The sequence below is a fragment of the Atribacterota bacterium genome, assembly GCA_039638595.1.
GTDB lineage: Bacteria > Atribacterota > Atribacteria > Atribacterales > Caldatribacteriaceae > Profundicultor > Profundicultor thermophilus.
The window spans coordinates 55897-103557 of the sequence record JBDIWM010000002.1; the positions used below are offsets into that span (position 1 = coordinate 55897).

Sequence of the window (47661 nt, forward strand, 5' to 3'; positions counted from 1 at the left end):
GCTGAAGACCGTTACTCGCTGGTAGTCGCCTTTTTCTAATCGAACGACTTTTCCCTCAAGGATATCGATGGCTGGAATGGGAAGAATCATGAGGAGAGACTTTTCACCCAATTTTCTAAAAATTTCATTCCCCACCGGGCGCTTTTTTCCGGATGAAATTGGACTCCGAAAAGGTGGTCGACATTGACCATAGCGGGGATGACCACATTGTAGTTACAGATTCCCACTACACAGGATTCATCTTCAGGTGCCGCATAAAAGGAATTGGCAAAATAGAAAAACCGTCCCTGAGGGATGCCCTCAATGACCGTATTCGGCTTTTTAAAGTATACCCTGTTCCAGCCAATATGGGGGATTTTAGATGTAGGTGGAAGTTTGCGGATCTCTCCAGGAATGAAGGCCAACCCCTTTTTGCGAGGCGATTCCTGACTTCGTTCAAAGAAGAGCTGTAAGCCAAGACAAATCCCCAGAATCGGCTTTTCTTCCACATGGGCCTCCCGAATCGCTTCCACGAGACCGTTCTTCTCCATGTTTTCCATGGCTTCTCCGAAGGAACCGACACCAGGTAAAACAATTGCCTCAGCCTTCTGGAGCACTTCCCTGCTCTGGGTTATTTCGATTTCTTTTCCCAGTCGTTGCAGTGCTTTCGAAACACTGTGCAGGTTCCCAATGCCGTAATCGACAATCGCAATCATCGTCACCCTCTCCTAAAGAAGTCCTTTGGTTGAAGGGATGGTTTCCCCGAATATGGTGGTCGCCTCACATAAGGCCCGACCGGCTGCCTTGAATAACGATTCCAGGCAGTGGTGGTTGTTCTTACCCCACCATATTTTAGCATGAAGGGTGATTTTTGCGCTATAGGTAAAGGCTCTGAAGAACTCTTCCACCAATGCCACTTCAAACTGGCCTACGTGTTCTCCCATTTCTGGAACATCATAAAAGAAGTACGCTCGACCACTGCAATCGACGGAAACCATGCTTAGAGCATCATCCATGGGGATGAAAGCGGTGGCAAAACGTCGGATTCCTCTTTTGTCCTTCAGGCATTCTGCAAAGGCTTCGCCTAAGACAATCCCCACATCTTCAACGGTGTGGTGTGCATCGACGAGTTTGGCATCGCCTGAGGCTCTGATGCCGAGGTCCCATCCAGCGTGGAAGGCCATGCTGGTGAGGAGATGAGGGAAAAAGGGAATGTCCATCTCTACGTCTGCTTTCCCCTCTCCATCGAGGTTGAGGAGAACCTCAATCTCAGTTTCTTTGGTTTTCCTCTGTCGGGATGCGGTTCTTTGGCCCAAAGCGAAACACCTCTTTAATGAATTTTTACTCGGTAGGATACGGAATATCCTCAGAAAGTTCTTCTAAAGCAGTGTTTGAGAGGATGATTCCCTTCCATTCCCAACCGTATACTCCTTCATCAAGAACAAGGTACAAAATATTGTAGTTTGGGTCACCCCAGTTCTCAAGACGGAGCACCAGTTCACTATTTTTTTTCTGCGGGGTTTTTTCTGCTTTGAGTTCTGGTGAAGACTTCAGGTACTGGGCGAGGTATGCTTTGGCTTTCTGGAATTCGTCGATTTCGAATTCGCTAAAGTTTACCCCTGCCCAGAAATCTCCTTTTTTTGCCAATTTTTCCAGGGTTTTTAGGTCTTTCTGCATGAAGGCACGAACGAGTTTCTGAGATAGCGTTTCGGGGCTTTTCTCTGTGGTCAGCGGTTTTTCGTTGAGGTACTGGATGCGCAGTTTTGCCCAACGGCGGTAAAATTGGTCTTGGGATTGCTGGACCACCTTCTGGTACTCATTTACCGCTTCGGTTAATTGGTTCATTTTTTCATGACAGAAGGCAATTTCCATCATGATGCGAGGTTTTTCCTCTTCTTCGATGAAGTTCAGGAGTTTTCGGTAGGCTTCGATGGCCCCAGGATAGTCTTTGAGATAGTTCTTCAGTGCGTATGCAACGTCCTCTTGAGCCTGAGCCCGGAGGTCATAAGGATCTTCGAAGTGACAATCCAGAGGATAGGTGTCAATGAGGCGATGAAGGAGAGACAGAAAACGGTCGATGTGACCCTGTTCTTCTTCAAGTTTAGCCATCCAGTACAGATAGAGGTAACTGGTGGGATTTCCTGGAAATTGCTGGATGTAGGTTTCCAAAACCCGAAGGGCCTTTGTTTTTTCTCCCTTTTCGTCGTAAATGCGATAAAGGAGTTCAGTAACGCGAGCCAATTCTTCTTCGTCGTTACTCTGAAGCAATGGTTCCAGGATGGCTATGGCATTTTCAGTGTTTCCCTCTTCCAGGAGCAGTTCTGCCTGGTCGATGGCTTCCAAAGCAGTAGAAAATGGGGAAAGAAAAAAGTTCCAGAACATGCATATCAAACACATGCTCGTTATCCGGGTTAGGGTCAACCGTATTTCCTCCTTTATTGACCGCGTCTCTTCATTGCCCACATTTAGCATACTTCTTCTGGTTGAATCTATCAAGGTGTGGCAATTCAAAATGAGGGGATTTTTGGAGATGAAGATACTGAAGAAGGGTTGTAATCTGAAAAGAGAGCTTTGAAAGGTGGAATGGACGGTCAATGTTCATCTCCACGATGTCCATACCAATGAGGTGGCGTCTTGGTTTCCGGAAGTGACTGCCGATAAGCCGGAAGATTTCCCTCAGCTCTCTGAAAGTAAGGGAAAGCGGCGAGGGAAAGGAAGCGCATCGCGGTAATCCGAAGTCGAGGTCCCAGGAAAGATAGTAAAGCCCTTCCCCCAAATGGCTTAAGCCCTCACGGAGAGAAGCGACAGGACTGTGGAGTGAAGGTACCAGAAGAGCATGGTCTTCGAGTATGCCATTTTTGAGGAGATAGCGGAGGAAATTTCCCCGATGGATGGTTTCGGTGTTTTCTTCCTGGGAAAAAATGTCCAGATGGGTGTCAAGAACAAGAAGATATCGTTTCTGGTGGGTGAAGCGGGAAACAAGATGCTGATAGATAAAGGCTGTGGATGCATGGTTTTCGGCCAGAAAAAGGAGGGGAATCTCCTCTTCAATAGTGAGGTCAGGATGGTGGACGATTTGTCGCACTTCCTGGATGTGGAGAGACCGTTGCAGGGTTTTTGCTAGAAGAATCAGGGCATGGTGGGGTGACAACCAAGAGTCAGTGTATACGAAAAGCGTTTTCCAGTACGGGTACGCTCGCACGGTGCGCTCATCCCCTTGCTTCTTTTGCTTTGGACCATTAATATTAGCGGTAGTTGAAAAAAGAGGCAAGGGGATGATGGTGATGGTGTACTTCGATTTCTGGCGTGAGTTAAAAGAAAGTGCCTGGTTTTTTTCTCGTAATCCTGAAATTATTCTACCTGCTTTGCCCTCCGCCTTTCTCATGGCTCTGGCAAACAGTCTGGTATGGAGACGCAGTCTTTCCTGGATTACGGCATTTTTTCAATGGGGTTTGAGCGTTATTTTTGTGATGCTGGGGATTCTGTGTGGGTTTCTTGCTCTGGGTTTTATTGTGATGATGACCTGGGATGCCGAGCATCGAGAACGGGTTAATTTCGGTCGAGCCTGGAGAATTATTGCTCCTCGCTTTCTGGAGGTTTTTGTTGCTTCCCTCTTGGTGGGATTTCTGGTGAGCTTTTTTTCGGCATTTTTTGTGTTTCCAGGACTCCTCCTTGGGTTTTTGCTCATGTTCGTTTTGCCGGTGGTGGTCATAGGACGGGAAGACCCGTTCTCAGCTATTCGTCACAGTTTCCAGATGTCCTTTGAAAACCTGGGTGAGTGTTTCACCTTTCTGGTCATTGTCCTCTTTTTCGTGGTGGTGGGGTATCTCGTTTTCTGGCTTTTTGGGTTCGTTCCTTTTGCAGGGATTGTGGTGAACACGGTTATCGGTGGCGCGATCCTCGCCTATGTTTCAGTTTTCCTCACCCGTTTTTACCTTGTTCTCTCCCGGTTTTAGGGTCAAGGGGAAGATTCATCCCGTCGCTGGCGGCCAGGACCTTGATGCCGGTTTTCTGAGTTAGCTCTTCGGCGACTTTCCATGGTTTGGCCTGGAGCATAGTCATCCCGAAATGGGTAAGGATGGCTAATTCCGGACGGATGGTTTCGATGAGGACCTGGGTATCTTCGGCGCTCAGGTGGAAGAGTTGAGGGCTCTTTTCTTTTTTGAGCCGTACGGTGTGGATGATGAGGATCTGGCTTCCCTGGTAGGCATCAAAAAGTTTCTCTTCGAAAAGCGTGTCCACGATGAGGGAAACGCGGCCTTCTTCAAAGAGGAAACGGAAACCATAGGTTTCTACAGGATGAACGTGACGGAGGGGCGTTTCGAAGGTGATACTCCCGACATCGTATCGGCAGCCTTCCTGAAGGAGATGAACCCCATCCAGTGAATCGCGGAGATAGCTAAAAAGGACTGGTTCTCCTTCCAGGGCATCAGCAGGAAGAAAAACGATCCCCCTTTTCCTGGTTCCTCCCTGAGTCATGGCTTCAACCATGATGTTAAGGTCGTTGGCGTGATCGATGTGGCGGTGAGAAAGGAGAATGGCCTGAAGGGTTGTTGGATCACAAGGCGGACGGCTCGTCAAGGCCCTCACCAGAGCACCCGGTCCGGGGTCAAGATGAAGTGAAGTGCCCCGGTAATGAATCCAGAGTCCTCCTGAAGCTCGGAGTTGTTTTGAGACCACAAATCGTGCCCCTGCCGTCCCTAAAAACTTGATGAAATTATCCATTTACAGGTACTATATCGTTGAAGGGGTGAATTTGTAAAGGGTGCATCGAATAGTGATTTTGGGAAGACCAGGGACAGGGAAAACCACGCTGGCGAAAAAAGTGGTGGAGCATTTTCCGGGGTGGTTTCGGGGTTTTTATACCGAGGAAATTCGAGAAGGGAAGGAACGAGTTGGTTTTGGCATTCGGACCCTTTCGGGGAAAGAGGGCATTCTGGCGAAGAAAGGTAATCCTTCGCCCCTTCGAGTGGGCCGATACGGGATTATGCTGTACGACCTTGAAACCATAGGGATTGAGGAGATTGAAAACGCCCTTCTTGGGGGTTTTCCTCTTCTCATTGACGAAGTGGGGAAAATGGAGCTTTTTTCATCCCGCTTTCGGGAGGTTTTTTATAAGGCCTGGTATGCTACCCCATTTCTGCTTGTGACGTCCTGTTTTCCACCTCTTTCCGAACTGGACCACCTCTTCCAGGGTCAGGGGGTCAGGAAGGTGATCCTCGATCGGAGGAATCGTGACCGGCTTGGAAAAGTGGTTATCGAGTTTGTAGAACGTTTTTATAAAAGCTTTAATCCAGCCTGATCTGACTCTGGAGAGCAATCTCTCTCACAATGGTGAGCACTAAGGACTGGGAAAGGTCGATTTCTTCGGAGAGCGTCACTTTCCCCTCCGGGGATACCGTGCGAATGCGCACAAATGGCCGAAAAGGGAGAACAGGATTAATGCGGCTGACTACTGCTTCTTCACCGCTTGAGAGTTGAACCCTGTCTCCCACCTGGTAGGGAGAAATATGGCTCACAAACGTGGAGACTACATTCTCATCCAGCGTATATCCAGCATTGCCCATCAGGTACTCCACTACTTCAGATATGGGAAGTGCTTTGCGGTAGGGACGGTCAGAGGTGAGGGCTTCGTAGATATCAGCGACAGCGGCGATCTGTGCCAGAGAAGAAATATCTCGTCTGGAAAGGTTTCGAGGATAACCACTACCATCGATTTTTTCGTGGTGCTGTGAGGCGACATTTTTGGCAATTCCGTTCAAACGAGTCTGTTCGTCGAGAATTTTTCTGGCCATGACCGGGTGCTGCTGGATGACCTTGCGCTCTTCTGGAATAAGAGGTTGGGGTTTGTTCAGGATTTCAGGGGGAATACGAAGCTTTCCCAGGTCGTGTAAGAGAGCTCCCAAGCCCAAAATCTGGATTACTTCTTCCCGGAGACCCAGGAATTTTCCGATAAACGTAGCAATGATTGAAACGTTGAGGGAGTGAGTGAAAGTGAGGTCGTCATGCTTTTTGAGTTGGGTAATGGGAATCACCAGTTCTTGGTGAGCTTTCACTTCCTGAAGGATTTTTCGTACATCCCGTTCCAATGGCTCCATTGGGACCCTTTTGCCCTGGCTTAAAAGGGTGAGCGTTTCCTGGAGGTCATTGAGGGTTTGTTCCTTGGTTTCAAAGGAAATATCCTCCATAGGAGTCTCGGCAGTGACTTCTTCTAGGGCCTCGGCGAAAACGTAATCCTTTCCCCAGGCTATGAGTCTGTCCAGGAAGGCTTGGGTAATACGTTTCCCTTTTCCCAAAAGAATCTGCCCGTTTTCGTCAAGGAGGGTGCTCGCCAGGACCTGTCCCACTTCGAGTTGCTGAATGGCGATTTTTTCGGTACGGATTCCCCGGAGTTTCTCCACAACGTTCACGCCCCCTCTATCCGCAGGACTTTCGCACCCCGAATTTTTCCCTCTTTGAGTTCAAGAAGAGCACAGTTGGCTTCTTGAAGTCCGAAGACCTCGATTTCTGGACGAATGGGAATCCGACCGGCCAGTTCCAGAAATTCGACCACATCTTGCCGGGTGACATTGGCTACGGTCTTTACTTCCTTTTCCATCCACAAATGTTCAGGATAGTCGAGCTGCCACAGGTATTCTTTGTCACCTTCTTCTTTGCGGATGGCGTTGATTATTAGTCTTCCTCCGGGGGTCAGTTTCCCCAGCACGCTGACCACCGGTTTCCAGACAGGAGTGGTGTCAATCACACAGTGGAGCTTCTCTGGTGGTTGGTGGTCAAAATGGCCGACCCAGAAGGCCCCCATTTCCCAGGCTAAAGACTGTTCTTTTTGGCTTCGGCTGAAAACGAAGATTTTGGAATCCGGATAGAGATACCGGGCCACTTTCATCACCAGATGCCCTGAAGCTCCGAATCCTAAAAAACCAATGTTTTCTCCGTTTTCGATTTTACCGAGCTTCAGAGCCCTATATCCCACGGCACCAGCACAAAGAAGAGGTGCAGCTTCTTCATCGGAAAACACCGCAGGGAGAGGATAAGCAAAGTCCTCTCCCACCACGGTGTACTCGGCATACCCGCCATGGGCGTCTCTTCCCGTTCCTTTAAATTCAGGACAAAGATTTTCCCGACCATTTTGGCAGTAGTGGCATTTCCCGCAGGAAGAGTGAATCCAGGCGATACCCACCCGATCTCCTTCCTGGAATCGGTGAGCGTTTTTGCCTTTTCCCACCACTGTGCCCACGATTTGGTGCCCTACAATGATGGGGAAAAACGCGGGTAGGGTTCTTCCTTCAATTTCGTCAAGGTCTGTCCGGCACACTCCACAGGTCAAGACCCGGACCAGGATGTCCCGTTCTCCACAGGAGGGAAGCGGCCTCTCCACCAGTTTTAAGGGAGAGCGGTTTACACTAAGGTCCTCGATTTGAGAAAGAATCATCGCCTTCATCGTTTTATCACCCTTTCCATATTATACCGTCCTTTTGCAAGGAGGAAGGATAAACCTGGAGTAAAAATCATCAAGGTCAAGAAGACAATCTCTACTAAAAAGATAAATTTTCTTGACAAAGGAGAGGTGGTACATTATAATCACAGCAGATTGAAAATGTGACGGTGATGAAAGGGATGAGTAACCGTCGATGGGGGTAGAGAGAGTCCAGATATGGTGGGAGCTGGATCCCCCAGAACGGTGAACATGGCCCTGGAGCTCTGGCGGTGAACCTGAAGTAGCCGTCAGCGGATGTTCGCCCGTTATGGAGAATTCCCTTACAAATGAGGCTGGTTTTGGCCAGTGAAAAAGGGTGGTACCACGAGTACAATCCCTCGTCCCTTTGGCGAGGGATTTTTTTATCATTGGAGAGGACGTGGGAGGTGAAACCATGGAGAGGGTTCTGCGGACCTATGAGGAAATTAACGAAAAGATCCGTACCGGCAAAGTGGTGGTGGTAACAGCCGAAGAAGTGATTGACCTTGTGGCTGAAAAAGGAGTGGAAAAAGTTGCCCAGGAAGTGGATGTGGTGACGACCGGAACGTTCGGTACCATGTGTTCTTCAGGGGCGTTCTTGAATATTGGTCACACCAAACCACGGATGAAGATTCACGAAGCCTATTTGAATGGAGTGATGGCCTATGCAGGGCTGGCGGCTGTGGACCTCTATATCGGGGTGACGCAACCAGCCAAGGACGATCCCCTAAATAAAGTGCATCCTGGAGAATTCAAGTACGGAGGAGGGCATGTCATCCAAGACCTGGTGGCGGGAAAGGATGTCCTCCTGGAAGCGTATGCCTATGGGACGGATTGCTATCCCCGTAAACACCTGGCGACCTGGATTAATCTTCGGGATTTGAACGAAGCGTACCTCTTTAATCCTCGCAACGCCTATCAGAATTATAATGTAGCGGTGAACCTCTCTAGTAAGACCATCTACACCTACCTGGGAGTACTGCTTCCAAACCTAGGCAACGCCGGGTATTCTTCGGCAGGACAGCTCAGTCCTCTTCTCAATGACCCTTATTACCGGACCATTGGCATTGGAACTCGGATTTTTCTCGGTGGGGGTATAGGGTATGTGGCCTGGCAAGGGACCCAGCACAACCCCGGCGTGGAACGAACTGAAAGGGGTGTACCCAAGGGTGGAGCAGGAACCATCGCGGTGATCGGGGATCTCAAGGACATGAGTGCTCAATGGCTCTGGGGAATGAGTATCCGGGGTTACGGATGTTCACTGGCGGTCGGTCTTGGGATCCCCATTCCTATCCTCACCGAGGAGGTCCTCTACTATTGTTCGGTGCGGGATGAGGAAATTCTGGCTCCGGTTGTGGACTATAGCCATGCGTATCCTTATGGGACTGGAGAAATCCTGGGTTACGTAAGCTATTCTGAATTGCGAAGTGGGAAAATCCGCTTAGGGGATAAAGAGATTCCCACTTCATCGCAATCAAGCTATGCCCGGGCTCGAGAGGTGGCTTTGATCCTCAAGAGCTGGATTCAGGAAGGGAAATTTACCCTCACTCAGCCTGTTTCTCCCCTTCCGGGAGTTGAATCCGGGGTGCGTTTTCGGAATCTCGTTGAGCGGCCGGTGTCGGTGAATGCTGAATTGGTAGGGAGGTGAAGAAGATGGACGTGACCAAGAAGGTGGTGCTGCGTTTTCCGTCAGATATTGCGGATAGACCGCTGGTGTGTGAACTGGCGCTTCAATTTGGACTGCGATTCAACATCCTGCGAGCTTCCATTTCCCCACATCGGGAAGGAATTATGGTGATGGAGGTCATCGGGAAAAAGAGGGAAGAGGTGGAAGAAGGAATCCAGTACTTGCGTCAGGCGGGTATTGGAGTGGAGTCCCTAAGCCAGGATATCAGAATGGTGGAAACGCGCTGTGTCCAGTGTGGGGCATGTGTGGGAGTGTGTCCCACGGAAGCCCTTTTTATGGAGAAGCCGTCGTACCTTGTGCGCTACGATGAAAGTAAGTGCATTGCCTGCGAATTGTGTGTGCTAGCTTGTCCAACTCATGCGATGGAGGCGGTCATTTAGTGCCCCGGTATGAACACCGTTTTTATCGAGAACGAATGAAGTCTCCGGATCTTGTGTCCTTTACTGTGAAAATCGAAGAGAGTGACCTTTATATCCTGGCGGAGCAGGACTTGCGGGAACGGGCCTGGCAGAGGCTTCAGAGAGAACGGGAAGACCTCAAGGCTTACATTCGCTATGACCCCAATTTTCGGAAAACCCTGACTCCGCTTGCGGTTCCCCCCTTTGCCCCCCGAATTTGCCAGATAATGGCGCAATGTGCCCAAAACGCCGGGGTGGGGCCCATGGCTGCGGTTGCAGGAGCCATCAATGAGATGCTCGCCGAAGAACTGTTCATGGAAACTGGTGAACTCGTCATCGAAAATGGAGGAGATATTCTGGTCTTTTCTCAAAAAGAGAGGATTGTCGCCATTTATGCCGGTGAAGAGTCCCCCTTTAGTTTCAGAGTGGGCCTTGTGCTTCCGGGAGGGACCACCTGGGGGGTGGCGACGTCTTCGGGGAAAGTCGGGCCTTCGTTGAGTTTTGGAAACGCAGATGCAGTGGTGGTGGTTTCTCATTCTGCAGCGCTTTCCGATGCCTGGGCGACAAGCCTGGCGAATCGGGTGAAAGGAAAGGGGGACCTGGAGAAAGTCGTGCGTCTGGCTCGGGATATTCCTGGTATCGAAGGAGTAGTGGTGATTGTGGATGATGTCCTGGGTGTAGAGGGAAATATTCGCCTTACGAATCTTTAGGGAAGCTATGGAAACTTTAGCTAAAAAAACCTGTGCCATCTGTGGGCGAACTTCGATTACGATTTCTTCTCTGCTTTCGGTTTGTCGGGACTGCATCGACGGGAATTTTGCCCAGGCCTGGCCATTCATTCAGGCTGCCCATCGTACCGTTTTGAAATCGTTCCATCAATCGGTTATTCCTTCGGGGGGTAAAACGGCCTGCACCCTCTGTGTACGCCGTTGCGGAAAAAAGGGGAGAAGTTTCTGTGGTCTGGTACAAGATGGAAAACGATGGGCAGGAACGGCACGGAAGGGACTGTGCACGTTTTACCATGACCCTCTTCCCACCAATTGTGTTGCTTCTTTCGTATGTTCTGAACGAGGGCATCGAGGATACGAGAATCTGGCCATTTTTTACGGGGGATGTAATTTGAATTGCCTCTTCTGTCAAAATTGGCATCACCGTAATCTCCGGGAAGAGCCGTATTTTTATAGCGTGGAGGAATTGGTGAAAACTGTTCATAACCGGGTAGCCTGTATTTGCTTTTTTGGTGGTGACCCCATTCCCCAGATTGGGCACGCCCTGGCCTTAGCGCGGAAAGTTCAGGGAAAAGTCCGGATATGTTGGGAAACAAACGGTGCCGCACATCCAGAAATCCTCAGAGAGATGTTTGTGGTATCCCGTGAGAGCGGAGGGATCCTCAAATTTGATCTCAAAGCAATGAGCGATACAGTTCACCGTGCTCTCACCGGGATATCGAATTCGCTTACCCTATCAAACTTCGCCTGGGCAGCCCAAGAAGCACTCCAATTTTCCCAGGTTACCGTGGTAGCGAGTACCCTCCTCGTTCCCGAGTACGTCAACGAGGAAGAGGTGGAACGCGTCGCCACTTTTATCGCTTCCTTGAACCCCGAAATTCCTTATATCCTCCTCGGATTTGCCCCCAATTTTTTTCTGGAAGACCTTCCTCCCACTTCGGTCCGACATGCCGAAGGCGCATTGCGACGTGCAAAAGAGTGTGGCCTGCGGCGCGTCTTTCTTGCCAACCGGTTTTTACTCTCCCGGGCGTATTGATTCCCTTTTTTTGATGGTTCCTCCCACACCGAAGACCGTACAGGTAAGGGGGATTAGTTTTCCTGTAGCCTGTAGGGCACCTTCCACCAGTGCGCGCAGTCCTGAGCAACAGGGTACTTCCATGAGCATCACTTCTACAGAATCGAAGGATTGGTTTTGGAGGATGGTCTGTAAGACCCGTGCGGTGTGTTCCCGGTCGTCAAATTTGGGACAGCCAATGAGCACTCTCCGGTGATTGAGGATTTCATGGAAGGAGGGTGCGGTAAAGGCCGTACAGTCGGAAGCAATGACCAAATCTTTCTGAGAAAAGCGGTGTAGAGGAGAGATGAGCCGAAGTTGTACTGGCCACTTCAGGTCTTTCGGGGGCTCGGGGTGCTGGTATAGGGTGACCTCTTTCTCTTTGATTCGAATTGCTCCCTTCGGGCAGGCCGGAATACAGCTTCCCAAACCGTCACAGAGGGCTTCCTTCAACACTTTGGCTTTCCCTTCATGGAGAGAAAGCACCCCTTCATGGCAAGCGAGCACACACTGACCACAACCGTTACATTTTGCCTCTTCAATTTCGATGATTTTGATTCGTGGCATTTTTGACTCCTTTTCTATTTAGGTATTATAATACCCAAATTCCTTTTGCTGGTCAAGAATAAGCCAAGTATAATTAAAAGGGGGTGGAATGGTTTTGATTGGTAAATGGGTTGTACACGGTATTCTGGCGATGGTGTTTGGTTGCGGGATTATTGTGGTGGGAAATCAAGTGGATGCCCGAAAAGTTTGGCGGGAGATGACTACGCCCCATTTCCGAGTGATTTTCCCAGAAACCTTGTAAGAGAGCGCCAAAAAGGTGGCACGGAGTGCTGAGGAACTTCTGCCACAGATTGAAGCATTTTTTCAGGTTCACCTTGATTTTCAACCAGCAATCGTGCTGACCGAATATTCCGACGTTCCAGAAGGGTATACCGATCCCCTGATGGGAGTGATTCACCTTTCAGTTGCCAAGCCTTATGAAATCCTGTCGAACGGGACCGGTTTTCAGGAATGGTTACATATGGTTCTTGCCCATGAAATCACGCACCTTGTTCACTTAGAGGCGGTTGGTAGAAATTTGGAATGGTTGTGGTCTCTTCTGGGGTATGTGGTTCTTCCCAATGTTATCCAGCCCTTGTGGGTGTGGGAAGGATATGCCTTGTACGGAGAGGGGATGCTCACGGTAAGAGGGGTACAGAATCCCTTCTATGCTATGGTTCTGCGCACCCAGGCACTCTCAGGAACGGTGTTGCCCCCTCATCTTCTACGGGGACACAGTTTTCCCAAAAACTGGCCTGGTCGGCTGAATGTCTCTATTTATGGGGTAAGTATGATTGAGTATATTGCGCAGACATTTGGGGAAGAGAAACTCGTGGAATTAAGTCGGCGACGGAGCGAAAGCGCAAGTCCTTTTGGGTTTGACCGCAAGATACATTGGGGATTTCGGTCAATGAATTATGGCGTCGATGGGAAATCATGGTACAAAATCAAGTGCACGAAGATTTGCAACGGTTTACGGTGCTTGGTCTTTCTCCAGTTACAGAATGTACCTCTGAAGGCTACGCTACAGGTGGAGTGGCCATTTATTTTGATGGGTTACATCTTGTTTATACCCTTTCCTATCCGGATTTCCGACCGGGCTTGTGGTTAAAGAATTTCGCAACAGGTCAAAAAAAACCGCTCGTGCGGGGGTCGATTATTGGAAGACCGGTTTTTCCTCCCGATGGAGAGAAGCTGGTTTACGTCAAAATCACCCTGGATCCCGGAGGAGATATGTACCCTCGATACAGAAAGTGGAATAATCTAGCCTGTTTTTGAATTTGGCCGGGATTTTCACCCTATAATGCTGGTTGTTTCAGAGGAGTCCGTCTTTGTCTCGGGTTAGAGGAATGGTGTCATTGTAGTCAATCGTTTCGATGGAAAAAACAAGGAGTTCACTCCGTTTTTTCGGGTCCCCACCTTACTCCCACTTTTTCGGTGTACGGACAGCATCTGTTCTTTTCCGCTGCTCAGGAGGGAATTTTTGATGCCTTTGTCCTGGATATCGAGACGAAGGAAGTTTTTCGCTTGACCAGGATGGTGAGCGGGTTTCTGGAACCGATTTTCACCGAAAAAGGTCTTTACGGTATTTTCCACACCATTGAGGGTTTTAAGGTGGGGTTTGTCTCAGAAAGGGCACTCTGGTGGGAAAGCGTTATATTCCTGGAAAGTCCTGAAGTTTGAGAGGTGTCTTTTGAATGTCCATACGAATCCTCTTCTGAATCTTTTTATCGACCCTTGCTGACTTGTTCCCCGTTTTTGGGTCCCTCTTTTGGGTGGATTCCTGATGACTGCGCGGGATCCCCTGGTTTCCACGAGTATTCTCTGAGCTATGAGAGAAGACCTGATGGGACGTGGAATGGTGACTTCTCGTATCGGGGTAACTTTATAGAGCCGAGAATCTCGATTGACCTTCATGGAGATGGGGAAAGGTGGGTGTACGGGGTAACACTGAGTGACCCTCTGGTGGTTGAAGAATTCCGGAACAGCACTCTGAGCTTGGGATATGAACGATTTTGGCGGGAAGATTCCCTGTATCCGGGATACTGTAAAGGGTGGTTGGTAAAGGGGGAAGTGAACCATTCGGGAGGAAGTGACCACGTTTTGATGGATTGTGGGGGAGCGTTCTACTATCGGCATGGGTTTCTGGAAAATCGTGAAACTGAAAGTATGGTGGTGACATGGTGGGGGAAATGGCAGAACGCTCAAAGCTCTTTACCTACCATTCAAGTCGAAGCATCGCTGGGGATACATAATCTTTCCCGGTTTTTTGCCCTGGGCGGATGGAAAACGTTCTGGTCGGTTGCCGGATATCCGGAAGCCACCCTTCGGGGTCGAATTGCGGGACGAATGCGTCTTGCTCTTTCCCGGCCGATTATCACTTTCGATATTCCTTTTTTCAATATGGGTGTTTTGCAGAATATGACCGGAACAGTCTTTTTTGAAGGAGGATTTGCTGGGGAAACGTTGTCAGAGTTGGCTTCTCTTTTCTCAGTGGGTGGAGAACTCACCGTGCACGCCTTTTTGGCTGAAGGAATTCCATTTTCTTTCACCGTAGGGTATGCAAAGCCCCTGAAGACTGACTATGCAGAAGAGTGGCGCTTAGAACTTGGAGTGCGCTTTCGATAGGGCGCTTTTATCGCTTTTTTACGATGACCGTTTTTCCCTGCCAGCTGAAGTAGGCAACGTGCCCCTCTTTTTCTAATTCCAGAATTTCCTTCCAGACTTCTACGATATCAGTCTTGACTCGTTCAGCCAGGTCCGAAAGATAAATCGCTTCTTGAAATGCTCGGAGGATTTTCTCTTTTAGGTCTTTTTCCCCTTCGCTACTCTGGGTAAGGAACACCAGTCTTTTCTCCAGGAAAAGGCTATTTAACGTGAATTATACCATCTTTTTACCATTCCACAGGGGATTTTTGGGTTCATTCTTCCGGATTTTTCCAGGATGGTTCACAAAAATTTGCTTTTGCCCCGAGAAGGGAAAAAGAAGAAATAGGAAATTCACTGTGTGGTTGTATTTGTCAATTATTGTGGGAGGTAGAGAACGTGAAAAAAATACCTACTTTTGGATTCTCATTTTGGTTGTGGTGGCGTCCTTAGGGGTATCCGAGGCGAAGGAACGGGTGAAACTCGCTCCTGATACCCCGGATACCGAAATCATTTTCATGAACCCGGCGGAAGTGGACTCTTCGCTTTTACCCCTTGATTCCATTAAGAATTTGCACACCACCGGTATTCCTCCTGAAAATCTCGATATTGGAAGCTGGCGTCTTGAGATTTCTGGAGTAAAGGCGCAAAGCCCCCTCTCCCTTTCCTACGAAGAACTCCTGGCTCTTCCCATGGTCAAAAAGAAAGTACTCCTCATCTGCCCCGGTTTTTTCGCCGACTATGCTGAGTGGGAAGGGGTGCCGCTGCGAACTCTTCTTGAGAGAGCTCAGGTCGAGGAATACCGACGAATTCGCCTTGTTGGCATTGATGGGTACGAAGTGTTTTTTACCCAACGAGAACTGGAGGAAGAAAAGCTCGACCTCCTTTTTCTTGCTCTGCGGGTGAATGGGGAAGCACTTCCCCTTGAGCACGGTTTTCCCGTACGTCTAGTGGCCGAGGATTTTTACGGTAGTCGCTGGGTGAAATGGTTAAAGGAAATCGTGGTGGAATAGGTATACCCCGCATCTTGCGATGCGGGGTCGGGTTAAAATTTCCTGCGAGCCAAAAGCATCTGGTTTAAAAGCACACTTCCCACCAGCACCACTCCCAGAGAGCCAAGTTGCCAGATTTGGTGAATACCAGCCAGCTGCATGCCATTGTAAAGGAGGGTGATGATGGCCACTCCCATGATGACCCCTCCAATGGTACCTTCGCCGCCCTTGATGTTCACTCCACCTAAGACTGCGATGGTAATGGCCTGCATTTCATAGCCCAGTCCCACATCCGGTCGAGCACTGGCAATCCGAGAAGTGATGATCCATCCAGAAAGAGCCGCCAAAAACCCAGCCAGGGTATACACCGTAAGGCGGGTACGACGCACATTGATACCCGAAAAGAAGGCCGCGGTTTCATTGTTGCCTACCCCATAGAGATATCGTCCAAAGGCATGCTTTTCCAGTAGAAACCAGAGAATGAGAATGACCGGGATAAAAATAAAGAGCACCTGGAAGGGAATTCCACCCAACCTGTACTGGCCCACGAAATAGAAGGTCTCCGGGAAATTGGACACCGGCATGGGGTTCGGTCCAAAGCGGGGGTCTACAGCCACAATCAGAGCTAAGGATTTGTAGATGTAGAGTGAAGCCAAGGTGACGATGAGGGGAAGAATTCGGAGATAACTCACTAAAACCCCATTCACGTATCCCATCCCCACCCCGGTAAGAAGTCCCACCAGAATGGAAAGAGAAGGGTTGAGACCCGCTCGTCCAATGAGTACCCCGATCACCATAGCCACCAGGGTGAGCATGGATCCCACGGAGAGGTCGATACCTCCACCGCCGGAGAGAATCACCAGCATCTCAGCCATGGCTAAAAGTCCTAATTCAACTCCATACTGGGTCATGTTGGTGAGGTTGTAGAAGGTGAAAAACCCTGGAACACCAAAAGAAAAGACGATGAAAAGAATGAGCAGAAGCACCAGGAGAAAGAGCATCCGATTTTCCACGATCTGCCCCACAATGCGTCTCATAGCCGTTCTCCCCTTGCGCGGACGACGTCGATAACTACCGAAACAAGAATAAGGGCTCCAATCACCAGACCCTCGCTTAAAGCCGGAACGTTGAGAAGGACCATTCCGTTTTTGATGATTCCTACGAGGAAAGCTCCCAGGAGGCTTCCAATCACGGTTCCTTTCCCACCTAAGATGCTCGTTCCCCCCAGGACCACGGCAGCGATGACTTCCAGCTCAAATCCGGTTCCGGTGTTGGTCTGGACAATCCCGGTACGAGCCACGTAGATGAGTCCAGCAAAACCCACCAGGATTCCGGTAACGGTGTAGACGAAGAGAGTGGTTTTAGCCAGATTCACCCCTGAGACTCGAGCGGCTTCGGGGTTATTACCCAGCGCGTAAATGGCCCTCCCTAAAGAACGGGAATTCAGAAAATAGCTAAAGAAAACGATGAGAATGACCGTAATCCACATGGAAATGGGTATACCAAGCCACTTTCCTAACCCAATCACCCGAATCGCTGGAGGAATTCCTGAAACCCACCGCCCCCCCAAAAGCTGGAAAAGGAGGCTACGGATGATGTTGAGCATTCCCAGGGTGACGATGATCGGGGGTATTTTCCCATAGGCAATGAGGAAGCCATTGACCAGTCCCATCAAAAGTCCCACTCCCATGGCGGCCAGGACTACAGAAAACACTGGAGCACTTCCCATAAGTAGCTTTCCGGCCACTACCGAGGACATTCCCAGCATTGATCCTATGGAAACGTCAATCCCTCCGGTGATGATGATCATGGTCATACCAATGGCCGCAATAGCAGTGCCAGCAAGCTGAAGGAGAAGATTGGTGAGGTTACTCACCGAGAGGAACCGTTCCGTAGTGAGGGAAAAGACCACCGCCAGAACCACGATCAATCCGAAAACCGTAAATTCCCTTTTTCGAAGAAGAGTTCTTCGCTTCATCGGGTTCGTACTCCCACCATTCGTTCCCCGGTTGCTGCCCGGATAATCGTCTCGGAGCTGGCTTCGTCTCGTTCGAAAATTCCGGTGATCCGTCCTTCGTGCATCACCACCACCCGGTCGGAAAGTTTCAGAATTTCGGGAAGCTCTGAGGAGATGATGACCACTCCCAGCCCTTGGTCAGCTAAGTGAGCAACGAGGTTGTGGATTTCCGATTTTGAGGCCACATCCACCCCCCTGGTGGGTTCATCCAGGAAAAGGACTTTGGGGGTGGTTCCCAGCCATTTGGCAATGACCACTTTTTGCTGGTTTCCCCCGCTTAAGCTGTACACCTTGGTCCACAAGTTGGGGGTTTTGATGTTGAGGTCATGAACGTAGCGTTCTCCTCGTTTTTGCTCTTCTTTTGTATTCACCACACCCAGACCACCCAAAAGCTCTTTCAAGAAAGTGATGGAAATGTTGTACCCCACCGAGAGGATGGGGAAAAGTCCCTGGATTTTGCGGTCTTCGGGCAGGTAGGCAATGCCACTCCGCATGGCCTCTTCCGGAGAGGTAAACTGTACCGTTTTTCCGTCAAAAACCACCTTTCCGTTATCAGGGGATCCAATGCCAAAGATGGTCTGGGCTACGTCGGTTCTTCCCGAACCCACCAGACCAAAGAATCCCAGGATTTCCCCGGGAAAAACCTCAAAAGAAATGTCATAAAACCGCCCTTTTCTGGTAAGGTTTTCGACGAGGAGAACCGGTGTGTCACCTCGCTTTTGTTTCCGTTCAATGGTTTCCACCAGTAACTTCCCGGCCATGAGCTCCACAATCCGATCCCGGTTCACTTCTCCAATGGAGAACGTTCCCCGAATTTCTCCATCACGCATGATCGTTACCCGATCGGCAATGCGGAAAATTTCTTCCAGCCGATGGCTGATGTAAATGATACCCACTCCCCGTTCCCGCAATTTCCTGATGATCTCAAAAAGGCGTTCAGTCTCATGCTCGGTGAGAATGGCGGTGGGTTCATCGAAAATGATTACCCTGGACTCATAAGCCAAAGCCTTGGCGATGAGGACCAGCTGTTGCAAACCCACGCTCAGTTCCCCCATGGGTTCTTTCAGAAAGTGGTAGGGTAAATCTAACGAGGAAAAAAGTGCCCGGGCCTTTTCTTCCTCGGCTTTCCAGTCAATGCTCCCCCAAGGACGACGAATTTCCCTTCCCAGAAAAATGTTTTCCATGGCCGAGAGTTCGTTGTATACCAGGGGTTCCTGGTAGACCGTGGCAATGCCCATCTCCTGAGCTTTGCGGGGAGAGTCGATGACTACCGATTTTTCCAGATAGTGAATTTCTCCCCGGTCTGGCTGCAAGGCTCCAGAGATGATTTTAATCAGGGTGGACTTTCCTGCTCCATTCTCTCCCACCAGGGCATGGACTTCTCCCGGACGAAGCGAAAAATCAACTCCCTTTAGGGCATGCACACCGCCGAATGATTTGACGATACTTCGTACATCTAAAATGGTTTCCATGAGCTTTGCTCCAGTAAAAGTGCGAAGCGCCCCGATCGGGGCGCTTCTTGGGATTCACGTTTTAGAAGAGTTTCTCAAACTCTTCAATGTTGGAGACATCAAACACCTTGGGTGGCCCAAGCACCAGCATCTTGTCTTTGGCAATGTACCTGGGCTTGGTGCTGATACCGGGTACATCGTACTCTTTTCCATCTTCGAACTGGTTCCCATCCAGAAGATACTTCGCCGCCCAGACGGTCAGATACCCCAGGTCCACCGGGTTCCAAAGGACGAAACTCTTGACGGTACCACTCTTCACGTATTTGGCCATCATGGATGGCACAGAAAGTCCAGTAGACACAATTTGCCCGCTCTTTCCGGCCTGCTCAATGGCTTCTGCCACACCCGGAGCAGAGGTGCTGCACTGCCCGATAACGCCCTTTAGGTTGGGGAAGGCATTGATGAGGTCAAGCATCACGTTGATGGCCTGCTGCACGTCCTCTTCGGCGTAGCGGATGGTCACCAGCTTCATCTTGGGGTAGTTGGCTAACCTCTGCAACTCATAGAGAATCCAGGTGTTCAGGTTCCAGGCCGTCGGTCCACAAGACACAATGGCAAATTCGCCTTCTTCGCCCATCGCTTTGGCCAGTTCATCCATAATGGTGTAGCCGATTTCATCCTGCAGTGCCTGGTTGACAAAGAGGTCCCGGAAGTCACCGTCGGTGTCACTGGTCATCGCTAAAATTCCTTTTTCCTTGGCCTTCTTGAGTACTGGAGCAATTGCAGCTGGGTCGTTGGGAGCCACGGCGATGGCATCGACGCCCTGGGTAATGAGGTTATCGACAATTTCAATCTGTTTGGCCACATCTGCAGTAACCGGTCCCGTGTAAATGAATTCCACATCGAGATCCGCGGCGGCTTTCTTCCCACCCTCTTCCATGGCGTTGAAGTAGGGGATTCCAATGAGCTTCGGCACAAAGGCAATCTTATATTTGGCGAAGGCTACCGAAGAGAGGAACAGTACCGTAAAAACCACCAGGAGAACCAACACGCCGTACTTTTTCATAATCACTCCTCCTTTATATTTAAAATATACCTACTTATATTATAGCGATTGTTTCCCTTCTAGGGGAATGGTTGTTTCCTGTTTTTTCAAAAATTTCCTCCCAATTTTTTCGGTAGTTTTAGCGAATGGGAATCGAGCGCTTTGGAGAAACATGGTATCATGACTGCAAGAGGAAGAAGAAACGTGATCCATGTCTTATTTTCTTATCGCTCTGGCGCTCTGGCAAACCGAAGAAACTTGGAATTGTGCCTTCGCTACAATCTGGCTGGTTTTACCGATAACCTCAACGGTCTTTGGATTTTCACCGAGATTCAAGAGGGTGATTTCGTCTTCTTTCTCTATGGTGCCAGAATTTTTAATCTCTGTAAGGTGGAAAAGAAAAAAGCCTTTAAAATCCGGCAAACATGGGATCATGGGAAAAGATTACCTTCCGATCGGGTAGAACATACTCATTTCCCTTTCGCCTTTTTTTGACACCCATTCGAAAAATCGAAGAGCCGATGGTTCGAACTGAGTTTGCCTATGTAGCTGAAAATCTCTGCTTTTGCGGGGTGGTTACCGGAAGACTCATTTCCAAGCTGATTGGGTTACTCTTCAGGCTGTTTCCCAGATGGGGAAACCGTGGTCGAAGCCATATTTGTGTCGTACTACTATGGCGTTGGGGAAGGATTTCTTCCCCGATTCACTTTGCGTAATAGCCGTTCTTTCTCAGAAGTTTTTCCGTGCAGTGAGTTGATAGGTTCTTGAACTGAGAATACTTACTCCTTTGCCGAGCTTCGATCGAAGTTTGTCTTACATCTTCTTTAAAGGTTTCTCTCGGTTATGATCAAAAAAAATCGGCGGGCCGGAGAAAGCCCGCCGCGGTAGGGAGGGGTTTTTGAGCTGCTGATTTTTGTTGATGCTTATTAATACTGGGACTGAGTTACTGCAGCACCAAGACCCAGCGCCTGTTTCATTTTGGTGTAGAGTTCGGTATTATCGTACCAGCCGTCAAAGAGTTCGCTGTGTTTTCCCAGGGCAAAGACTGCAGTCGGTTCAGCAGTATGGGAGTAAGTGGTCCAACTTATTCCTGCCTTTTGACCCATGATGTGGGTGAGGGTGACTGTAAGGGGGTCGTAACCGCCATAGAGGACCTTGGCTTCGTCACCTTTTGGGGGTTCTTCGCTCATGCTGGCGGCGAAGGCTTTTTCTAAACGGGCCATCTCGTATTCGGTGAGAACCATGGCCAGGGTTTTGGCAGCTTCTTTATCGCCATTTTTGACCTTTTCCTCAAGTTGGCTTTTTTCCTCAGGGGTAAGCCACAGAAAGCCAAAGTTTTCCTGGATTGTGGGCCAGAAACTCTTGAGACTTTGTTGATCCTTGGGGGTGTTTTGGGCGTATTCTTTCACCTTTCCTTCAAAGACTTCGTAGGAGACTTTCTGGTTTTCAATCAGCTCCAGGTAGAGGTTATATCCGGTCAGGGCATACCCCAAGCTTAAACCGCCATTTCCATGGTCAGCAGTAACCACGATGAGCGTTTCTTCAGGGTGTTTTTCATAAAATTTCACTGCTTCGGCGACTGCCTGTTCAAAGTCGAGGATGTCTCCGATGACACTGCGGATGTCGTTGGCATGGCAGGCCCAGTCAATCTTTCCACCTTCCACCATCATGAAGAACCCTTTGGGGTTATCGAGGAGTTCAATCCCTTTGCGCACGAGTTCAGCCAAGGCAAATTGTTCTGCACTTCGGTCGATGGCATAGGGCATGGCAGCTTCGGAATCGAGTACTGGATTGATGACGATCACTTTGTCTTTTGGAGGGGTGAGCTTTTCAAAATCGCTGCGATTCCGGATTACGGTGTATCCCTTTTTAGCCAAAATGTCAAAGATGTTCTCCTTATCTTTTTCTTTTCCGGTGGGTTGGCGGAATCCACCGCCAGCAAAGTAGTCGAATCCACTTTCGCTGAGTTCCAGGGCGATTTCGTAGTAATTATTTCGGGAAGGATTGTGGGCGTATAATCCTGCCGGAGTAGCGTGGTCCAGGGAAACGGTGCTTAAGTTTCCAATTTTCATGCCTGCTGCTTTGGCTTCTTCAGCGAGGGTGGTGAACTTTTCAGTTTTACCTGGATCCATGTTGATGACTCCGTCCACAGTTTTTCTTCCACTCATTAAAGCCGTCATTGCCGATGCTGAGTCGGTGATGTAACGGCCAGCGTCGAAGGTGCTGGTGAGGCCCACTACCGGGAATTTGGTGAAGGAAATAGGTTCTCTTCCCGGGGTATCGCTCTTTAAGTCGTGGAGGTAGAATTCGGTCGCTTGGATTGCAGGAATGCTCATGCCATCACCGACGAAGAAGAACAGGTACTTCACTCCGGCTGCAAAGGCAGCTTGACTGACGAAGACCATGGTCAAAATGACCGTTGTTACTAGAAAATACCGCATTTTTCCAAACATGCTCTATACCTCCTCTTTATTTTTGAAATCGAACCGGCATGGAATACTTCACAAATTCATTGGCTTCGTAGTAGGCCTGGACCTGTTCTGGTGTAGCGTCGCTACTGGGTTTCCACCAGGCGTCTTCCAGCATGGTTTTTCGACTGATTTCCCAGATTTCTGGAGTAGCTGTAAGGCGAACCACTTCGTAGGAGAGTGTTTTTGGGGTAAGGGTGTATACGGTGTAGGACATGGGATAGGTGAGAGTAGAGGCATTTTCCACGTACCAGATACCGTTCTTTTCTACCGGTATCGTGCTCACGTGCCGGTGCCCTGAGAGGTAGAAGGAGACCTGGGGGTATTTCTCGAAGAGGGCGATCACTTCGTCGGCATTGTCGAGATAGAAGTTTTTCCATTCAGGTTTCTTTTCTTCTTCCCGGAAAGGAACGAGTAAATGATGTCCAAGCACGATGGTGAGTTTATCCTGATTGGCAAAGAGTTGTTTTTCTAACCACTGGAGCTGGGCCCGAGAAACCTTACCACCCCAGCTTCCCACTTTGCTGGTATCAAGGCCAATGAGGAATACTCCCGGCACGGGTTCCGCAGTCCAGTAACTCTGCGCTCCTTCAAAGCCATACCCCTGTAAGGCAAAAACCACGTTGTATTTGGAACTTCCCGTCAGAGTCGCCAGTGCTGGTTCTTTGTCTTTGGGTGGGATAGGGCTCACTTCGTGATTTCCGAGGATCGCATACGCCGGGACCCGGATTTCTTCCACCATTTCTCGTAAAAGGTCGATGTTCCAGGGTTCAGCATCTTTGGTGAGGTCACCGGCCAGAAGCACAAAGTCAAGGTCGGGAATGGCATTGACTTGGTCGATGGCTTCTTTGAAGAGGACTACCGAGGAATCTTCCATTTTCACGTTGTCCTTGGTGTTGGCTGCTGGATAGCTCAAATGTGGGTCGGAAATGACGGCAAACTTCACTTCCTGGAAAGCCCAGCATAATGTGCTTCCTGCAAGCACCAGCACCAAGACCGTTACCACGAGAAACAACCAGAACTTCCGCACCATTCAATCACCCCTTTCTTGAATCTATCGAAAAGGTACTCTTCAATCGTTAAGCGAGTTTGAGGGAATTACTAAAATTTTTTATCCTTGACTCCATGGGATTTATTGATAGAATAGAGATACCAGGGTCGCCGGAGTGGCGGAATAGGCAGACGCAACGGACTTAAAATCCGTTGGGGCGCAAGCTCCGTGCCGGTTCAATTCCGGCCTCCGGCACCAGGGGTGGGGAAAATTACTTTTTCCATCGTTTTTTTCTGGAGGGAAAACCTTTTCATCGATTTTGGCTCGGGTGGAGAGTTGGTTTGAAGTTCTGGGTTTTTCGTCCGCAGGTGGCGTTATTTCTCTTTTTTCCGTACTGGTTCTTTCCAAAAAGGACCTCCCCAGGAGATTGAGAGGGAACACTCGTTGTACTTATGTTCGTGGTGGATGAAGGTGGGACGTTTACCGCTGATTATCCCCAGTAAAGGTGCCTGGGTGGAAGAAATTCCTCAAGGATGGACCGAAGAATACCCCTCAAAAAGTTTTTGGTCCTGAAATAGTGAAGGAGTTTTGGAGATGGAACGGGAATACGGATTTCGACCAAAGAGAGAATGGACCAGTTTTGACTCTTTTAAAAAACAGTTTTTCATTTTACAATGGTCAAAAACATGGGGAGGAAAACCGTGGTGAAATCCTTCGAAGAATTTCTCCAAAGCATTCCCTTTTGTCTTACTGATGGAGCCATGGGAACAGAGCTCTTGCGGCGGGGTTATCCCCAGGATTTACCGCTTGAGCTTGCCAACCTTACCCATGGAGGACTGGTTCAGAGTATTCATGGTGAGTACGGGTCTTCCGGAGCCCAGATTTTCAAAACCAATACCTTCGGGGCGAATCCCCTGAAGCTTTCGGCATTTGGGCTTGAGGATAGGGTTGAGGCAATCATTCAGGAGGGAGTACGGTTAGCGCGAAGTGTGGCCCAGCGCAATACCTATATTTTCGGAAGTGTCGGTCCTCTGGGAAAACCGGTGGGGGGAGGGCTTGGGGTGAGCGATGGTGTGGCCCGGGAAAACTATAAACGCCAGATTGGAGCGCTTCTTGAATCCGGAGTCGACGCCATACTCTTTGAGACCATGGTTTCCACTCACGAAGTCCGTCTTGCCCTTGAGGTATTGGAATCACTGGATAGTGATATCCCGTACCTCGTGCAGTTTTCTTTCCTTCCCGATGGGACTACGCCCTATGGTGAAAGTGTTCACCAGGTCACCGCCTTTCTCCGGGGTATTCGTGCCTGTGTTGTGGGGATGAACTGTGGAAGCGGTCCTCAGGATGCCGTGAAAATCTTGGAGCAGTTTGCCCGGCACCTTCCTGGACCATTTTCGGTTCAGCCCAACGCCGGATATCCGCAGATGGTCCAGGGCCGGATGGTTTATGGAGCTCCTCCAGAGTACTTTGCCTCCTTTGCTGGAACCTTCCGTGCTCTGGGAGCAAAAATCCTCGGGGGATGCTGTGGCACGACCCCGGCACACATTCAGGCCTTAGCCCGGGTTCTGCGGGAAAACCAGACCGCTCCAGTCTTAGAGGTTTTGGAATTTCGGGAAGAGTTCTGGGAAAAACCCTCGCTTACTCGGTCGACTTTAGCTGAGAAATTGGGGAAACAGTTTGTGGTCACCGTGGAAATCAATCCTCCCAAGGGTATTGACCTGAGCCGGGTTCAAGAAGGTGTGCGTTCCCTTATGGCGGTGCATATCGATGCGGTGAACATCTCTGATTCTCCTATGGCCCGGATGCGGATTGCCCCCATTGCCCTGGCCCATCTCCGCAAAGGGGAACTTGGGGTGGAATCCATCGTGCACTTTACCTGCCGTGACCGAAATTTGATTTCCCTCCAATCCGAGCTTTTGGGCGCGGCCGCTTTGGGGGTGCAAAATATCCTGGCTCTCACCGGTGACCCTCCCTCGATTGGTGACCATCCATTTGTGCGCCCGGTTTTTGAAGTTAATTCTGAGGGCCTCATCCAGGTTTTGGTTCGCCTCAACCAGGGGATTGACTTTGCCGGTAATCCTCTGGGTCAAGCCACCAATTTTACCATTGGGGTGGCCCTGAACCCGGGGCTTTAGACCTGGAGGTGGAAATGGAACGCTTGAAAAGAAAAATTGACTGTGGTGCGCATTTCATCCTCACCCAGCCCATATACGACTCGGAGGTGTTGGAACGTTTCCTGGACCGTTTTCCGGGAACACTTCCTCCGATTTTGGGGGGTATTCTTCCTCTTCGTTCTGCCCGCCATGCTGAATTCCTCCACCATGAAGTCCCGGGGATCACCATTCCTGACCATTACCGTCTCCGCATGGCTCAGGCGTCGGATCCCAAAAGCGAGGGTATCGCCATTGCCTGTGAAATCGTGGATCGCATTCACGATTTTGTGGCGGGTATTTATTTCATGCCCCCTTTTGAACGGTACGATATGGTCATTGAAGTCATCAAATCCTTTTCAAAGGAGGTATGAGAGTATGCTTGAATGGTCGGGACGGTATGCGATTGGCGTTTCAGAAATTGACCGTCAGCATCGGGAACTTTTCCAGACCATGAACCGCTTGCTCAACGCCTGTTCTCAGGGATCTGGTAAGGATGTTCTTCCCGAAGTTTTTGACTTTTTGGGTCGTTATGTCGTTGAGCACTTTGCCACCGAGGAACGCTATATGGAACAGTATGATTATCCGGCTCTCCCCATGCACCGAAAAATCCACCAGGATTTTGTCAAGACCTTTCTTGGTTTCCGAGAGAAAGCCGAAGCCGAAGGCCCAGGTCTGGGTCTTGTGGTCCAGGTGAATCAGGTGCTCGTGGATTGGCTTAAAAACCATATCCTCAACGTTGACCAGGAAATGGGAAAGTTTCTGCAGAAAAAGCTGTCTCATCCGTAACTTGGGTTTTTCCCTGGCGGCAATGCAGGGTGGAACAATACTTGGATTCGCGTCCTGCGTCGTGATCCAATCATACTGGCTGTGCTGTACTCAAAATCAACGGGAAAACCGAAGGGAGACCTTCATTGGGGAAGAAGGGACCTCTTTTTTACCTTTTCCTGGTACATCAGAGCGTCGGCTTTGTGAAGGAGAGACGAGAGGTTATCACCGAGAGTGTACTGTACGAGGCCGAAGCTGATGTCGAGGGGAAGACCATGACGTTTTCCTATGGTCTTAAAGAGGGTTCGGATTCGCTTGATGGCGTTTTCGGCTTCATTGGTTGCAATGTCAGGAAAGAAAATCATAAATTCATCGCCTCCAAATCGAGCGATGGTATCAATTTCACGAATACTGGCACCAATCTCGGTAATCACTTCTTTCAGTAACTCATCGCCTTTCATGTGTCCTAGGGTGTCGTTCGCCATTTTGAATTGATCAAGGTCAAAGAACAACAGAGAAAAGGTCCTTCTAAAACGTTCAGCACGTTTAATTTCCTGAGCCAACATTTCCGTAGAAGCGCGGTGGTTATAAACACCGGTAAGGGGTCAGTGTTTGCCAGGCGTTTCACTTCTTCGGTTAATTGCCGGTAAAGGGTCACATCATGGGCATGGTGGAGGTAAAGATCGCTTCCGAAGGGTACTTAGAAAACGTCAAAAGCGCGTTCCTGCCACTCGATTTCAGCGCGGACTGTTTCTCCTTTTGCCAGAGCTTCGTCGGTCCGGCAAAAGATACACTTCATCCTCGAATGGACTTTTCCGGCTAAGGCTAATTCCCGATCGTTTTCGGGAAGTGCTAATCCCCCATGAATGGCTAAAAAACAGAAATCGCCCGCTTTTGTTTTCCAGTCCCGTTCGGCAGCTCGATTCTGAATGAGAATCCGGCGTTGCCGGTCAATAATCCAGGCGGAGGCAGGGATGCCTTCCAGGAAAAGCGCTACAAGGTACATGAAGGTCCCGAGAACACAGAGAAAATCGAAAGGGCCATCTTGGAGGATGGCATGGAGAAGGTGTGTTTCCGAAACGTAGTGGGGTATGAACCCTTTCTGACGCATACAGTCAGCGAGTGCTTGGTTCTTTTCACCGGAAAGAAGAACCTTGCGCAGTGGACCATGGGGTCTTTGTGGGGTGTTCATCTTTCTGCCTCCTCGATGATTTTGATGAACGTATCGACCACCAGAGGGTCAAACTGAGTTCCGGCAAAGCGCTGGAGTTCGACCAGCGCTTCTTCTTCGGTCATGGGAGGCTTATAGGGACGGCCGGAACGCATGACATCGTAGGCATCCACAACAGCCAGAATCCTGGCCAGTAACGGAATTTCTTCGCCCCGCAACCCCCTGGGGTATCCGGTGCCATCGTAGCGTTCGTGGTGGGCAAGGATGGCTGGGGCAATGGGAGCAAGGTCCGGTGAGGCCTGGGCGATACGAAAGCCTACTTCAGGGTGGCGCTTGACGATTTCCCATTCTTCGGGGGTAAGAGGACCAGGTTTATCAAGGATGGCCCGTGGAATGGCAATCTTTCCCAAGTCGTGGAGCTGTGCCAGGAACTCCAGTTCCTCTAGATCTTTTTCAGGAAGATGGAGTGTTTCCCCCAGGAGCCGGGCTAATTTCACCATTCTCCGGGCGTGGATCTCGGTTTCCTGGGTTGTTTCCCGCAAGGAGCGGATGGTGAGGTTGAGGATGGCCGAGTGGGCGCTCTGGGTTTCGGTGAGTTTACGAAGGTGTAGCCACTGTTCAGCCCGGGACAGAACCTGTTCGAATGGTTCACTTCCGTCTTCCCAGAGAGACCATCCTATCGAAAGACTCAAGGGAACTCCCTGCAGGTGGATATTGCCCAAACCGGCCCGTAAGGTATGGCTCAGGTCACGAAGAAGCGTTTCTGAAGCTTTGGGAATGAGGCTCAAAAACTCATCACTTCCAAAGCGAAACAGTAGAGCCTGTTTGGGCATTAAATCCTGTAAGAGCAAGGCAGTGGAGGAGAGCAGTTCATCGCCCCGTTTCTGACCGAAGGCATCGTTCACCAGGCGCAGGCCATTGATATCACAGAGGATAAGACCCACAGGGTAGGAAAGGGATTCACTCTCCAGAAGATTTTCCAGAAATTGTCGATTGTAGAGACCGGTTAGTGAATCGTGAGTGACCATATATTCCAGGCGTTCTCGAGCGAGTTCGCGGGTAGTGACATCCTGGATAAACCCCTCTAAGTACTGCACGGTTTCCCCGGCAAAGATTCCCGCACCCCATTCTTCCACAAAGCGCCAGCTTCCGTCCCGGTGACGCAGACGGTACACAAGGTGAAAAGGCTTTTTGGTTTCCAGAGCCTGGGTGATACGCTTTTCCATTTCTGGAATATCTTCAGGATGGCAGAGCGTAGCGTAGGTGATTCGACCCGCTAGGAATTCCTCCTTGGGATACCCGGTGAGGTCTTCGATATGGTCGTTGAGGTAGTGCATCGTCCAGGGCAAAGAGGGAGCGCACAAGTACACCACCCCGGGAATGTTTTCCACTAAGAGTTGATAGCGGGTTTCGGTTTCCCGGAGGACTTTCCGCAGGGCGATTTTGTACAGGGCAAAACCCAGGTCTTGGGCCACTTCTTTGAGCAGGTCCTGCGCCTCCCGGTCGTCGGCGAGGGTCGTGGGGATGGACATTCCCAAAACTCCATACACCCGCTTTTCGAAAGAGAGTGGTAAGATAACACCGGCATATCCCGGGTTGAGAGCCGAAAGCGGGCATTCCGGGCAGGAGAGATGAAGTTGACGAAAAAGGATGGGACCATATTTTAACGCCTGGTGTACACAGGAAGGAACATTTCCCTGAGAGAACCACCGGTTGATTTCACCTCTAAATGGTTCGCCACTAACAGCAAAGTCGGTAACCTGATTTTCCTCGTCAAGGAGGGCAATCCAGGCATACGCGATTTCCATAGCCTCGGTGAGTTTCTGGCAGGCACCCGCAATGAGGGTGTGGGGGTCTTCTCCCTGGGTGATGAGCTGGTTGACGTTACGGATGGCCAGAAGTGAGCGCTTTAGGGCAATTGCTCGTTCCAGGGTCAGCTGCTCTTTAGTCACGTCATCGAAAACCACGCAGTAACGGTTCCCTTCTTTCCAGGGGCGGTAAGCACGGCAGCGGTAGTACCGCCTGGTGGAGGAGTGATAGAGTTCAAAGGTTTGCGGAATTCCAGTTTGGGCTACCCGCCCGAGATGCATAAACCACTCCTTTTCCATGTCCGGCCACAATTCCCGAGCGGTGCGGCCAATGATGATTTCCCGTTTTACCCCCACAACGTCCTCGTAGGCCCGATTCACGTAGAGGATACGAAAGTCCGCGAAACACCCTCTTTCGTCAAACACCGCTTCATGCACCGCGAACGCATTAATCATGTGCTCCAAAAGCCACTCGAACTCCTGGCTTTTTTCTTGAAGGGCGTTTTCAAGCGTTTTGCGTTCGGTTATGTCCCGAGCAATACCCTCCAAAGCGATGAGGTTTCCCACCTCATCGTACACTGGTACATTCACCTGTTCAGTCCAGATGATGGTTCCGTCTTTTCGCACCCAGCGCAGGGAAAGTGGTTTCCCTAACCACTTTCCTTCGGCGATTTCAGAGAGGATTTTTCGGTCGTCAGGATGGATAATTTTAAGCACCAGGTCAGGGTCAGCATAGTGGTCCTGAGGGGTATAGCCGGTAATGGAGGTTACCGAAGGACTGACGTACTCAAAGTACCGTTCCGGGAAAAGATGGAGCCGGTAGAAAACATCCCGGCTATCGTTTTCAATGAGGGTGTTGAAGGGAAAGTGAAAAGAACTCCGGAAGAGAACCGCAAGGAGTTTTTCTCCCAGGCGAAGAAGCTTCGCTCGTACCTTCCCCTGTAGGGGAAAGGCGATTTCAAAGGATTCACCGACCCGGTGGCGTTCCAGTTCCCGGAAGAAGAGTGGACTCTTTTCCACCGCTTCCAAGAGATTTCCAACCAGGTCAAGAACAAAAATTTCCTCATTCCCACGCTGGAAAACCCGCACCGGGAGTCTTTCCCACTCGCCCGTGCTCACCGTACACCCCTTCAGGATTTTTTTACATTGTAGTGAAAAAGACCATGTTTCGTCAACGGGAGTTAGGATTCGTTCTTTAGAAAGGTCTTTTGAAGGTATCGAAGTGATTCCCGCAGCATCCGCTCTAAAAGGGCATCGGAGTAATCCCGGCCCAGTTTGGGTCCCGGGAGCTCCAGGTATCCCACCAGATGTTTCTGGGGAATGAGCGCTTGGTTTTGGAGAAGGAGGGTACGCACCTTGCACACGTCGACGACCCCCCGGGATAAGTTTTCGGGTTCAAACCCGAAGGTTTGGTGGAAAATCCGGTCGGTGTTTTTGAAATGGAATTCCCAGAGATAGGGAAAAGAGGCGGCAAAATAGGTCATATGGTCAACGAGGATTTCCCCCCTTTCGTTCACCCATCCGTGGGAGACATCGGCACAAAACCCAAAGGTAGAGGTGGTTTCGGGATTTTGTCGGTGGTACTCATTCAGGGTTGACCCAATCCAGTGTACTTCCTCTACCGAACAGGGAGGTTCTGCGTAACAGGACATGGGCTCCAGAGTAAGACACTCGATTCCCAAATCGTGTGCCCAGTGCATGAGTTCCATGGCCCGGCGAAGGTAGTTTTCAATCCGCTTCGAACGCCTCTCCAGTTTATCCCTGGGGATGGCTCCCATGCAGCCTCCACAGGATGAAGCACCCAGCATCTGGGCAACTTCCATAAGGCGAAGGTAATGACGGAAGGTCACTTCTTCCTGGAGGGGGTCCAGGGACAAAAATCCGCCCAGTTCCCGGTAGGCAGAAAAAAGGCTTTTGATGACGATTCCCCGTTTTTCGGCTTTTTCTCGAAGCTCTAAGAAATAGCGATCAGGAAGAGAGTAGAGTTCAAAAAAAGTTCCCAGCTGTAGATAGGTGATTCCTTCGTCTTTCATGAGGTCAAATAACCAGTCAAATGAGTACCGGTAGGTAATGGGGTCGCTTTTGACACCCAAGGCCAGTTCCATTGTGGGTTCACCCTTTCTCCTATTTCCATGGTTCGTTGGAAATCCGACGGACATTCACTTCGTCGATCACAGCGTTTCCCTGACTACTGAGTAAGAACCACACGATTTCGGCAATTTCTTCCGGTTGAATCAGGGTTTCCGGGGGGATGTCCGGGCGCATGTTCCCAATGAGGTCGGTCGCCACCCCTCCGGGGGAAATGACATGCACCCGGATTCCTTCCGGATGCAATTCCCGAGCTAAAACCTTGGTCAGTCCCAGAAGGGCGTGTTTTGACGCCGTGTAGGCTCCCTGGTTGATGTAACCCTTATACGCCACCACCGAAGCAATGTTGATGATGGTTGGTGTTTCGGACTGGCGCAGGTACGGAATCGCCGCTTGAGCAAGCAAAAATGGGGCTCGGGCGTTCACCGCCATCTGGAAGTCCCACTCTTCGACTGTCGTTTTTTCAATCGGTCGGGATAAGGCTACCCCGGCATTATTGATAAGGATATCCAACCTTCCAAAGCGTTCTATGGTTTTTCGAACCAGCAAAGCTGGGACCTCCACCCGGCTCAGGTCTCCCGGAATGGCGATCGCCTCCACACCCAGAAACCCGATTTCCTGGATTACCTTTTGGAGTGTTTCCTCATTGCGCCCGTTAAGGGCAAGGTGTAGGCCTTTCTTCGCCAGAAGTTTAGCGATGGCTTTCCCAATCCCTCGCGTGGCTCCTGTCACCAGGGCGACTTTCCCTTTCACCGTTTCCACCTCTTTCTTAAGGTATCGCTGGTATTGTAGCATACCTTTTCCGTTACGGATGAGGGGAAAAAGCCAAAGGGGGGTTTAGAGAAAGCAAGGGCGGCGCTGAAGAAAGAGGCTCCTTATCAAGGATTGTGGAGCTCAATCCCTTGGATTTTTCCCCTCGTTGGGAGTGTTCGTATCTGTCCTTTCCGGAAAAAACCAGCTGGTTACGATACCGTATTTTTGGTCAAATACTCAGTGCCCGTTTTTGGGTCTTCCCACCGGCATGAGATACAGGGGTAATTGGTTTCGGGGCAATTGGACAATCTGGGTTACTTCCTCGTCCCGGAAGGCTCCAATGGCGACCGTTCCAAGGCCCAGAGCCTGTGCTTCGAGGTATACATTCTGGGCAGCATGTCCTACTTCCATATGCACGTAGCGGATGCCCCGCTCTCCGTACCGTCGGGTGGTACGCTCATAAACGGCACTCAAAAGGAGGGTTACCGGTGCTTCCCGAATCGATTCCTGGGAGAGTGCTGAATGAAAGAGTTCTGTTCTTCGATCGCCTTCGGTCACCATTTCGATGGCATGATCCCTTGGGTGATACCGGTACACCCCTGGGATAATTCCTTCCACTTTGCCTACGACCACGTAGAGTTCCAGGGGATACAGGGCTCCGGCTGAGGGTGTTGTCCGAAAACCGTAGATTTTTTCCGTGACACCCTGAGCGGCAAAAAGAAGCTGGGAAAGTTCCGGTACGGTCAAAGCTTCGTCCAGGAAGTTCCGAACCGAGCGACGTCGGAACAAGGCTTCTTCCACGGACATTTCCCCTTTGGTTTTTGGCTCGGGAAGGGCAATCTTTCCTTGGGCCCACGCCATTTCGGTCAGAAAAAACACCAGAAAAAAAGTCAAAATCGCCAGTTCTTTCATGGTTGGTATCCTCCCACTTTGGCATAAAAATACATCCTTAAGTGATAGTGTAACACAATCAAGGAGGATTTGAAAAAGGTTTGCGGAAAGAGTACAATTTAATCATACCCCACTTGGCGGATAAATGAGCCGGATGAGAAATGTTTTCTCGTTTTTTCCATTTTTGACAAAGGAGAGGGAGGGGCGTGTGGAGGAATTTGGAACGATGGATGCTTCTTCAAACCACAGGGCGCCAGGAAAGGAAACCCAAAGACCAAGGTGTAACCCTGGTCGAAGTGATCCTCGTGGTTGCCATCCTCGGTTTTGGAATCACGGCTACCTCGGTCCTTTTTTCGACCAATTTGCGTACTGGGGCCAGTAACCGGGAACAGTTGGCTTGTGCCGCTCTGGTTCACGATGTCATGGAACGGCTGCGAACGCTCCCTTTTCGGGCTGAAAACGGGAAAAGTATTGAAACACTGGCGACGTATCTTGGGGGGAGTAACACCTTGAACGCTTTTTACCAATACATGGATGTACCTCCTGAGGAATGGGCCGCATTCACGGCTGTGATTCCCAATGTTTTGGATTTTTCCACACTGACTCTATCGGAACGTTCTCATGAGTACATGGTAGAACTCAAGATACGGTGGAAATCGACCATGCCACCGGTACGGGTAATGACCACCATCGTGGAAGGAGGTATCAATGATCTTCTCCAGGCTCGATAGATCTTCATTCGGGTTCACCCTTTTAGAAACCATCATTACGGTGGGAATCATTTCTTTTCTTACCTTTGTCATCTACGCGATCATTGTTTCCCTGGGGTTTCGAATGCGTTTAGAGCTCACTGGGAGTCCGGCATACCTTCTTCCGGAGAGTAAAAGCCAGGTGAATCAACAGGTGGTGGTGAACCAGGTAAATCGGTTTTTCGCCGAAGTGGCGCGTGAAATTCGTAATGCCGCTATGGTTCAAGTGGAGGGTGAATCAGTACTGACGATCGTCCAAGACGGTGCTTCTTCAATGGTTTATGGGTCCAAAGAGTTTTCGGCAGGTGGGAGGACCATGAAAGCCATTGTTTGTTCAGCTAATGGTCAAGAGCGGATTATGGTTCAGGGGATTAGCACATTTACGGTTTCACAGAGTAGCGACCTGATTCATATTGCCATTACGGTCGAAGTTGGCGGAAAAGTGCAGGATTTTAAAACCAGTGTTTTACAACGGAATCCCAATCCATCCTCATGAAGGAGGTGAAGCAGTGAGATTTGATGACCGCGGTTCAATGTTAATTACTACGTTGTTCACCATCATTGTTTTGGCGACCCTCCTTACGACAGCTTCTTTCCTTTTTACCAGTGGTACTCGCAGTGCCCGAGCTACCACGGCATCACTGCAAGCCCACTACTTAGCTGAAATGGCCATAGACAAAGCAATTAAGCAACTACGCGGAGATTGGGATAATGTTACCCCACAGGGGTTAACCAGTGTTTATGATGGTGCTCAGGTCCTCCTGGGACAGTACAAATTTACCATCTCTGTCCCTGCGCCAAGTAAACGAGTCATCGAGGGTGAGGGCGTTGCAGCAACCAAAACTAAAAAAGTGGTGGTCGAGTTGCAGAGAAATCGAGGTTTTCCGCCCATTTTCAGAAACGCTTTGGCTTCCAATACCGATCTTGAGCTCACTGGGAACTCTCGAGTGTACAGTTCCAACGAAAATAAAGCCAAGGGCAATGTCTATGGGCATCGAAGGATTTCTCTCAAGGGTAATACCAGCGTGACTGGCTCGGTTTCCTCTGCTCTGACCGGGGGTATCACCGTCCAGGGGAACGTTTCGATTGGGGGAGGGAGGTTTGCAGGGCCAGACTATCGGCAGGACATTCCCACCATCGAGGAAGCCCAAAGAAAAGCCTGGGAAGACAAGGCAAAAACTGGCACCATTTATACTGGGGGATTAATCTACAACGGAAACCAGACGATTACCTTTGGTAACGTGTACATTAATGGGGATCTCACTCTGAACGGAAACTCCAATATAACCCTGGGTGACGATGTGGTGATTTACGTCAGAGGGAAAGTGAAAATAAACGGCAATGCATCCATCAAAGGACAGGGGATCATTGTCTCGGAAGGCATCATTGACCTTACTGGAAATATGTCGCATCAACTGAATCAGCCTGCGAACATTGCTTTTGTTTCACTCAGTAGCGACGAGTCGAAAGTCACCGGGAATGGAGAAGTTACAGGGGTCTTTTTTGCACCAAATGGCAGTTTAAAAATCGCCGGTAATTCCAGAATCTTTGGAGCGGTGGTGGCGCATCACATTGACTTTACTGGCAATGCAGATATCAAATACAACGCCGATTTGATGGACAGCGAGATTACCTGGAATCCGTCGCGTTTATTCCAAATGAGTAAGTGGAGAGAAAACTAAAGAAAGGGAGGCTTGAGTATGAGAACGGTGTTTTGGATGGGGATACTGGGGATGTTCTTGGTGATGAGTTTCAATCCTTTGTTTGCCCTTAATCTTCCCGCAGGAGGTCAGGGTCCTTGGGGAGTAGGCATAACTCAGGATGCGCAGAACCTCATCGTGGCCAACGTCAATTCAAACGAGGTCGCTTTTATTGATATACCAAGTGGTACGGTCCTTGCACAAGTGGTTTCCGGGCAAAGCCCCAAGAATCTGGTCCTCTCCGGAGATGGAAGTATCTGTTACGTGGTCAACTCGCAATCGAATGACGTCTCGATCATTGATGTACCAAGTCGGGAAGAAGTAGGACGTATCGGGGTTACGGGTTCGCCACAAAACTTGTGCTTTACTCCCGGCGGCCAGTTCCTTCTGGTGGCAAACTGGACACCGAACAGCGTGTCCATAATCGATGTCACCCAGAACACGGAAATTGGAAGTATTGCTACGGACCTTTCTCCATATGGTATGGCCATTCTTCCCGATGGTTCAAGAGCTCTGGTTACGAATTACGACTCGAACAATGTGTCGGTCATTGACCTTGCTTTACGGAGGGAAGTGGGACGAATTGCCGTGGGTGAAAAGCCGTGGGATATTGCCGTTACTCCCCAGGGTGACTATGTCTTGGTTGTCAATACCAAGTCGAATAGTGTTTCCATGGTTGCCACGGGTACCCTTCAGGTGGTTCGAGAAATTCCGGTTGGCGAATGGCCCTGGTACATTGCGATTTCCCATGATGGACGTTTTGCCTATGTGACCAATAATACCAGCCGGAGCATTTCGGTGATTGATGTTGCCGCGCAAGCGGTGGTGAAAACGCTTGATTTGGGCTTCAAACCGTGGGCCATCGTCCTCTCTGGGGATGATTCCAAAGCATTCGTGGTCAATAACGATGAAGAAGTCATCACGGTTGTCGATTTGGCTACCGAATAATTTGCAAAAGTGGAAGGGGGGGTGTATTTTTCCCGTTCCACTTTTGTTCTCCTCCAGTGAAGGTGATGGAACGCTTTGTTGCTCCCTGAAGTATAATCCTGTGGAGGTAATAAAACGATGGTGCGGAAAGCTTCCATTTTACGTTTATCTCTTGTTCTCCTTTTCCTTCTCGTTCTCATTCCGGTCGCCTTCCCTGGTGAATCCCAGATCACTCTTACTGGAAGAGCCTTTATCCCGGTAAGGGGAGAGTCGGGCAAAATCACCGAGCGATTTTTTGCCTTTGTCCCCGTAGAGGTCATCGACATGAGGACAGGCCAGGTGGTCACCGAAGGGGAGACGAGGGTAAGTGGACGTTACAGGGTGACGGTAAAAGAACCGGGATTGTATCTTCTGCACATCGGGGAGGGAAACCGCGTGATTCTCGATGTATCCCCAGAAGTACGGGAAGCGAAACGGTATGACTTAAGTTATGCTGGTGCCCGGTCGACGGCTCTGGTAATGGTGCTTTCTCGTCTCGCCCTGGGGAAAAAAGACCCAACCAGCGTTTTTATTTATAAAACTCCTCTCGTTTTGCGTTCGGAACGTTTTAAGGAACTGGAAAACCTGGTCCGAAAAACGCTGGCTCAAGGGGAAAACCTCTGGGAGAGCTGGGAGATCCAGGAACTGCTAGAAACCATTGCTACGCAATTGCGGGAATCGTAGTGTTTTTGCCAATTTCTACCGTTTTCCTCTAACGATAACGTGATACGTTTATGGTTGCTGAGGTTGAAAAATGGTGAAAAGAAACCACTCATCAGCACTTCGATGACACGTGCAGAGAGGCTTTGGATAATTCAAAGTAATCCGATTCATCTTGATGGGGAGGGAGAGTTGGTATAATGAAGATAGGAAGTAGTAGGTGAAATCCGTGGATTTCGCAGTAAGGCGTAAGGCGTATGTAACCAAACTGGAAGAATCGGTGCAGCGAATGGTCAAAGTACTCTCCCGTTTGCCAGAAGTGGAGCGCGTTATTCTTTTTGGTTCGTATGCTCGGGGGAGAAGGGACCTTTTGACTGACCTTGATATCCTGGTGGTGATGGATACTCGACTCGATATTCTTGCTCGAACGACTTTCATCTACGAACAACTCTTCCTACCGGTAGACTATGATGTCCTAGTTTATACCCCTTTAGAATTGGAACGGTGGAAGGAACAACCGTTTTTGAGACAGATCCTGGAAGAAGGAAAAGTGCTTTATGAGAAAAAATCCCAAAGATGAGGGTCAAAGATGGCTCGAACAGGCCAAAGAGGACCTGAAATGGGCAAAAGAGTTGTTAGAAAGAGGTGGATATTATCTGGTTTGTTTCCTGAGCCAGCAAGTGGGAGAAAAAGCGCTTAAAGCATATCTGTATGCCCAAGGGGAAGAAATCGTCCTGGGACACTCTATTGGAAGGCTCTGTGAGGCTGCTGGAGCATATGATCCGCTTTTTCTTTCCAGGGGAAAACGATGGGTTATCCTTGATAGTTATTATATTCCTACCCGTTACCCTAACGGTCTTTTAGAGAGTATTCCTGCCCGGGTGTACACCGTAGAGGCTGCTCAAAGTGCTATTGCTTTGGCCCAGGAAGTGGTTGAAGTGGTCATTAGTCGTTGCTCCCTTTTTCGCTAAAGAGGGCAGTATTGGGTTTTTGATTTCTGGGTTGAGGTGTTCTCGATTGCGATTCGTAGAAACTCGGTTTTTTTCATCTTGGGAAGCGCTCGGAAGGTGAGACCACTAGTTTTACTCTGTAAAGCAGTAAGAAAACCCTTCAGCCACAGTTTGGCGAAAACCTATTCAGGAAGGAGCCCTTACCTTGACCGGAGTAAGGGCTTTTTGAGAGATCTGGTAGCGGGGGCTGGATTCGAACCAGCGACCTCCGGGTTATGAGCCCGACGAGCTTCCTGCCTGCTCCACCCCGCGTCGTTTTCCAAAGCAAGGGTTATCATACCACAGAGTTTTGAAAAAATCAAGCACAGAATATCAGAGCGTCAATCAGCTGCTTCCAATGCGTTCATGGTTTTGATGTTCTTTTTGCATTCCTGGAGTTTGATTTCGGTCTTTTACGGGCATACAATAGGCGCATCAAATTCCCTTCCGGGGATCAACCTGTTCTTCTTCCTAAAATTTTCTCCTCCATGAAGGGCGAAAGGGGTTCGGACCTCCATTCGGTGATGAGGTATCCACTTTCAAACCGGACGCCATGCACTTCCGGAATACCGAAGACGCTTACATCGATACAAACCGTCATCCCTGGTTTGAGAGGAATATCGCTGTGTGGTCCAAAGAAGGGCCCCTCCGCTTCCATGAGGCCAATGGTATGCACGAAAGGACACACCAGGTACTTTTCATAGCCGCGTTTTATCAGAAATTCTCGAGTGACGGCGTCGAGGTCTTTTCCTGATATCCCTGGTCGGAGGTTGTTCCTGGTGATGCGATAGGCTTCTTGTAGGTCCTGGAGGCACTGACTTTGAGCTTTGTTGGGATGATTCCCCACCACTGTGGTGTAACCGAAGACTCCGGCATACCCATTGGAGCGAGGGCTTAAACCGAGCATCACGGTTTCGCCGATTTTGAGTTCTTTTTCTGAAGCTGTGGGAACCACCGCATTGGTGCGTTCACCACTTGCGATGATGGTTTGAAAGGCAAACCAGCTGGCACCCAGCGACCGGACCTTTCCTTCTCCAATAGCGGCTACCTCCACTTCTTTTGTACCTTCCTGAACAAGCGGCTCCATGGCTTTAAAGGCTTCGGCGGCCATGGCAAAGGCCCGGCGAATTTGCTGCACTTCCCAGGAGGATTTAGTTACCCGAAACCCTTCGTAGTCGGAGGTGAGGTCTACAAATTCAACATGGCCCAATTCTTCGCGGAGGTGCTCATACACTGAAAGGGGCATTTTGGCGAACCCCACGGCGCCGATTCGCTCATTCCCTCTTTGTAAGCCTACCTCTTTAAAAACTTCGGCGAAAGAAGAAATCCTGGCGTTGGGATATTCTTCGCCTGGAACCATGAAAGAGGGGATATTGCGGGTCTTTTTGACGTTTGAATCGGTGTGAGCAAACGGTTCCGATTCTGGTCCTCCCAGAATCATGGGTTCGCTACTTCGGGGGACAAAAATACAGCCACTTTCAAACTGAGGACACCATCCCGAAAGATACCACCCGTTGGCGATGTTGAGTTCGTCGTAGTAGATAAGCAAGGCATCGAGGTTTTTCTCTTTCAGGAGTTCCTGGACTCTTCGCAATCTGGTTTCAAACTCCTTTTCTGGTAGTGCCATCGTGCTCACCTACTTTCTGAAACGAAGTTGCTTCAAACCTTCAGGAGTCACTTCCCTTTGCATGGGAAAATCCGAGAGGACCCCTAGGGCCACTTCGCAGAGATAAAGGACCTTGTTGCCGTGCTCAAGATGCCCGCCATACGCCCCCTTAACGTCCGCGACCACCACGTGGATGTGCGGGACACCGTTCACGATTACCCCATTCAGTGATAGGAGTTCAAAGGGACCTTCATATTTTTCAAAATGTTCAACCGGGGGGAGGCCAGTGGTCATCACCCAGTGGAGGTGAACTTCTGAGAGCGTTCCGAATCCAGTGAGGACAACGCCGTGCCTTATTCCTTCCTTTTGAATCACCTCTTCTAGCGTTTCCAGAACATACTCTCCGGGGAAAATACTCACCAAGACTACATCCTCCATTTTTAACCGTCCATAATCCATACTGTTATCGCCTCCTTTTTCCTATTTTTTCAGATTAGATGGGGAAAGTAAATGGTCGAAGGAGGAAACTTTCCTCTCTTTGGAGTTTGCTTTGGGTCTCAACGATTTTGTGGTTCTTTTGGCCTACGGTGTGCGCATGCCATTCTTTTGTTGTACTGTCTGGTATTCCCGAGAAAAATCAGGTTAAAAAACATGCGATGACGCTCAGGGATTCGGGTACGGCCACGTGGCTACATCGATTCTGGGTCGATAACCACCCCTACGAAGAGGAAAAGGCCATTTCGCTCATCACGGATGCAAAGTAGAAATGGGTGATCAAGGCGCATCACAAATGGTTCTTCAGGCGGGGCTGCTGTCAGAATAATGGTTACTGAGGTTGCGGCAGCTGCTTCGGTTCCTTCTTCGGTGATTTCCAGAACACTTTTGTGTTTCACTTCGCTTATGTAGGCGACCGGTGGAATGGGAAGCATTCCGCTAAAATTGGCATTCATTTCGTCAAAGGCATCTTGTATTCCTGCGTTTTTTAGGACTTCGTTCAGCACTGCCTCAAAGGTAATGGTGAAACGGGGTAGGTATAATTCTCCCTGTTGTTCGCTCATTCTCTGGATGATCCCTTCCAGGTCCGATACCCTCAGAGAGTGGAGCAACTCTTCCACACCATCCATCTCCCGGGGGAGGATGATGTACATGCTGAAACTTTGATCTCCATAGGGAAGCCGTATCGCCTGTAAACGGTCGTTCTCGGTATAGCGGAACTTTCCTTTTTGCCACATGGTAGGGAGATCTTTGGTTCCTCCGGAAAGTAGGAAAAATGGCAGAGGCTGGGTTTTCTGGGGATCAAAGGGATAGAGCCACTTTCCCTTAAAGTAAATCGCGTTGAGGAGTACCAAAATGGCATCCTGAGAAATCTGATTCAGAATCCGGTCAATTTTGGAGTGCGTCGCTTGTTGTACCCACTGATTGATTTGGGCAAGCGTTGCAGGGTCGACAAAGTCGACAGTTTCTACTTTTGCTTGGTAATACCTCACAATATCGGAGAGGAAACTCTCGTACAGGGGAATTCCTGCTCTAGCCCACAGAGAGTTAGCGGTTCTCACTTCCACCCTGCTGCTGGTCCCGTTTAACATCTTTACCAGGTTCAGATTATTTTCTCGGATGGTTTCTGGTGGTATCCCCGAAAATCCCATGACGCTGAGCATCTCTTCTTGGGTTTTACCCCTTGCTCCGGCAGCGGCCATAGAGAGGGCCATCTCAATTCCAACTGGAGAAAGGAAAAGGTTTTCTTCTTTTTCCTCCCAGAGCTCTTGGAGGAGGAGTACTCCAAATTCGTTGATTCCTCGAACCATTTGCTCTTCCACCGGGAGAGTAGCAAAGTTTGTCAGAAGGCTGCCCACCACACATCCACCACAGAGGAAAATGAATACCCCTCCTATCAGGATGAAAATCACCAGTTTTTTCATTGTATCCCCTTCCTTCCTGCACCGAAAGTAGAAATCTTTACTTTATAGTACGCGTCAGTGGGTTCTTTCGTTCCACAGAGGTTTTTGTCTTGGGGGTGGAAATGGATGAGTCTCTTGAAGACGCAAAACTCAGATGGAGAGAACATGGTATTGTTGAAAATCCAGCCGGATGGCGACCATCGTTTACAGAAGATATTATCGAAAGGAACCGTTGTCATTGCTGGAATGCCTCAAACCGGAAAAAACTACTGTGCATCGGTAGCTCTATGGGTGTATTCCCTCTGAAAATAAAGTTTTTCTTGATTTTGAAAACCCCTTGAATTAGATCTGTGGCAGTGGAAAACTATGAGGTGATTCGAAAAACTTTTGAGGGTTTGACGACTGATTTCGGGGAAAAAGCGTACATGTTTCAGGGATCTTTTTACTGAGTCGTCACCGGGGTGAAAATATCTTTTGAGCTCTTTGACGTTTCAATAATTCCTCGCTTTCAAGGGAAACCCAATCTATAGGTCTATGGATATCCCCGTTTGAGGATGTTTTATGAAACGATTCCCCCCTCCTGGTGAAGCGTATCTTCAAGTTGGTGGTTTTCTAAGGGTGGCACTTGAATCCAGCGTTGCAGAGGAAAGCAAAACACTGGAAGATATTTATGCCCCTTTTTTCCAGACGGAGTAAACCGGCTTGCTGATTTACGGAAAAATGAAGTGGCGCAAGACCTCATTCTTCTGTTGTGCACTCCAGTGGGAAGCAGAGTTGATTGATAAAAGTTGTTTGTGGAACTGGGGATGGTTCGTTTTCCGCTTAGAGAGTATACGGGTTTTCTTCGGGGAATCTGTTGCATTGAGCTCTTACGACCTTTGCATCGGGGAAAAGGTACAGGAATTCGCAAAGCACTCAAGGTTTATTTCTGCGGTTGTTGGTTATTACGATACCTGGGAGTAGTAGAGGAAGGGAAAATTTTTGAAAATGTAGTGTTTCAGAATTTGCATTTGCGTGGGCAATTGAACTACGACTAGGGAAGAAATGGGATGAAAATTAATTTTTTCCCAACGGGAAAGAAGTTTATGAGATAAAAGCTACCTTCCAGAAGATGGATTGGTGGTGGCTCTGGATGCCGGCAAAGGAATTTCGTCTTGGCCAATATCACGTTTTCCAGAAAGTACGTGGAAATGGAGGGATTTCGTATCTTTTTCATCGCTAAACCTGGGATGACTTAGAGTTTGATTGGCAAATTCTTGGCCTTTGTTTTCTGGGGAACTGTTCTACAGGATACCAAGATATCCAGAGGCTTGGAAAATGAAAGAGTACCTGATTCAAGGCAAGCACTGGGAGTAAAACTCCGACTTCTCCATTTTCATTGCGAATCCTTCTTGACTTTCGAGGCGAAGGGAGTACACTTCTTTTTCAAAAACCGTAGGGGGGAGCATGGATTTGGTTCAGTTCTATACGCCATGGAGAAAATTGGGAAAACTCAGACGATATAGTTTCCTTCTTGTCATTCTGGTGTTCCTTCCCGGATATCTTTTGGTGAGTAAGTTAGAACGGTGGTATCTCACGTTTTTTGCCTTCGGGGCTCTGGTTGTTGGGACCTGGATCGAAGGAAAAATTGGTTTTTCTCTTTCTTCTTTGGTCTGGATGTTTCTGCTGGTAGCGTTCATAGGGGGATCAGGGTGGTACGAAAGTCCCTTTCTCTTTCTCCTTCTCCTTTCTCCGGCGATGTCTCTCTTGGGGGAAAAGTTTCGTGAAGCATTCTGGATGTGTGGTGCCAGCACCATTTTCCTTGCGATTCTTGGGGTATGGGCTCTATGGCGGGAGAATGTTTTCTGGGGATGGTACATTCTGGGTTTGGTGGCAAGTACTTGGTTTTTCTTCTTGCTTTTCCGAGAAAGACAGGGTTCGATGGTCCGGCGTCTTCTCCATCTCGAAAAACTTGCGGACCGGGATCCGCTCACGGGTCTGGGAAATAGAAGGGCTCTCCAGCGAGTAGTATCAACTCTGGTTGGAGAGGGAACTCCTTTTGTGCTTTCGATTGTGGACCTTGACTGTTTTAAAGAGTGTAATGATTTCTATGGCCATGAGAAGGGGGATGAAGTGCTGCAGCAATTCGGAACAATACTTCGTTTCTCGGTTCGCCAGAGTGACTTCGTATTTCGCTATGGTGGTGATGAGTTTATTATTCTCTTTCTGGGAGTGGCTCCGGAGGCGGTTGCGGAAGTGCTACAAAGAATCGAAAAAAGATTAGAAGAATCATTCCCTAAGGTGGGAATGTCCTGGGGGATAGCTTCCTTTCCGGAAGAAGCCAGAGACCGAACCCAAATATTCCGTTTAGCTGATGAACGGCTTTATGCCCTCAAACGAGAACGAAAAGAAGCCCGTTTTACAGAGTAGAATCTGATCTTCCGCGCGATTCTATTTCTTGCCGGAGCTTTTGGGCGAGTTTTGGGTCAAGTGCGGTGAGGATTTTAATCTGCTTTTCTGCTTCTTCCATAGCTCCCTGTTTAATGTAGGTAAGTCCAAGTTGGTAATGAATCTCTGGGTTATCGGGATCAAGTTCTATTGCCTTCTGGTATTCAGAAATGGCCTCCGGGTATTTTTCCATTTGGAAGTAGCAATTTGCCAGGTTATAGCGGGCTAGCAAATATTCTGGATCGATAGCCAGCACCTTTTCGTACATTGCCACGGCCGAAGAGAGGTCGTTTATATTGAAGTAGGCATTTCCCAGGTTAAAGAATGCAGGGGCATAGTCAGGCCTAATGTGCAGGGCTTCCTGAAGTTTCTCAATCGCTGTATGATACCTCCCAAGATCAATGTAGTTGATGCCAATGTAGGTTAAAACCTGGTGGTCGTTGGGATTGAGTTCCAAGAGTTTTTCGTAGGCGTCGATAGAGCGGTACAGGTACCCCATTTCATAGTACGTATTACCCAGGTTCAACCATCCCGAAATATAAAAGGGATCAAGAGTGACTGTTTTCTGGTATGTTTCCAAGGCCTGAGGATATTTTTCCTGAGTGTAGTAAAGGTTCCCCAGGGCGTTATAGGCGTCAGTGTATTCCGGGTCTAGGTCGATGGCCTTTTTATACAATGCCTCGGCCTTCTGGAGCTCTCCTTGCTCAGCGTAGGCATTGCCCAGGTTATAGTAGGCATAGAAGTAGGAAGGGTCCTGATCCAGGACTTTCTGATACATTTCTTCTGCTAATTCCCAAAACCCCAGGTAGTAATAGCAGTTTCCAGAGTTATTGAGTGCATTGAGATTCTGGGAGAGTCGAAACGCTTCCTGAAAGTGCACCAAAGCCTTGTAGTAGTCGCCACTATTCAGGTACACCAAACCTAAATTATAGTGAGCATCACCGTTATCTCGTTGTCGCTCGAGGGCTTCGAGCAAGTGCTTTTCAGCCTGGGGGTAGTCCTCGATTTCAAGGTAGATAGTTCCCAGATTATAGTAGGCTGTGGTGTATTCCGGATCGAGTTCCAGCACTCTTTGTAGAATTTCAATGGCCTCCCGGTATCGGTTTAGGAAATAGAGCGCTACTCCTTTGTCGTTGAGGACCATCACGTCGTCGGGTGCGATTTCGAGAGACCGGTTAAAATACTCGAGAGCTTCTTTGTACTGTCCCCCATTTAGGAGTTCCTGGCCCATCCGATAAAGGTCTTCCGCGGGGTTCTCCTGTGCGAAAGAGTTGGATATAACCAGAATCAGGAAAAGACTCATCACTAGGGCAAGCTTTTTCATTTTATTTCCTCTCCTTTCCGTTTTTTCCATTATAAATTCAGATTACCATTTCTGGAAGTGACTCCATCGGGGTTCTGAATCCTTACAAATTCTTAAACGAGGTTCATGGAGGTTATGTTCGGATGGTGATGAAGCGAAGGTCGTGGCAGGACATCTGGTAGAAACTGGGTAAAATAAGCCTGTCGTGTTATTGGGGTTTCTATATTGTCTTTTTATTAACAAGTTGCACATAAGGAATATAATTGTCGTATGTAAAAGTTGATGATGGGAATTCAAAGCAAAGACATGAGGGAGCGAATGGTTATTCCTGACCTGGATGATGGAAGATTCGAAGGAACCTTTCAACGTTTTGGACAATTCCCATACGTTACTATGCTGGATGACTGAGTAGGAATTTTGGAAGTCAAAATTGTGGCCAGAGCTGAGGAACGTTTCAGATTCTATCCTTGGGTTCTCAGGGGGTCATGATTCGGAGTATGGGTCCTCGGGTTATGGCTTATTTTCAGGGGAAAGGCGTAATGGTTTTACAGAGTGACGCTGAGGCTGTCTCGAGGATGCTTCTTTTGCACAAAGAGGGTGATTTGCCTTTTTGCAGATACGTGTCACCATTCCCATTACCATTAGGAGTGCTTCCATGCGGGGGCGATCCCGGGGTTGTTCTTGGTACCCTTTGATTGGTGTGGAGGTTCTCATTCCGGCGGTCCTCGTGGTTCTATTGCGGGGGCCGAGCTATGGGTACGCTCTTTTGGAGGACTTGAAATCCCTGAGGATTGGAGTACCGGGTGTCACCCCAGTGTCCTTTATCGGACGCTGCGGATGATGGAGATGGATGGTCTGGTTTCGTCAACCTGGGACACTGAGGGTCCAGGACCAACAAGAAGGGTATACACCATCGCCGAACCTGGGCGAACTTTTTTGCGGGATTGGAGCCGAAAAGTGCGGGAAAGCTTAAAATTGTTTGAGAAACTGATTCAAGCTGTTGAGGAAGGAGGTCATTAAGATGTTTGGATGTGGAAGATTTGGTTTTCGAGGAGCCACACTTCCCTGGCCTTACGTGGGCAGGGACAAAGGAGGATTTCCCCGGTGTGCCTATCCGGGGCTGTGGGAAGCACCATCCTGGTGGTACCCGATCTCGGCAGGGGGAGAACTCGATTTTTTGAGGAAACGGGCTGAAGCAATACGGCAAGAACTTTCCCATATTGAGGAACGAATCCGGGAACTTGAAAAAGGAAACCAGGAATAAGAGGACTAACCTAGGATAGAAGATGAATTCCAAAGTTCATCTTTTACCCTATTAAAGTGGGGTAAGATCATGGGGATGAAGATTCGACGGGGGACTTTACAGGATTTTAGAAAAGTGGTTCGACTGCTCCGGATGGTTTTTCCTCAAGATGAAGCCGGATATTACTGGAGTTTTTTGCGATTTGACCCTTTTTTCCGTCCAGAGGATGTATGGCTTGCGGAGGAGGGAAGAGAAATCGTCTCGTGCTTGTGGATTATGCGGCGTTTTTTCTCTGATGGAGAAAAGACCATTCTTGGGGGAGGTGTGGCGAATGTAGCGACCCATCCTGCGTTTCGGGGACAAGGTTTTGCTTCACAACTTCTTGAGGAAGCCCTCAATCAGACAAAGAAGGAGGATTTTTCTTTTCTGACTCTGGTGACGGAGATTCCGACCTTTTATGGACGTTTTGGTTTCGTGGAGTGTAAGAAGTGGATAGGCCGTTTGGAGCCGGAAGGGGGAGAGGGAGTAGTATTAACCAGAGCGCAAATCAGAGAAATTCTTGAACGTTATGGGGGTTTTTACCGAAAAAGGCGGCTCTTAGTTTTGATGCGAACCCACTCGTATTTACGAGGAATAGAACATTGGAACCGGTACAGCGCGCGTTTTCGGGAAGGGAAAAATGGAGCGTTCTGGGGAAAGAACGGAACCATGATTGGGTACTTTTTACCGCGGAATCAAGAAATCCAAATATTCGATTTTTTCTTCGAAGAAAATCCTGTGCATGTGCTTTCATTTCTTCGGAAACTGGGGAAGCCGGTACAGCTTTTCCACCATCAAGACGTTTTGGATGAGTTGGGTATTGCTCGTGTCCTGGACCGGGAAGTCGTGATGGTGTGTCCTTTGAAGATTTTTCCAGAACGTCTCTATCTTCCTCCGGTAGACTATTTTTAAAAAACTTTCCTTCCCCCCTTGCAAAATATCCGAAGAGCATATACAATACCTATTGCTCTTCTGGAGCATGAACCTTGAAAAG

At 49.3% G+C, this 47661-nt stretch carries 53 protein-coding genes, 2 tRNA genes, 1 pseudogene and 1 other annotated feature (1 of these 57 only partly in view); of the genes and pseudogenes, 29 read left to right on the forward strand and 27 right to left on the reverse strand.

The window, feature by feature from the left end:
* The 5 genes in view from hisA to ABDK92_01100 are tightly spaced (at most 31 nt apart) and all read right to left on the reverse strand, a layout consistent with a single transcriptional unit that may run on beyond the window.
* Positions 1 to 90: the start of a 1-(5-phosphoribosyl)-5-[(5-phosphoribosylamino)methylideneamino]imidazole-4-carboxamide isomerase gene (gene hisA, locus ABDK92_01080; protein ID MEN3185217.1), read on the reverse strand. 636 nt of this gene lie to the left of the window's left edge; the window shows 90 of its 726 coding nt (coding positions 1-90); the start codon lies at positions 88 to 90; the stop codon falls past the left edge of the window.
* A complete protein-coding gene (gene hisH / locus ABDK92_01085; GenBank protein MEN3185218.1) occupies positions 87 to 695 on the reverse strand; it encodes an imidazole glycerol phosphate synthase subunit HisH in 609 nt (202 codons plus the stop codon). Before hisH ends, hisA begins: the two co-directional genes overlap by 4 nt.
* A 12-nt stretch (positions 696 to 707) precedes the next feature.
* Positions 708 to 1295, reverse strand: a complete 588-nt coding sequence (gene hisB, locus ABDK92_01090; GenBank protein MEN3185219.1) for an imidazoleglycerol-phosphate dehydratase HisB — start codon at positions 1293 to 1295, stop codon at positions 708 to 710.
* A 25-nt stretch (positions 1296 to 1320) separates the two neighbouring features.
* Positions 1321 to 2400: a tetratricopeptide repeat protein gene (locus ABDK92_01095; protein MEN3185220.1), complete on the reverse strand. Its 1080-nt coding sequence runs from the start codon at positions 2398 to 2400 to the stop codon at positions 1321 to 1323.
* A 31-nt stretch (positions 2401 to 2431) separates the two neighbouring features.
* Positions 2432 to 3181 carry a hypothetical protein gene (locus ABDK92_01100; protein MEN3185221.1) on the reverse strand — a complete coding sequence of 250 codons (750 nt, stop codon included), beginning with the start codon at positions 3179 to 3181 and terminating at the stop codon, positions 2432 to 2434.
* Between the two features lie 73 nt (positions 3182 to 3254).
* Here ABDK92_01100 and ABDK92_01105 point away from each other — a divergent pair, with 73 nt between their 5' ends.
* Positions 3255 to 3935 (forward strand): hypothetical protein, encoded by a 681-nt coding sequence (locus ABDK92_01105; GenBank protein ID MEN3185222.1) that lies wholly within the window; start codon positions 3255 to 3257, stop codon positions 3933 to 3935.
* Here ABDK92_01105 and ABDK92_01110 read toward each other — a convergent pair.
* Positions 3901 to 4659 carry an MBL fold metallo-hydrolase gene (locus ABDK92_01110; protein ID MEN3185223.1) on the reverse strand — a complete coding sequence of 253 codons (759 nt, stop codon included), beginning with the start codon at positions 4657 to 4659 and terminating at the stop codon, positions 3901 to 3903. The two genes, ABDK92_01105 and ABDK92_01110, sit on opposite strands and share 35 nt — an antisense overlap.
* Positions 4660 to 4744: 85 nt before the next feature.
* On the opposite strand from ABDK92_01110, the gene ABDK92_01115 reads away from it, so the two are divergent.
* Positions 4745 to 5281 carry a nucleoside-triphosphatase gene (locus ABDK92_01115; GenBank protein ID MEN3185224.1) on the forward strand — a complete coding sequence of 179 codons (537 nt, stop codon included), beginning with the start codon at positions 4745 to 4747 and terminating at the stop codon, positions 5279 to 5281.
* On the opposite strand, the gene ABDK92_01120 is transcribed toward ABDK92_01115, so the two are convergent.
* Positions 5268 to 6389: an HD-GYP domain-containing protein gene (locus tag ABDK92_01120; protein ID MEN3185225.1), complete on the reverse strand. Its 1122-nt coding sequence runs from the start codon at positions 6387 to 6389 to the stop codon at positions 5268 to 5270. The genes ABDK92_01115 and ABDK92_01120 overlap by 14 nt on opposite strands.
* Positions 6386 to 7420, reverse strand: coding sequence for a zinc-dependent alcohol dehydrogenase family protein (locus ABDK92_01125; protein ID MEN3185226.1), 1035 nt, complete (start codon positions 7418 to 7420; stop codon positions 6386 to 6388). Before ABDK92_01125 ends, ABDK92_01120 begins: the two co-directional genes overlap by 4 nt.
* Before the next feature lie 158 nt (positions 7421 to 7578).
* Positions 7579 to 7805: a binding site (T-box leader), on the forward strand.
* Between the two features lie 45 nt (positions 7806 to 7850).
* On the opposite strand from ABDK92_01125, the gene ABDK92_01130 reads away from it, so the two are divergent.
* The 4 genes from ABDK92_01130 to ABDK92_01145 are packed head-to-tail and all read left to right on the forward strand — an operon-like array spanning position 7851 to position 11284.
* Positions 7851 to 9083, forward strand: coding sequence for a homocysteine biosynthesis protein (locus ABDK92_01130; protein ID MEN3185227.1), 1233 nt, complete (start codon positions 7851 to 7853; stop codon positions 9081 to 9083).
* Positions 9084 to 9088: 5 nt separating this feature from the next.
* Positions 9089 to 9502: an NIL domain-containing protein gene (locus ABDK92_01135; protein ID MEN3185228.1), complete on the forward strand. Its 414-nt coding sequence runs from the start codon at positions 9089 to 9091 to the stop codon at positions 9500 to 9502.
* The gene (locus ABDK92_01140) at positions 9502 to 10230 is read left to right on the forward strand and encodes a UPF0280 family protein (protein MEN3185229.1); all 729 of its coding nucleotides are present in this window, start codon (positions 9502 to 9504) and stop codon (positions 10228 to 10230) included. Before ABDK92_01135 ends, ABDK92_01140 begins: the two co-directional genes overlap by 1 nt.
* Before the next feature lie 7 nt (positions 10231 to 10237).
* Positions 10238 to 11284: a radical SAM protein gene (locus ABDK92_01145; protein ID MEN3185230.1), complete on the forward strand. Its 1047-nt coding sequence runs from the start codon at positions 10238 to 10240 to the stop codon at positions 11282 to 11284.
* On the opposite strand, the gene ABDK92_01150 is transcribed toward ABDK92_01145, so the two are convergent.
* Positions 11264 to 11869, reverse strand: coding sequence for a 4Fe-4S dicluster domain-containing protein (locus ABDK92_01150; GenBank protein ID MEN3185231.1), 606 nt, complete (start codon positions 11867 to 11869; stop codon positions 11264 to 11266). The two genes, ABDK92_01145 and ABDK92_01150, sit on opposite strands and share 21 nt — an antisense overlap.
* A gap of 94 nt (positions 11870 to 11963) precedes the next feature.
* On the opposite strand from ABDK92_01150, the gene ABDK92_01155 reads away from it, so the two are divergent.
* The 4 genes from ABDK92_01155 to ABDK92_01170 all read left to right on the forward strand — a co-directional run bounded on the left by ABDK92_01155 (position 11964) and on the right by ABDK92_01170 (position 14476).
* Positions 11964 to 12110 carry a hypothetical protein gene (locus ABDK92_01155; protein MEN3185232.1) on the forward strand — a complete coding sequence of 49 codons (147 nt, stop codon included), beginning with the start codon at positions 11964 to 11966 and terminating at the stop codon, positions 12108 to 12110.
* Between the two features lie 15 nt (positions 12111 to 12125).
* The gene (locus ABDK92_01160) at positions 12126 to 12959 is read left to right on the forward strand and encodes a hypothetical protein (GenBank protein MEN3185233.1); all 834 of its coding nucleotides are present in this window, start codon (positions 12126 to 12128) and stop codon (positions 12957 to 12959) included.
* A gap of 416 nt (positions 12960 to 13375) precedes the next feature.
* A complete protein-coding gene (locus ABDK92_01165) occupies positions 13376 to 13531 on the forward strand; it encodes a hypothetical protein (GenBank protein MEN3185234.1) in 156 nt (51 codons plus the stop codon).
* Between the two features lie 252 nt (positions 13532 to 13783).
* Positions 13784 to 14476, forward strand: a complete 693-nt coding sequence (locus ABDK92_01170; GenBank protein ID MEN3185235.1) for a hypothetical protein — start codon at positions 13784 to 13786, stop codon at positions 14474 to 14476.
* Positions 14477 to 14483: 7 nt separating this feature from the next.
* On the opposite strand, the gene ABDK92_01175 is transcribed toward ABDK92_01170, so the two are convergent.
* A complete protein-coding gene (locus ABDK92_01175; GenBank protein ID MEN3185236.1) occupies positions 14484 to 14693 on the reverse strand; it encodes a hypothetical protein in 210 nt (69 codons plus the stop codon).
* Between the two features lie 172 nt (positions 14694 to 14865).
* On the opposite strand from ABDK92_01175, the gene ABDK92_01180 reads away from it, so the two are divergent.
* Positions 14866 to 15507 carry a molybdopterin-dependent oxidoreductase gene (locus ABDK92_01180; protein ID MEN3185237.1) on the forward strand — a complete coding sequence of 214 codons (642 nt, stop codon included), beginning with the start codon at positions 14866 to 14868 and terminating at the stop codon, positions 15505 to 15507.
* Between the two features lie 32 nt (positions 15508 to 15539).
* Here the strand turns inward: ABDK92_01180 and ABDK92_01185 are convergent, their stop codons facing one another.
* The 4 genes from ABDK92_01185 to ABDK92_01200 form a co-directional block, all read right to left on the reverse strand.
* Positions 15540 to 16523 carry an ABC transporter permease gene (locus tag ABDK92_01185; protein MEN3185238.1) on the reverse strand — a complete coding sequence of 328 codons (984 nt, stop codon included), beginning with the start codon at positions 16521 to 16523 and terminating at the stop codon, positions 15540 to 15542.
* Entirely contained in the window at positions 16520 to 17464 is a 945-nt protein-coding gene (locus tag ABDK92_01190; protein MEN3185239.1) for an ABC transporter permease, read from the reverse strand. Before ABDK92_01190 ends, ABDK92_01185 begins: the two co-directional genes overlap by 4 nt.
* A complete protein-coding gene (locus tag ABDK92_01195) occupies positions 17461 to 18975 on the reverse strand; it encodes a sugar ABC transporter ATP-binding protein (protein ID MEN3185240.1) in 1515 nt (504 codons plus the stop codon). The genes ABDK92_01190 and ABDK92_01195 overlap by 4 nt, the downstream gene beginning before the upstream one ends.
* A gap of 61 nt (positions 18976 to 19036) precedes the next feature.
* Positions 19037 to 20020 (reverse strand): autoinducer 2 ABC transporter substrate-binding protein, encoded by a 984-nt coding sequence (locus ABDK92_01200; protein MEN3185241.1) that lies wholly within the window; start codon positions 20018 to 20020, stop codon positions 19037 to 19039.
* A 183-nt stretch (positions 20021 to 20203) separates the two neighbouring features.
* Between ABDK92_01200 and ABDK92_01205 the strand changes: the two genes are divergently transcribed.
* Positions 20204 to 20494, forward strand: a complete 291-nt coding sequence (locus tag ABDK92_01205) for a hypothetical protein (GenBank protein MEN3185242.1) — start codon at positions 20204 to 20206, stop codon at positions 20492 to 20494.
* Between the two features lie 431 nt (positions 20495 to 20925).
* Here the strand turns inward: ABDK92_01205 and ABDK92_01210 are convergent, their stop codons facing one another.
* On the reverse strand, positions 20926 to 22452 hold the full coding sequence (locus tag ABDK92_01210; GenBank protein MEN3185243.1) for an alkaline phosphatase: 1527 nt from the start codon (positions 22450 to 22452) through the stop codon (positions 20926 to 20928).
* Between the two features lie 16 nt (positions 22453 to 22468).
* A complete protein-coding gene (locus ABDK92_01215; GenBank protein ID MEN3185244.1) occupies positions 22469 to 23500 on the reverse strand; it encodes a metallophosphoesterase in 1032 nt (343 codons plus the stop codon).
* Positions 23501 to 23627: 127 nt separating this feature from the next.
* Between ABDK92_01215 and ABDK92_01220 the strand changes: the two genes are divergently transcribed.
* From ABDK92_01220 to ABDK92_01235, 4 genes are all read left to right on the forward strand, one after another.
* Positions 23628 to 23716 (forward strand) — tRNA-Leu (locus ABDK92_01220).
* A gap of 443 nt (positions 23717 to 24159) precedes the next feature.
* Positions 24160 to 25593, forward strand: coding sequence for a bifunctional homocysteine S-methyltransferase/methylenetetrahydrofolate reductase (locus ABDK92_01225; GenBank protein MEN3185245.1), 1434 nt, complete (start codon positions 24160 to 24162; stop codon positions 25591 to 25593).
* 14 nt (positions 25594 to 25607) lie between these two features.
* Positions 25608 to 25982 carry a methylenetetrahydrofolate reductase gene (locus ABDK92_01230; GenBank protein ID MEN3185246.1) on the forward strand — a complete coding sequence of 125 codons (375 nt, stop codon included), beginning with the start codon at positions 25608 to 25610 and terminating at the stop codon, positions 25980 to 25982.
* A 4-nt stretch (positions 25983 to 25986) separates the two neighbouring features.
* The gene (locus ABDK92_01235) at positions 25987 to 26397 is read left to right on the forward strand and encodes a bacteriohemerythrin (protein MEN3185247.1); all 411 of its coding nucleotides are present in this window, start codon (positions 25987 to 25989) and stop codon (positions 26395 to 26397) included.
* Between the two features lie 122 nt (positions 26398 to 26519).
* Here ABDK92_01235 and ABDK92_01240 read toward each other — a convergent pair.
* The 6 genes and pseudogenes from ABDK92_01240 to ABDK92_01265 form a co-directional block, all read right to left on the reverse strand.
* Positions 26520 to 26969: pseudogene (locus ABDK92_01240) on the reverse strand (GGDEF domain-containing protein).
* Positions 26970 to 27076: 107 nt separating this feature from the next.
* Positions 27077 to 27568, reverse strand: coding sequence for a hypothetical protein (locus ABDK92_01245; GenBank protein ID MEN3185248.1), 492 nt, complete (start codon positions 27566 to 27568; stop codon positions 27077 to 27079).
* Positions 27565 to 30474 (reverse strand): HD domain-containing phosphohydrolase, encoded by a 2910-nt coding sequence (locus tag ABDK92_01250; GenBank protein ID MEN3185249.1) that lies wholly within the window; start codon positions 30472 to 30474, stop codon positions 27565 to 27567. Before ABDK92_01250 ends, ABDK92_01245 begins: the two co-directional genes overlap by 4 nt.
* Before the next feature lie 62 nt (positions 30475 to 30536).
* The gene (locus tag ABDK92_01255; GenBank protein ID MEN3185250.1) at positions 30537 to 31460 is read right to left on the reverse strand and encodes a TIM barrel protein; all 924 of its coding nucleotides are present in this window, start codon (positions 31458 to 31460) and stop codon (positions 30537 to 30539) included.
* Between the two features lie 19 nt (positions 31461 to 31479).
* Positions 31480 to 32196 (reverse strand): SDR family oxidoreductase, encoded by a 717-nt coding sequence (locus ABDK92_01260; protein MEN3185251.1) that lies wholly within the window; start codon positions 32194 to 32196, stop codon positions 31480 to 31482.
* 237 nt (positions 32197 to 32433) lie between these two features.
* Positions 32434 to 33108, reverse strand: coding sequence for a SagB/ThcOx family dehydrogenase (locus tag ABDK92_01265; GenBank protein MEN3185252.1), 675 nt, complete (start codon positions 33106 to 33108; stop codon positions 32434 to 32436).
* A 185-nt stretch (positions 33109 to 33293) separates the two neighbouring features.
* Between ABDK92_01265 and ABDK92_01270 the strand changes: the two genes are divergently transcribed.
* From ABDK92_01270 to ABDK92_01300, 7 genes are all read left to right on the forward strand, one after another.
* Positions 33294 to 33818: a type II secretion system protein gene (locus tag ABDK92_01270; protein ID MEN3185253.1), complete on the forward strand. Its 525-nt coding sequence runs from the start codon at positions 33294 to 33296 to the stop codon at positions 33816 to 33818.
* Positions 33796 to 34332 carry a hypothetical protein gene (locus ABDK92_01275; GenBank protein MEN3185254.1) on the forward strand — a complete coding sequence of 179 codons (537 nt, stop codon included), beginning with the start codon at positions 33796 to 33798 and terminating at the stop codon, positions 34330 to 34332. The genes ABDK92_01270 and ABDK92_01275 overlap by 23 nt, the downstream gene beginning before the upstream one ends.
* Before the next feature lie 13 nt (positions 34333 to 34345).
* Positions 34346 to 35518 carry a hypothetical protein gene (locus tag ABDK92_01280; GenBank protein ID MEN3185255.1) on the forward strand — a complete coding sequence of 391 codons (1173 nt, stop codon included), beginning with the start codon at positions 34346 to 34348 and terminating at the stop codon, positions 35516 to 35518.
* A gap of 18 nt (positions 35519 to 35536) precedes the next feature.
* The gene (locus ABDK92_01285) at positions 35537 to 36484 is read left to right on the forward strand and encodes a beta-propeller fold lactonase family protein (protein ID MEN3185256.1); all 948 of its coding nucleotides are present in this window, start codon (positions 35537 to 35539) and stop codon (positions 36482 to 36484) included.
* A gap of 117 nt (positions 36485 to 36601) precedes the next feature.
* A complete protein-coding gene (locus ABDK92_01290) occupies positions 36602 to 37186 on the forward strand; it encodes a hypothetical protein (protein MEN3185257.1) in 585 nt (194 codons plus the stop codon).
* 196 nt (positions 37187 to 37382) lie between these two features.
* Complete coding sequence (locus ABDK92_01295; protein ID MEN3185258.1) at positions 37383 to 37742, forward strand: nucleotidyltransferase domain-containing protein; 360 nt, start codon at positions 37383 to 37385, stop codon at positions 37740 to 37742.
* A complete protein-coding gene (locus ABDK92_01300; protein ID MEN3185259.1) occupies positions 37720 to 38133 on the forward strand; it encodes a HEPN domain-containing protein in 414 nt (137 codons plus the stop codon). The genes ABDK92_01295 and ABDK92_01300 overlap by 23 nt, the downstream gene beginning before the upstream one ends.
* A 214-nt stretch (positions 38134 to 38347) precedes the next feature.
* Here the strand turns inward: ABDK92_01300 and ABDK92_01305 are convergent.
* The 4 genes from ABDK92_01305 to ABDK92_01320 all read right to left on the reverse strand — a co-directional run bounded on the left by ABDK92_01305 (position 38348) and on the right by ABDK92_01320 (position 41676).
* A tRNA-Met gene (locus tag ABDK92_01305) sits at positions 38348 to 38424 on the reverse strand.
* 181 nt (positions 38425 to 38605) lie between these two features.
* Positions 38606 to 39778, reverse strand: coding sequence for a Xaa-Pro peptidase family protein (locus ABDK92_01310; GenBank protein ID MEN3185260.1), 1173 nt, complete (start codon positions 39776 to 39778; stop codon positions 38606 to 38608).
* A gap of 9 nt (positions 39779 to 39787) precedes the next feature.
* Positions 39788 to 40216, reverse strand: a complete 429-nt coding sequence (locus ABDK92_01315) for a PPC domain-containing DNA-binding protein (protein ID MEN3185261.1) — start codon at positions 40214 to 40216, stop codon at positions 39788 to 39790.
* Between the two features lie 230 nt (positions 40217 to 40446).
* Complete coding sequence (locus ABDK92_01320; GenBank protein ID MEN3185262.1) at positions 40447 to 41676, reverse strand: serpin family protein; 1230 nt, start codon at positions 41674 to 41676, stop codon at positions 40447 to 40449.
* 105 nt (positions 41677 to 41781) lie between these two features.
* Between ABDK92_01320 and ABDK92_01325 the strand changes: the two genes are divergently transcribed.
* Both ABDK92_01325 and ABDK92_01330 read left to right on the forward strand, forming a co-directional pair.
* Positions 41782 to 41961, forward strand: coding sequence for a hypothetical protein (locus ABDK92_01325; GenBank protein ID MEN3185263.1), 180 nt, complete (start codon positions 41782 to 41784; stop codon positions 41959 to 41961).
* Positions 41962 to 43101: 1140 nt separating this feature from the next.
* Positions 43102 to 44064: a GGDEF domain-containing protein gene (locus tag ABDK92_01330; protein MEN3185264.1), complete on the forward strand. Its 963-nt coding sequence runs from the start codon at positions 43102 to 43104 to the stop codon at positions 44062 to 44064.
* On the opposite strand, the gene ABDK92_01335 is transcribed toward ABDK92_01330, so the two are convergent.
* Complete coding sequence (locus tag ABDK92_01335) at positions 44054 to 45406, reverse strand: tetratricopeptide repeat protein (GenBank protein ID MEN3185265.1); 1353 nt, start codon at positions 45404 to 45406, stop codon at positions 44054 to 44056. The two genes, ABDK92_01330 and ABDK92_01335, sit on opposite strands and share 11 nt — an antisense overlap.
* Positions 45407 to 45995: 589 nt before the next feature.
* On the opposite strand from ABDK92_01335, the gene ABDK92_01340 reads away from it, so the two are divergent.
* From ABDK92_01340 to ABDK92_01355, 4 genes are all read left to right on the forward strand, one after another.
* Positions 45996 to 46226 (forward strand): hypothetical protein, encoded by a 231-nt coding sequence (locus ABDK92_01340; protein ID MEN3185266.1) that lies wholly within the window; start codon positions 45996 to 45998, stop codon positions 46224 to 46226.
* A gap of 5 nt (positions 46227 to 46231) precedes the next feature.
* Positions 46232 to 46405 carry a PadR family transcriptional regulator gene (locus ABDK92_01345; GenBank protein ID MEN3185267.1) on the forward strand — a complete coding sequence of 58 codons (174 nt, stop codon included), beginning with the start codon at positions 46232 to 46234 and terminating at the stop codon, positions 46403 to 46405.
* A gap of 1 nt (position 46406) precedes the next feature.
* Positions 46407 to 46649, forward strand: coding sequence for an rRNA methyltransferase (locus tag ABDK92_01350; GenBank protein MEN3185268.1), 243 nt, complete (start codon positions 46407 to 46409; stop codon positions 46647 to 46649).
* 75 nt (positions 46650 to 46724) lie between these two features.
* Positions 46725 to 47579 carry a GNAT family N-acetyltransferase gene (locus tag ABDK92_01355; protein MEN3185269.1) on the forward strand — a complete coding sequence of 285 codons (855 nt, stop codon included), beginning with the start codon at positions 46725 to 46727 and terminating at the stop codon, positions 47577 to 47579.
* Positions 47580 to 47661: the final 82 nt, after the last annotated feature.

What these genes read in the sequence shown, in the direction of transcription:
- ABDK92_01190 (MEN3185239.1), bottom strand. Translation starts at nt 17,464, where the DNA reads ATGAAGCGAAGAACTCTTCTTCGAAAAAGGGAATTTACGGTTTTCGGA.
- ABDK92_01290 (MEN3185257.1), top strand. Translation starts at nt 36,602, where the DNA reads ATGGTGCGGAAAGCTTCCATTTTACGTTTATCTCTTGTTCTCCTTTTC.
- ABDK92_01130 (MEN3185227.1), top strand. Translation starts at nt 7,851, where the DNA reads ATGGAGAGGGTTCTGCGGACCTATGAGGAAATTAACGAAAAGATCCGT.
- ABDK92_01210 (MEN3185243.1), bottom strand. Translation starts at nt 22,452, where the DNA reads ATGTTTGGAAAAATGCGGTATTTTCTAGTAACAACGGTCATTTTGACC.
- ABDK92_01275 (MEN3185254.1), top strand. Translation starts at nt 33,796, where the DNA reads ATGATCTTCTCCAGGCTCGATAGATCTTCATTCGGGTTCACCCTTTTA.
- ABDK92_01285 (MEN3185256.1), top strand. Translation starts at nt 35,537, where the DNA reads ATGAGAACGGTGTTTTGGATGGGGATACTGGGGATGTTCTTGGTGATG.
- ABDK92_01350 (MEN3185268.1), top strand. Translation starts at nt 46,407, where the DNA reads ATGTTTGGATGTGGAAGATTTGGTTTTCGAGGAGCCACACTTCCCTGG.
- ABDK92_01125 (MEN3185226.1), bottom strand. Translation starts at nt 7,420, where the DNA reads ATGAAGGCGATGATTCTTTCTCAAATCGAGGACCTTAGTGTAAACCGC.
- ABDK92_01320 (MEN3185262.1), bottom strand. Translation starts at nt 41,676, where the DNA reads ATGAAAAAACTGGTGATTTTCATCCTGATAGGAGGGGTATTCATTTTC.
- hisH (MEN3185218.1), bottom strand. Translation starts at nt 695, where the DNA reads ATGATTGCGATTGTCGATTACGGCATTGGGAACCTGCACAGTGTTTCG.
- ABDK92_01150 (MEN3185231.1), bottom strand. Translation starts at nt 11,869, where the DNA reads ATGCCACGAATCAAAATCATCGAAATTGAAGAGGCAAAATGTAACGGT.
- ABDK92_01255 (MEN3185250.1), bottom strand. Translation starts at nt 31,460, where the DNA reads ATGGAACTGGCCTTGGGTGTCAAAAGCGACCCCATTACCTACCGGTAC.
- ABDK92_01335 (MEN3185265.1), bottom strand. Translation starts at nt 45,406, where the DNA reads ATGAAAAAGCTTGCCCTAGTGATGAGTCTTTTCCTGATTCTGGTTATA.
- ABDK92_01355 (MEN3185269.1), top strand. Translation starts at nt 46,725, where the DNA reads ATGAAGATTCGACGGGGGACTTTACAGGATTTTAGAAAAGTGGTTCGA.
- ABDK92_01345 (MEN3185267.1), top strand. Translation starts at nt 46,232, where the DNA reads ATGGATGGTCTGGTTTCGTCAACCTGGGACACTGAGGGTCCAGGACCA.
- ABDK92_01105 (MEN3185222.1), top strand. Translation starts at nt 3,255, where the DNA reads ATGATGGTGATGGTGTACTTCGATTTCTGGCGTGAGTTAAAAGAAAGT.
- ABDK92_01330 (MEN3185264.1), top strand. Translation starts at nt 43,102, where the DNA reads ATGGATTTGGTTCAGTTCTATACGCCATGGAGAAAATTGGGAAAACTC.
- ABDK92_01265 (MEN3185252.1), bottom strand. Translation starts at nt 33,108, where the DNA reads ATGAAAGAACTGGCGATTTTGACTTTTTTTCTGGTGTTTTTTCTGACC.
- ABDK92_01215 (MEN3185244.1), bottom strand. Translation starts at nt 23,500, where the DNA reads ATGGTGCGGAAGTTCTGGTTGTTTCTCGTGGTAACGGTCTTGGTGCTG.
- ABDK92_01200 (MEN3185241.1), bottom strand. Translation starts at nt 20,020, where the DNA reads ATGAAAAAGTACGGCGTGTTGGTTCTCCTGGTGGTTTTTACGGTACTG.
- ABDK92_01315 (MEN3185261.1), bottom strand. Translation starts at nt 40,216, where the DNA reads ATGGATTATGGACGGTTAAAAATGGAGGATGTAGTCTTGGTGAGTATT.
- ABDK92_01230 (MEN3185246.1), top strand. Translation starts at nt 25,608, where the DNA reads ATGGAACGCTTGAAAAGAAAAATTGACTGTGGTGCGCATTTCATCCTC.
- ABDK92_01310 (MEN3185260.1), bottom strand. Translation starts at nt 39,778, where the DNA reads ATGGCACTACCAGAAAAGGAGTTTGAAACCAGATTGCGAAGAGTCCAG.
- ABDK92_01195 (MEN3185240.1), bottom strand. Translation starts at nt 18,975, where the DNA reads ATGGAAACCATTTTAGATGTACGAAGTATCGTCAAATCATTCGGCGGT.
- ABDK92_01145 (MEN3185230.1), top strand. Translation starts at nt 10,238, where the DNA reads ATGGAAACTTTAGCTAAAAAAACCTGTGCCATCTGTGGGCGAACTTCG.
- ABDK92_01135 (MEN3185228.1), top strand. Translation starts at nt 9,089, where the DNA reads ATGGACGTGACCAAGAAGGTGGTGCTGCGTTTTCCGTCAGATATTGCG.
- ABDK92_01300 (MEN3185259.1), top strand. Translation starts at nt 37,720, where the DNA reads ATGAGAAAAAATCCCAAAGATGAGGGTCAAAGATGGCTCGAACAGGCC.
- ABDK92_01245 (MEN3185248.1), bottom strand. Translation starts at nt 27,568, where the DNA reads ATGAACACCCCACAAAGACCCCATGGTCCACTGCGCAAGGTTCTTCTT.
- ABDK92_01185 (MEN3185238.1), bottom strand. Translation starts at nt 16,523, where the DNA reads ATGAGACGCATTGTGGGGCAGATCGTGGAAAATCGGATGCTCTTTCTC.
- ABDK92_01325 (MEN3185263.1), top strand. Translation starts at nt 41,782, where the DNA reads ATGAGTCTCTTGAAGACGCAAAACTCAGATGGAGAGAACATGGTATTG.
- ABDK92_01235 (MEN3185247.1), top strand. Translation starts at nt 25,987, where the DNA reads ATGCTTGAATGGTCGGGACGGTATGCGATTGGCGTTTCAGAAATTGAC.